Origin of the sequence: Sphaerisporangium sp. NPDC005289, assembly GCF_040607455.1 — a bacterium.
Classification (GTDB): domain Bacteria; phylum Actinomycetota; class Actinomycetes; order Streptosporangiales; family Streptosporangiaceae; genus Sphaerisporangium; species Sphaerisporangium rhizosphaerae.
The window spans coordinates 113,834-170,939 of sequence record NZ_JBEXGS010000006.1; the positions used below are offsets into that span (position 1 = coordinate 113,834).

The following is a 57,106-nucleotide window of genomic DNA, read 5'->3' on the forward strand; positions in this document are numbered from 1 at the left end:
GCCCCGTTGGCGTGATTCGCGAGCGAGGATGAGGAGAGCCTCTCGTTCATGCCGATCGGTCACACCGTAAAGGTCGAGCAGGAGGCGGATGTCGTGGACGTTGGGCAACTTCCACTCATTGCGTTCGATCCTTGTCAGCTTGCTGGGGGTCCATTCGAGACGCTTGGCGGCTTCAGTGGATGTAAGTCCGCTTTCCTCCCTCAGCTGACGGAGGGTGGCGGATAGTTGACGTCGTTTCAGTGTGGGGCTCTGTGCCGCCATCACTCCACTCCTCTGTGCAAATCGTTTTTTCTCTCTCGAAAGCCGCGCATTGGATAATTATAGATATTGCGATTTGGGTATTGCATAAAACTGGCGCCCGCAGCAGTATGACGTGCGAAGGGAAGTCCTGCCAGGCGTTGCCTCGCCTGGCGGGATCCTGATCGCACGTCGGAGGGTGCGACCTAATGCGAAACACTAATGGAAACGCGCGCGCTGTTTGTATGCGTTGGCCGACTGTGTGGATGCAGAGCTGCAGATACAGGCACAACTCTCGATTCTCGGGCGCCGATAACGTGTCATATCAATGCATATTGCCGCCATGGAGTCCCAACAGGGACGAGCCATACCGGTACGGGGTGGCCGTGTGACCAGGTACGGGCACCAGGTGCGGCCGAAGGGGCGGCATCGGCAGGGGGCGGGGTTCGAGCAGGTCGCCCGGCGGCAGTGGGACCTGTCGGAACGAGCCGCCGCCCGCCAGTTGGACCTGCTGGAGCCCGGATGGACGGTCCTGTACGGCGTGGGTACGCGCCGCTTCTACGCCCTCGCCACCTGGCCTGCCCCGGAGGCGGTGATCGTTCAGGCGCGGGACACGGACGAGCTGCGTCGCCTGATGCGCGAGGCCGAACAGATCACGTGGCTGGGCGGCGAAGCCGGCGTTTCCTCGCTCGTGGCCGACCGCTCCGGCCGGACGACTCACTCACCGCTGCATACGTCACGCACTCGGCAAGGAGCCTTGATGCCAGAGACGCCTGACGGTCTTCGCACCGTCTGCTGGGACCTGCCGCACGATCTGTCGATGGTCAGCAAGGCCCGTCGACTCGTCGTCGACACCCTGAACGCCTGGGACCTTCGGGATCTCGCGGATGACATCGTTCTGGTCGTCAGTGAATTGCTGGCGAACGCGGTGACCTACGGAGAGGCCCCGATCCGGCTCTCCTTGTGGGCCGTGCCGGGAGAGTTCTGCGTCCGCGTTACCGATCACGGCCCCGACCGGCCGCGTCACCTGGACCTTGGCCTCGATGCCCTCCACGAACGCGGCCTCGCCATCGTCGCCGCCCTCGCACACGATCACGGCATCACTCCGCTCGCCGGTCGCCACGGCAAGACCGTCTGGGCCCGATGGAGGCTCGAGCTCAGGAACGCCGAGATCATCGCCGGCGACTCGTCCGCCGAGCGGCTGATCGTGCGTGACCTGCCATTCGTCGGGTTACTTGAGGCGGAGCCCGATCTCGCGGAACGCTCGGAGGAGAATCTCTCCGTGGAGGACGATCACTCTTTGTGATCGATACACGAGGCCGCCGACCGGCGCGGCTACTGGAGGGTGGGGCGGGTGGGTTTGTAGAGCCAGGCGTCGAAGAGGGGGGTCAGGGGCTTGCCGCTGAGTTTTTCGGCGAGGGTGACGAAGTCGGCGGTGGTGACGCCGCCGTAGCGGTGCTCGTCGGTCCAGGTGCGCAGGAGCTTGAAGAAGGTCTCGTCGCCGATCTGACGGCGCAGGGCCTGCAGGGTCATGGCGCCGCGGACGTAGACCGAGTTGTTGAACAGGTCATCGCGCTGGGCGGCGCCCGGGGGGTACTTCCACATCGGCGCTTCCTTGGCCGAGTAGTAGTCCTGGAAGGTCTTGTCGGCGGTGGTGCCGCCGTTGTGCTCGCTCCACAGCCACTCGGCGTAGGTGGCGAAGCCCTCGTTCAGCCACAGGTCCTTCCACCGGGTGATGCTCAGGCTGTCGCCGAACCACTGGTGGGCCAGTTCGTGGGCGATGATGCCCTGGTCGGGCTGGAAGCCGCCGTACATGGGCTTGGTCTGGTTCTCCAGCGCGTAGCCGGCCGAGAAGTCGTCGATGACCCCGCCGGTCGAGGAGAACGGGTAGGGCCCGAACACCGTGGACCAGTAGTCGGTGACCTTGCCCGAAGTCTTGAACAGGAAGCCGAGGTCGTCGCGGAAGGCCGGGTCGGTGGCGGCGTACACCGGGATGCCGCCGGGTGAGCGGCCGGTCTTGACGTCGAACTTGCCGAGCGTGATCGTCGCCAGGTAGCTCGCCATCGGGTGCGTCTCGCTCCAGGAGAAGCTGGAGCGACCGCCCGAGGTGACCGGGGCGCCGCGCATCTCGCCGTTGGCGACGACCGTGATGCCGCTCGGCACCGTGACGTCGAAGTCGTAGGTCGCCTTGTCGGCGGGGTGGTCGTTGCACGGGAACCAGGTCCTGGCGCCGTTGGGCTCGCTGGTGACGAACGCGCCGTCCTTGGTGGGGATGAAGCCGTAGGTGCCCAGGTTGGAGGAGTTGCGGACGGGGTCGGGCCGGCCGCCGTAGTCGACGGCGACCGTGAACACCGCGCCCTTGGCCAGCATGGCGGCCGGGTCGATGACCAGTTCGTCGCCCTTGCGGGTGAAGGTGGCGGGCCGTCCGTCCACGCTGACCTTGTGGACGGTGAAGCCGTGCAGGTCGAGGTCGAAGCGGGACAGGCCCTGCGTGGCGCGGGCCCTGACCTCCGCGGTGCCCGAGAGGTTCTTCGCCGCCGGGTCGTAGGAGAGCCGCAGCCCGTAGTGCTCGACGTCGTAGCCGCCGTTGCCGTCGGTGGGGAAGTCGGCGTCGCCGATGCCGGCCGCGCCGATCGTGCCGTCCTTCGACGACCGGGCGTCGGGCGCCTCGCGGGGCGCGGTCGCCCCGTTCGAGGGCGCGCAGGCGTTCAGCACGACGACGCCGGCCGACAGCAGGGCGGTGGTCATCCGCCGTGGACCCTTGAGCTGCATGTCAGGCAGCCTACGTGAAGAACCGCAGGTCATCAGGCGTCTACGACAATGGTGGAGGCGGCTTTGTCGTGCAGGGCCTGCTTTTTTCCGTCGAACAGGATCCACAGCAGGTCGACCAGGCCCAGGCAGCACACCACGCCGAAGACCCCGTAGACGATCTCGCGGACCGCCACCTGCCCGGCCGAGACCCGCTCTTGGGTGGGGAACTGCACGACCCGCAGGCGGAACAGCCTCTTGCCGACGGTCTGGCCGTTCCAGAAGGCCGTGAGCAGCCAGTAGTACAGGAACCAGACGACCGCGACGCCCAGTCCGTTGACGGTGCGGACGGCCTCCAGGCTGCCGTCGGCGGCCCGCACGGTCAGGGTCGTGGAGAACGGGGAGGTCAGCACACTGACGATCACGAGGTCCAGCAGCCCGGCGAACAGCCGGCGCCAGCGCCCGCCGAGCGGGGCGCCCCAGGGCCCGTACGGCGGTCCGCCCTGGTCGTACCCCTCCCAGGGGCGCGCGCCGGACGGCCCCGCGGGGCCGTAGGGGGTCTCCGGGGTCCCATACGGCGGCCCCCCGTGCGGCTCGTGCGGCTCGTCCGGGGGGCCGTCGTACGGTCCGCCTCCTGGTGATCTCATGGGTGACTGATCGCCGGGAAGCGGTGGCGCCAAACCGGGGCGGGGGCGTGCCCCGGTTCGGCGCCGTCCACGGCCGCGCGCGCGGCGCGGCCGTGCGTGGTGCACGGCCATGTCGGGGGGCATGGCCGCATGTGGTGCACGGCCATGTGGGGGGTCATGGCCGCTTTGGGTGCACGGCCACGTGGGGGGTCATGGCCGCAGGGAAGGCGCGGCCATGGGAGGGCATGGCCGCGCGGGAGGGTCAGAGGTTGCCGCGCCTGGCCTGCTCGCGCTCGATGGCCTCGAACAGCGCCTTGAAGTTGCCCTTGCCGAAGCCGAGGGAGCCGTGCCGCTCGATGAACTCGAAGAACACCGTGGGACGGTCCTGCACCGGCTTGGTGAAGATCTGCAGCAGGTAGCCGTCCTCGTCGCGGTCCACCAGGATGCGGTGCCGCTTCAGCTCCTCGATCGGCGCGCGGACCTCGCCGATGCGGGCGCGCAGCGCGGGGTCGTCGTAGTAGGAGTCGGGCGTGTCCAGGAACTCCACCCCGGCGGCGCGCATCCGCTCGACGGTGCGCACGATGTCGTTGGTGGCCAGGGCGATGTGCTGGACGCCGGGCCCGCCGTAGAACTCCAGGTACTCGTCGATCTGCGACTTCTTGCGGCTGACCGCCGGCTCGTTCAGCGGGAACTTGACCTTGCGGGTGCCGTTCGCGACGACCTTGGACATCAGCGCGGAGTACTCGGTGGCGATGTCGTCGCCGATGAACTCGGCCATGTTGGTGAAGCCCATGACGCGCTTGTAGAACTCCACCCACTCGTCCATCCGGCCGAGTTCGACGTTGCCCACGCAGTGGTCGATGGCCTGGAAGTACCGCTTGTCCGGCGGCTCGACCAGCGGGGCGGCGGCGACGTAGCCGGGCAGGTAGACGCCGCTGTAGTTGGCGCGGTCGACCAGGGTGTGGCGGGTCTGGCCGTAGGTGGCGATGGCGGCCATGACGACCTTGCCGTGCTCGTCCTCGACGACGTGCGGCTCGGCCAGGCCGCGGGCGCCGGCGGCGACCGCGTGCGCGTAGGCGGCCTCGACGTCGGGCACGTCCAGCGCCAGGTCGATGACGCCGTCTCCGTGCTCGGTCACGTGCCGGGCGATCTCGGTGCCGGGGCGCACCGAGCCGCGCAGTTCGAAGCGCGCGCTGCCGGAGGTGAGCACGTACGCCACCTCGTCCCGGCTTCCCGTCTCGGGGCCCTTGTACGCGACCAGGCGCATACCGAAGGCCGAGGAGTAGTAGTGGGCCGCCTGCTTGGCGTTGCCCACGGCGAACACCACCGAGTCCATGCCGTGTACGGGAAACACATCGCTCATGGGGCCACTTTCCGGCTAGATGGCTGGAATGCGCAAGTGTTACCCGAAATGGTGGGCAGATTGCCTAGCGGAGAGCCGGAAACGCCGGTAATCCTGTACACCATGACGATCGATGAGCTGGACGCCCGTTTGATCGCGCTGCTCGCCGCCGAGCCGCGCGTGGGCATCCTGGAGGCGTCGCGCAGGCTCGGGGTGGCGCGCGGCACGGTGCAGGCGAGGATGGACCGCCTGACGGCGAGCGGCGTGATCACCGGGTTCGGCCCGGACGTGGACCCTGCCGCGCTCGGCTACCAGGTGACCGCGTTCGTCACCCTCCAGATCAGACAGGTCAGCGGCCACGAGCCCGTCGCGGGGCTGCTCGCCTCCATACCGGAAGTGCTGGAGGTCCACACGATCACGGGCGGTGGTGACATGCTGTGCCGTGTGGTCGCGCGGAGTAACGCCGACCTGCAACGGGTCATCGACCTGATCGTGGACGTCGAGGGGGTGGTGCGCACGTCGTCGGTGATCGCGCTGGACACGCCGGTCGCCTACCGGGTGCTGCCCCTGGTGGCGGAGGTCCCACGCCGCCGCGACCGCTGAACGACCGCCGCGGCCGCTGAACGGACCCCACCGCTCGACGGACGGCGCACCGTTACGTATCGTTTACCGTAGGACGATCCGCCCAGCTTACGGGGGTTTGCTGAGCAGTAGATCGGGGGTTGCGCCGTGCGGGACGCAGACAGGAAGCGCCGTTTCAGGCGGCGTCTCCTCCGCCGCTTCGTGATCGCCGGTGGCATCGTCGTGCTCTGCCTGGCCGCCCTGTTCGCCGTGGCCTGGGTGCTCACGCCGATCCCGGACACCACCCAGAAGGACGCGACCGCGCAGGGTTCGCTGATCTACTACCGCGACGGCAAGACCGTGCTCGCCCGGCAGGGCGTCAACCGCAAGAACGTGGACATCGACAAGGTGCCCCAGGTGGTCCGCGACGCGGTCATCGCCGTCGAGAACCGCACGTTCTACCAGGACCAGGGCGTGTCGATCGAGGGCACGGCCCGCGCCATGTGGTCGACGGTAACCGGCAACCAGATCCAGGGCGGCTCGACGATCACCCAGCAGCTCGTCCGCAACTACTACAGCGGGCTGAGCCAGGAGCGGTCGGCCGTGCGCAAGCTCAAAGAGATCATGATCGCGCTCAAGGTCGACCAGTCGAGGTCCAAGTCCTGGGTGCTGGAGCAGTACCTCAACACCATCTACTTCGGCCGGGGCGCGTACGGCGTCCAGGCCGCCGCGCAGGCCTACTTCGGCAAGGACGTCGACAAGCTGACCGCCGCCCAGGGGGCCTACCTGGCGGCGGTGATCCAGCAGCCGTCGCGCTTCGCCGCCCCCCGCGGCGCCGACCTTTCCGCCGCGCAGGCCCGCTGGCAGGCGGTGGTCAAGGCCATGGTCGAGACGCGTGCGCTCGACCCCGCCGAGGCGGCCTCGCTGAGCTTCCCCACGCTCGCCAAGCTGAAGAACCCGCTCTCGCTCAACGGGCAGAAGGGGTACGTCCTGGCCCAGGTGCGGGCCGAGCTGAACCGCAGGGGCCTGTCCGACGAGGACATTCAGCAGGGCGGCCTGAAGATCACCACGACGTTCGACAAGAAGCTCATGGCCGCCGCCGAGCGCGCCGTCGAGGAGACCCTGCCCGAGGACACCTCCAAGAAGGTGCGCACCGGGCTCGCGGCCGTCGCGCCCGGCACCGGTGAGGTCGTCGCCTTCTACGGCGGCAGGGACTACGCCGCCAACCAGTACGACAACGCCTTCTCGGCCAAGGTGCAGGCCGGGTCCACCTTCAAGCCGTACACGCTGGCCGCCGCGCTGGAGGACGGCCTTGACCTCAACACCCGGGTGGAGGGCAACTCCCCGATCAGGGTGGCCTCGGCCAAGCAGCCCATCCCGAACTCCGGCGGCGCCTCCTACGGCTCGGCCATCGACCTGGTGGAGGCCACCCGCAACTCGGTGAACACCGCCTTCGTCGACCTCGCGCAGAAGGTCGGGCTGAGGAAGGTCGCCGCGGCCGCCGAGGCGGCGGGCATCCCGGCCGAGCAGATCGCCAAGCAGAAGGACTTCCCGACCTTCCCCCTCGGCACGGCGTCGGTGAGCGCCGTCCAGCAGGCGTCGGGGTTCGCCACGTTCGCCGCGGGCGGCGTCCACAAGGAGGCGCACGTCATCCGCTCGGTGACCGACGCCAAGGGCAAGACCAGGAAGTTCACCGTCCCGGGGGTGCGTGCCTTCAGCGAGGCCACCGCCGCCGACGCCACCTACGCGATGCAGCAGGTCGTCCAGAGCGGCACCGGCACCGCGGCCCGCCTGTACGACCGTCCAGTGGCGGGCAAGACCGGCACCAGCGACTCCTCCAGCGCGGTGTGGTTCGTGGGGTACACCCCGCAACTGTCCGCCGCGGTGAACATGTTCCGCGACGACAACAAGACCGTGAGCGTCCCCGGGTACGGCGCCCTGTTCGGCGGGTCGCTGCCCGCGCAGGTGTGGCGGGCGTTCATGTCCGAGGCGATGGCCGGCAAGCCGGTGGAGGACTTCCCCGGCTCGGCCTCCTACGACCCCTACGGCCGCGACGGCTGGGGCGGCTGGGGCGACACCGGCTGGAACGCCGACCGCGACACCGGCTCCCCGCCCACCGACCAGCCGACGGCGGGCCCGGACGGGCCGGACGGCCCGAACGGCCTGCCGGACGCGACCCCGCCGAGCCATGACCCGGGCGGCCCGGACGGCGACCGTCCCGACGCGCGGAACGCCCCCGACGGAGACCCGAACGGCGGCGGCCCCGAGGGCGGCCCGGACGGCGGCCCCAACCCGCCAAACCCGCCCGACCAGCAGGGGCCCGACGACCTCCCCGCGGACCTCCCGCCCGGCTGACGCCGCCGTACGATCTTCACGCTCCCGATAAGGGAGAAATGCGCACATGCGGGCGGTATTTGTCCATCGAGCCACGGGTCCGCCCGCCCATACCGTTTCCGGCGGCCGCTTGATCGCGGCAGGTAGTCGCAGAAGATCGTCGAAATGGGGAAAACGTGAGATTCACCAACGGCTTCCGCGCGTGCGGCCTGGCTGTGGCGGCGGGGGTGGTCGTGCTGGCCGCGGCGCCCGCGGGGTTCGCCGGCACGGCCGCGGCGTCGGCCCCGGCGGGCGGCAAGGTCATCAACCTGGCCCAGCTCGCGGCGCAGCGCGGCGGCACGAGTGCCAAGGTCGCCGGAAACTGCTCGGAGGGGGGCCTGGCCTCCATCGGCGCCGGCTTCCTTCGGGTCAGCGCCGAACTGAAGTACGAGGGGGACACCAACAACGTGCTTCGCGCCCGGTCCGGCTCCACCGGTGAGTGGGAGAAGTTCAGAATCTGCAACGAAGGCTCGTACTGGACGATCTATTCGCTGGCCGCCAAGCGTTATGTGACCGCCGAGATGGGCTACACGGGCCGCTTCATGGGCCTTCTCCGGGCGCGCGGGCTCAACGTCAACGACTGGGAGAAGTTCTGGGTCGATTGCACCCAGTCCTACTGCACCATCAAGTCCCTGTTCAACAACAAGTACGTGTCCGCCGAGATGGGGTACACCGGCGCCGACAAGGGGATGCTGCGGGCGCGCCAGACGACCGTCAGTGATTGGGAGAAGTTCCAGCCCGCCTGATCACCCGGCTGTGACCATGGACAACGGCATGACCTGAGATACGACCGCGCAGAGCTGAGTGGGAGGTGAGACGAACTCACCTCCCACTCAGCCTGGTCCTCGAGCCGGTGCCAACGAGGGCCGGCAGGCAGGTGGAGACCTCCTGGCTCGGTCTTCTACCATCCCCATGGCGGCGACCGCTGGTTCGGGCAACCCCCCTGACGAGACCATTCCTTCAAGCCCGACGGACCGAGTTGTGGTCGGAGCGTCTGCTCAAGGGTTACGAGAGCGCATTGCGCTCGATATAGCCCCAGCGGGCGAGGGCCGGTACGTACACCTTGACCCACCAACTGGTGGAGGACGGCGTCGCCGTGACGTCCACCTGCCAGGTCGCCGGTATGTTGCCGAGCACGAAGTGAGCGGGGTCGCGCAGAGTGGCATTCCGCGTCACCGTAACCCCTCTGCGGGCGACGGGGCTGGGCGAGACGTTCCACCGCACCGGCCGCCATCCGCTCTCCCTCTGGGAACGCCCCGTGAGGATCGAGCTCGGTACGGGGACGCCTGCGGGGTATTCCTTCTGCTGAATCGAGTTTCCGAGGCAGGAACGTTGGGTCACACCCCACCAGGGGAAGCCGGCGGAAGCCTCGCGAGCCGGCTGGGAGACCATCGCCCAGGTTGCGTCGATGTTGTACCGCCACACCAGATGGGCGCCCGCCGGGACCTGCCAGGCGATGGCCGGGTGGCCGTAGTTCGTCAGGATGGTACAGGGCGCCTTGGTGGCATAGAAGACCATCAGCTTCTCCCGCTGCATCGCGGAAGCCGTGCTGGAGGACGACTGGGCGAGGGCCGTGGAGTCGGTGCTCGTCGTCAGACCGCCGAACAGCAGTACCGACGAACCGGCGACAGCGGCGGCGCGTAGTCGCGCGGATATCTTCATGAAGATCCTTTCTGGTCGTCGCGGGGCCCGCCATGGCCTTTCCTCGATGGGCATTCCGAGGATGCGCGGAGGGCGAGTCGCGTTTCGGGAAATGTCGCACCGTTCAGCGACGGTGGAAACCTTGGCAGCCGGAAGCCATGCATGCAAGCTGAAATGTGAAAAGCCGTACGAATCGCGCCGAGTCGGTGCGATTCGCGCGCTGAACGGGGCATATGTCCAAGTAGCGGCACTGAACCAGGTTTGGCAGACTGTGGCGCATGTTGTCCGGACCGGATCCGATCAACGACTTCTATGATCGGCTAAATTGTCTTGTTGACTCCAAAGGAAAGGGGACGCTCCCCAAGCTCCAAACGTATAGCGAACGGAACTCTCCCGAACTACGCCTGAAGGCCAACACCATCCGTGGATGGCTGAAAAACCGCAAGACGGTCCCAGAATGGGACAAAATCGCCATCATTCTCGACTATTTCAAGATCGTTGATAGGCGGGAGTGGTGCGAACTCTGGAAAGGCGCGCAGGAGGCCCACGCCGCCCGGCTCTCAGCTGTGGCGATCGAGATTCCCCCGCCAGAGGGAGCGCCAAGGGGCGTGGAGCCGATGACCGGCCCGGGCATCGAGAGTCCCCCGCCACAGGAGGCGCCGCCTCAGGCGCGGGGACCTCGTCGACGGCGGCCCGTGGCTCTGCTCTCCTCGCCACGGACAGCCGTTGTCATTGTCGTGGCACTTCTAGGAGCGCTCGCGCTGAGTTCGGTGGTATGGCTACCGCTACTGACCGGCGATGACGCCGGCCGGATCCGATCCGTCGAGGGACGGCCCATCTATCGCCAGTGCTCGATGCGGGACAGATCGATTCTGAGCCAGCCCGGCCAGGTGCGTGGTGGCGAATTGCTGGGACATCTACGGGTCGGTGAGAGGTTCGTCGTGAGTCGGAGGACGGCGTACTGGCGCTTCGGGCATGTGGACGGCGACCCTGGACGCGCGGGATGGGTGATGTCCGGCTACCTGTGTCTGGTCGGCTGACGCTCGTATAGGTCGGCACTGGTACACAGGTGGGCGTTCTGAAGATCAAGGGGCAGTGGCTTCGCGGAGGGTGCGGGTGAGGTCGGCGGGGGTGGTCACCGGCATGCGGCAGGCGAAGTTGCGGCAGACGTACGCGGCCGGCCGGCCGTCGACCAGGCCGCGGCCCTCCATCAGCGGCACCCCGGCGTCGCCGAGAGCGATCACCGTGCCCGGGACGCCCGCCATGAGCGCGGCGCGGTGCAGCGCGGAGGTGCGCGGGTCGTCGAGGGCGCCGGTGATCGCGACCTCGACCGGCCCGGCCAGGGCGGCCTCGGCCACGGCCAGCCCCCATCCGGCGAAGCGCGCGTGCTGGTCGGCGAGCGTCGTGACCGTGCCCAGGGCGGCCTCGGCGGCCTCTCTGTGACGTTCCGACCCGGTGAGCGCCGCGTACGTCAGCAGGGCCCCGGCCGCGGCGAACTGCCCCGACGGCGTCGCCCCGTCGGTCGGGTCCTGGGGGCGCTGGAACAGCCGCTCGCCGTCGTCGGCGGTGTCGTAGAACCCGCCGCGCCCGTCGGGGAACCGGTCGAGCACCGTGTCCAGCAGGGCGCCCGCCTCCCGGAACCACCGCGACTCCCCGGTGACCCCGTACAGGGCGAGGAACCCCTCGGCGACGTCGGCGTAGTCCTCCAGCACTCCCGCGTTGGCGCCCACCCGGCCGTCCCGGGAGGTGCGGGCCAGGCGTGAGCCGTGCAGGTGCACCCGGACGAGCAGCTCGGCGGCGGCGCGCGCCGCGCCCACCAGGTCGCGCCGGTCGAACAGCGCGCCTACCTCGGCCAGGGCGGCGATGGCGAGCCCGTTCCAGGCGGCCACCACCTTGTCGTCGCGGACGGGCCGCACCCGGGCCGAGCGGGCCTTGAGCAGCGCTTTGCGGACGTCGGTCAGCATCGCCTGGTCGACCGGGTCCGACAGCAGTTGCAGCACCGAGGAGCCGTGCTCGAAGGTGCCCTCCTCGGCCACCGAGAACACCGAGGCGGCCCAGGCGCCGGGCTCCTCGCCCAGCTCCTCCCGCAACTGCTGGGGCGTCCAGACGTAGAACCTGCCCTCCTCGCCCTCGCTGTCGGCGTCCAGGGCCGAGGCGAAGCCGCCCTCCTGGGTGCCCAGCTCGCGCAGCAGCCACTCGGCGGTCTCCAGCGCGACGCGCCTGGCCAGCGGGGACCCCGAGGCGCGCCACCAGTGGGCGTACACCCGCATCAGCAGGGCGTTGTCGTAGAGCATCTTCTCGAAGTGCGGGACCACCCAGCCGGCGTCGACGCTGTAACGGGCGAAGCCCCCGGCGAGCTGGTCGTACATGCCGCCGCGCGCCATCGCCTCCAGCGTCTTGTCGGCCATCGACAGCGCGCGGGGGGTGCCGTGCCTGAGCAGGAACTCCAGCACCATCGAGGGCGGGAACTTGGGCGCGCCGCCGAACCCGCCGCGGGCCGGGTCGAAGGTGCGGGAGAGGTCCTGCACCGCCCCTTCCAGCACCTCGCGCGTCGGCGTGGACCCGCGCGGCAGGTCCGCCCCCTGGCTCAGCGCGTCGACCACCTGGGACCCCTGGGCGAGCACGGCGTCGCGCTGCCCGGTCCATGCCTGCGACACCCCGGCCAGCAGTTGCTGGAAGCGCCGTCGAGGGAAGTAGGTGCCGGCGTAGAAGGGATGGCCGTCGGGGGTGGCGAACACGGTCATCGGCCAGCCGCCCTGGCCGGTCATCGCGGTGGTGGCGCTCATGTAGACGGCGTCCACGTCGGGACGCTCCTCGCGGTCGACCTTGACGTTCACGAACAGCTCGTTCATCATCTTGGCCGTCTCGGCGTCCTCGAAGGACTCGTGGGCCATGACGTGGCACCAGTGGCAGGCCGAGTAGCCGACGGAGATCAGCAGCGGCACGTCGCGCTCGCGGGCCTCGGCGAAGGCGTCCTCGCCCCATTGATGCCAGTGGACGGGATTGTCCGCGTGCTGCAGCAGGTACGGGCTCGTGGCGTCCTTCAGCCGGTTCATGGGACCTCTCCTGCGTCGGCGGAGCGTGCGTCCTGCGCGGGGCCGGCCGGACGGCGTGCCTGGTCATCCTCCCGCGCGATCCGTCTCACAGTAGACGGGCGCTCGACGGCCGCCACGGGGGGCGTGCCCACCGCGCGTCCTTCCCCGCTCACCTGTTCTCACTTCCCGGCTCGGGCCCGCTATCACCTCACCGCGAGGACGAACGCGTTGTGCCGGCGCCGCGGGTGCGGCAGGTCCACCGCGGCGCGGCGCTCACCTGCCGTTCAGCGCGGGCAGGGCCGCGCCGGGGAAGCCGGGGGTGTGCCAGGAGTCTCCCGAGGCCGTCACCGCGAACGCCTCGAATCCCGCCAGCCCCTCCACCCATTCGCGGGCCGCGCCGCCCATCGCGAAGGCGGCCGTGGCGTAGGCGTCGGTGCTGGTCAGGGACGCGCCGACCAGGGTGATCGCGGCCAGTTCCGTCGCCGGCCGTCCGGTGTGCGGGTCGACGATGTGCGGCCCGCGCTCGGCCGTGCCCGAGGTCGCCACGGCCAGCCTGCCGGAGCGGCACTCCACGACGGCGGCCAGGCGGCCGGGGTGGAGGGGGTCGGCGATGCCGGTGCGCCAGGGGCGTCCGGGTTCGGCCGTCCCGGCGAGCTGGACGTCGCCGCCGCCGTTGACGCAGTGGTTCACGGCTCCCGCGCCGGTCAGCACGCGTGAGGCCCGCTCGATCGCCCAGCCCTTCACCATGGCCGACGGGTCCAGCCGCCCGCCGGGGCGGGCCGTGAAGTACCCGTGGGACACCCGTGCCGCCTCGGCGCACATCGCCAGGATCTCGGCCACCTCCGGCGGGCAGTCGTCCAGGCCGATCTCGCCCCGGCCGAGCCTGCTGACCGGGCTTTCCGGCCGGTAGGTCGAGAACGTCTCGTCCACGCGGCGCAGCCACGCCACGGCCTCGGCGACGGCCCGCCGTACGGCCTCCGGTGCGGGCGGGGCGCCGTAATCCCCGGTGTGGTCCCCGGTGTGGTGCTCGCCGTGGTCGCAGCCGTGGGCGCGCACGTCGAAGGAGAAGACCGTGCCCATGACGTGCTCGACGTGGCGGATCACAGGCCCGCCTTGTCCAGGGCGCTCTGCAGTGACCGGGCGTACCCCTCGCTGGTGTAGGTGGCGCCGGAGACGGTGTCGATCTGGGCGGACTGGGCGGCCAGCGCCTCCTGCTCCAAGATGGGCAGGGCCCGCTCGTTGATGACGATGTCGCGACGGTTGCCGTCGGGCGACCGGAGCACCCTGATCGCGGTCACCTTGCGACCGGACAGCGTGACCTCCACCTGCACGGGGCCCCACCGGGTGTCGGCGGCGTCCCCGGCGACCACCCGGCCGTTGCCGCCCGATGAGGCGTTCCCCCCGGTTCCGCTCCGCCCGTTCGGCCGCGGCGTGGACCGTGCCGCCGGAGGGGCGACCTCGTCGCTCTCGTCGCCCTCGTCGTCGTCCCCGCCGGTCACGGCGCCGTCCGTGCCGCCGGCGGCGGAGAGGTCGCCGGCGCCTTGACCGGCGCCGGCCTGGGACGACGCGGCGGGGCGGTCCGCCGCGGCGGTGATCGCGTGCGGTTTGAACGACAACAGAAGTACAAGGCCCACGGCCGTGACGAGCACGGCGAACATCGCTCTGCGCATGGGATCCCCCTAGAACTCGAAAGACTCGTGGTGGACGCGCCGCCTGTGCACTCCGGCGGCGCGCAGGGCCGCGATCACGTCCCTGGTCATGCCGGCCGGCCCGCAGACGTAGACGTCGTGCCGGGTCAGGTGGGGGACGAGCGCGGTGAGGGTCTCGGCGGTGAACGGCTCGCCGATCCGGTCGCGGGGGCCGACCGAGTAGTGCAGCGCCGCGCCGCGGTGGACGGCGATCGCCTCGAGCTCCGAGCGGAACGCCAGGTCCTCGGCGTTCCTGGCCCGGTAGAGCAGGGTGAGATCGCCGGGCGCGGCCGGGATCGACTCGAACAGGGCGCGCAGCGGGGTGATGCCCACCCCGCCCGCGATCAGCAGCACCTCGCGGCCCCTGCGGCGGGCGGGGGTGAAGGCGCCGTACGGGCCCTCGGCCAGCACGCGGGTGCCGGGACGCAGGCGGGCGATCTGGCGGCTCTGGTCGCCCAGGTCCTTGACGGTGATCCGCAGCCGGTCGTGGCGGGGCGCCGCCGACAGCGAGTAGGGATTGGCGGACCACCACAGCTCCCTGGTCAGGAACCGCCACCGGAAGAACTGGCCCGGCTCGGCCCGCAGCCGGTCCAGGCGGCGCCCGGTGACGTACACCGAGACGACTCCGGGGCCCTCCCGCACGACCTCGCCCACCCTCAGCCGGTGCCGGAACGACTGGCGCAGCGGCGTGAGGAACCGGTACCAGAACAGCACGACGGCGACCCCGATGTAGAGGGCGTACCAGGCGGCCTGGGCGAGCCGGGACCCCTGGAACTGCTCCCCGGTCGCGAGCTGGTGACCGAACGCCAGGTAGGCCGCCAGGTAGGTGTAGAAGTGCAGGTGGAACCAGGTCTCGTACCGCACCCGCGGCCTGACCGCGCGCGCGGAGATGACCCCGACGCCCACCAGCAGCAGCACGGCCACGGTGGCCTTCAGGACGTCGGGGTAGCTCAGGTTCAGCGTCACGGTCTCGCCGACGACGTTCGTGGCGTCGGTCACCGCGTATCCCCAGGTGATCAGCAGAGTGTGGGCGACGCACAGCCCGACGGTGTACCGGCCGCCCATGGAGTGCCAGCGGGCCAGCCGGTCGGAGCCGACCCCGCGCTCCAGCGCCGGGACGCGGGCCATGAGCGCCAGCAGCACGGCGATCGCGTAGCCGGCCAGCAGCCCGGTGACCCGCCCCGCGCCGGTCAGCGCGCCGTCCAGGCCCACGACGTCCGGCGTGTCCGCCCACCACAGCGCGAGCACGGCGAGCGCGCCCGCGGCGATGACCGCGAGGACGGCCGCCGGGTGCGCCCGGGCGCCGCCGGGCGGCACGCCCTGGTGCCGTCCCGTCGCGGTCCTCCCGGCCAAGGTGGTGCTCACGGAGTCTCCTCTCGTCCGATCCGTGACACACCGTGCCAGCCGAACTTCTCGATTTCCTCTGAACCAGAGCATGCCCGGACGATTCATACGATGCTCAGAGGTGCTTCAGAGGAACGAAGAGGACGCTGGTCCCACTATGCGCGCGACTTCCCGAGATCTCCCTGAGCTGCTGCGTCCGGACGGGACGCCCGTCCGCGTGCTGGTCGTGGACGACGAGCCCGACCTGGCCGAGGTGCTGACCGCGGTGCTCCGCTACGAGGGCTGGGAGGTGCGCACCGCCGGGGACGGCGCCGCCGCGGTCGCGGCGGCCCGCGAGTTCCGGCCGGACGCGGTGGTGCTGGACGTCATGCTGCCCGACATCGACGGGCTCGCGGTGCTGCGCCGGCTGCGCGCGGACGCTCCTCACGTGTGCGTGCTGTTCCTCACGGCCAGAGACGCCGTGGAGGACCGCATCGCCGGGATCACCGCCGGCGGCGACGACTACGTGACCAAGCCGTTCAGCCTGGAGGAGGTGCTCGCCCGGCTGCGGGGCCTGCTGCGCCGCGCCGGCGTGGCCCGGCCGGTCGAGGGTGACCGGCTCGTCGCCGGTGACCTGGTCATGGACGAGGACGCGCGCGAGGTCACCCGGGGCGGCGACCTGGTCGAGCTGACCCCGACCGAGTTCGAGCTGCTGCGCTTCCTGATGCGCAACCCGCGCCGGGTGGTCAGCAAGGCGCAGATCCTCGACCGGGTCTGGTCCTACGACTTCGGCGGGCAGGCCCACGTCGTCGAGCTGTACATCAGCTACCTGCGTAAGAAGATCGACGCCGGCCGGGCGCCGCTCATCCACACCGTGCGCGGCGTCGGATACGTCCTGAAGCCATGAGCCCGCCCGCACGTCCCGAAGCCACGGGCCCGCCCGCAGGTTCCGAAGCCACGAGCCCGCCCGCACGTCCCGAAGGCACGCACTCGCCCGTACGTCTCGAAGACACAGGCCCGCCTCCGGCCGGCGGGCCGCGTGGGCGCCGTGCCGCCCCGGACGCGCCGCGCCCGCTCCGGGCGGCCCTGCGCAGGCTGTGGCCGCGCACGCTGTGGGCGCGGCTGGTCGCGGGCGCGCTGGTGCTGCTCGCGCTCGCCTGCGCCACGATCGGCGTGGCGACCTCGATCGCGCTGGACCGCTTCATGGTGGACCGGGTGGACCAGCAACTGGCGCTGACCGCCGGCAGGTTCGCCGCCAGCCTGGAGCACCGCGAGGAGTACGGCGAGCACGGCGACAGCAGGGGACAGGCCCCCGGCACGCTCGGGGCGCGCCTGCTGGACGGCAGGGTGACCGACTCCGCCGTCGTGGTGCCGGACCGCGCCGGCCACATCCTGTCCGCGGGGGACGCGGCCGTCCTGGCCGGCGTCCCGGTGGACCGGCGCGGCCACACCGTCGAGCTGCCGACCCTGGACGACTACCGGGTCATGGCCGTCGAGGGCGGCGACGGCGACGTCCTGATCAACGGGCTGCCGCTGGAGGGCGTCAACACCACCGTGCACCGGCTGCAGCTGGCCGAGCTGGTGCTGTTCGCCGTGGTGATGCTGGTCGCGGGGGTCGTGGGCACGATCGGGGTGCGCCTGTCCCTGCGTCCTCTGGAACGGGTGGCGGCCACGGCTCGGCGGGTCAGCACGCTGCCGCTGGCCAGCGGCGAGGTGACGCTGCCCGACCGGGTGCCCGACGAGGACCCGCGCACCGAGGTCGGCCAGGTGGGGGCGGCGTTCAACCGCATGCTCGGCCACGTGGGGGAGGCCCTGGCCGAGCGCCACGCCAGCGAGCAGCGCATGCGGACCTTCGCCGCCGACGCCAGCCACGAGCTGCGCACCCCGCTGGCCACGGTGCGGGCGCACGTCGAGCTGGCCCGCCGCCACCCCGGCGAGGTGCCCGAGCAGGTGCGTCACTCCCTGGAACGCGTCGAGGCCGAGTCGGCCCGCATGGGCAAGCTGGTGGACGACCTGCTGCTGCTCGCCCGGCTGGACGCGGGCCGGCCGCTGGCCCGCGACCAGGTGGACCTCACGCGCGTGGCGATCGACGCCACCGGGGACGCCCGGGTATCGGCCCCGGGCCACCGCTGGCGGCTGGAGCTGCCCGAGGAGCCGGTCACGCTGGTCGGCGACGCCGACCGGCTGTACCAGGTGGTCACCAACCTGACGGGCAACGCCCGCGCCCACACCCCGCCGGGGACCACGGTGACGGTCTCGGTCCGCATCCCCGGGCCGGGCAGGGCCGAGCTGACCGTCGCCGACGACGGGCCGGGCATCCCCGAGGAGATCCGCGGCGAGCTGTTCGAGCGGTTCGTCCGGGCCGACAAGGCCCGCTCCCGCGCCTCGGGCGGCAGCGGCCTGGGCCTGGCCATCGTGCGGGCCGTGGTGGCCGCCCACGGCGGCACGGTGACCGTCGAGACCCGCCCCGGCCGCACCGCCTTCAACGTCATGCTCCCCACGGCCTGACCGACCCCGCCTCACGGCCCCGGCGCCGGGGCCGAGTGCCCGCCCACGGCCTGACCGGCCCCGCTGCTGCACGGCCCTGGCCGGGGTCGAGTGCCCGCCCACGGCCTGACCGGCCCCGCTGCACGGCCGCGGCGGGGGTCGAATGCCCTTGAACCGGGACGGCCGCCGCCCGCGGGGCCGTTCCGGCGGTCTCGCCCGTCCGTGCCGTTACGACGTCTCACCCGGGCGCGTCGGGGTCCCACCAGCCGCGCCGGGCGGCCAGGACGCCGGCCTGGAAGCGACTGGTGGCCGACAGCCGGACCATGAGCGCCTGGATGCGGCGCTGGACGGTGCGGTGGCCCATGTCGAGCTGCCGGGCGATCGACTCGTCCGGCAGGCCGAGGGCCAGCAGCGAGACGATGCGCCGCTCCTCCTCGCTGAGCGGCGGATCGCCGGGCGCGCCCGCCGGGTCCCCGTTCGCGGCGGCCTGGCCCGGCAGGAACGGCTGCGCCTGGCGCCACAGCATCTCGAACAGGGTGGACAGAGCGTCCAGCAGCGAGGAGGGATGCACCAGAATGCACGAGTCGAGGACGCGGGGCGTCGCCCGCAGGGGGATCAGCCCGAGGTCGTCGTCGGCGAGGATCATCTTCATCGGCACGTTCGCCAGGACGCGGATCTCCTCCCCGGCGGCGACGCCCTCCTCCAGGTGGCGGGCCTGCCCGGCGGTCCGCAGGGTGCCGTGCTCGTGGATGAAGCGCCGCCGCACCGTGTGCTCCAGCACGTTCACCCGCGAGGAGACCCGTTCGCCGCCGATGGCCCGCGCGTACGGCGGGGCGTCGATGCCGCGGACGACCTTCTGGGCCCGGCGCAGCAACTGCTGTCCCGACCTCGCCACCGCTTCGGGGCCGGAGATGACCTCGATCAGCTCGGAGGCGTCCCCTCCGAAGCGGGCCCTGCGGTGGCGCTCGCCCAGGTGGTGCGCGAGCGCGCGCACGCGCTTGATGTCGCGCTCACGCGACAGCAGCAGCACCTCGATGGCGGTCTGCGGGGGCAGCGCCGCGTAGCGCACCGGCTGGCCGGGCACCCGGGAGATCAGCCCGCGGTCCTCCAGGCGCTGGAGCACCGCGCCCATCACCTCCCGGTCGACGGTGGTGACCCCGGCGAGCTCGTCGGCGGTGAGCGGGTTGCCGTCGATCAGTGCCAGGTACGCTTCCTCGCCCCAGTGGTCGACCCCGAGGACCTCGAGCACGGTGACACCTCGCTCGCGCGCTCGCCGGCCGCCGTCCGTGAAAGGGGTGGCTCAGGCGGTGGCGGTGACCAGCAGGGCGATGCCCAGAAGCACCACGATCGGGATCAGCCACATCACGGCCTCGATCGCGAATTCCTTGTACATGCGTCTTCCTCTCCCTGGGGATGATCGGGTGTGCCGTGAATGGCCCGCCGTGCAGCTTAACCGGACAATACGCGAGCTCCGACCCCCGGGCACGGATATCGGCCCACCCTGCCGCGCCCTCGCTCTCCACGGGGTGGACGGTGCCTTGACGAGAGGCGACAAGGGATTCACAGTCGTGATCAGTGGCCACTGATCAGCGTGCACGTCTCCCGCCGTCCCCCCTACCATGAGGATGTGTCATGACGCTTGCCGAGTCCGCGCGCGGCGGCCCCCTGGCCCCGGCCGACGAACCGCCCGCCCACCGAGGCCGCCTGGTCGTGCTGAGCGTGCTCGCCGGAGCGGCCCTCGCCGCTCTGTGGTCCTTCCACTTCGTCGACAGCGTGATCGGGGACAACGTCGCCAACACGCTGCTCGGTCACGACGCCAAGGGCACCGCGATCACCGGCGTGGTCGCGGGCGCGGTCTTCGCGTTCGTCTCGGGCCTGGCCGGCACGTTCACCGCCTGCAACGTCGCGGCGTTCGGGGCGGTGGTGCCGCTGGTGCGCGAGGGCGCGTCCTGGCGCGACCGGCTGGGCGCGACGCTGCGCCCGCTCGGCCGCCTCGCGATCGGCATGGTCGTGGTGAGCGGCCTGTACGGCGCCGTGGGCGCCCTGCTCGGCGACCGGTTGCCGCAGTTGTCGACCGCGACCGTGGGCAACGGGCTGCCCGTGCGGCTGATCCAGGCGTCGGTGGTCTTCGGCGTCATCGGGCTGGTGTTCGTCTGGCTCGGCCTGGCCACGCTGCGGCTGGTGCCCGACCCGCTGGCGGGCCTGGAGCGCCGCTTCCCGGGCGCGCGCCTGGTCGTGCTGGGCGCGCTGGTGGGCGGCTTCCTCATCGGCCGCCCGTTCCCGCTGTTCCACAAGCTGTTCACCTACGCCGCGCAGACCCACAACCCGCTGTACGGCGCGGCCGTGTTCGTCCTGCAGTCGCTGGGCAACATCGTGGTGATGGCGGTGCTGTTCACGCTGCTCACGCTGGCGGGCCGGGGCCGGTTCGCCCGCTGGCTGGTGGCCGAGCCCCGCCGCCTGGTGACGGTGACCGCCGTGGCCTTCCTGGTCGCCGGCGCCTTCACCGTCATCTACTGGGACGTCCGCCTGCCCGCCATGTTCGGATACGGGTGGTACCCGACGGTTCCCTGGTGAGGGCCGCCCGCGGTCAGCGGGTGAACAGGTGGGCGTTGACCTCGCGGGCCGCGGCGGTGAGGCCGGGGTGCTCGACGACCTCGACGCCGGCGTCGCGGAGGGTCTCGGCGCCGGTGCAGTCGACGAACACGTCGGGCTCGCGCCAGGCGAAGACGACGCGGGGAACGCCCGCGGCGATGATCAGCTCGGTGCAGGTGCGGGGACGCGAGGCGCGCCTGGTGCACGGTTCGAGCGAGCTGTAGAGGGTCGCCGAGGCGAGCCGGGGGTCGCCGGGGACGATCTTCGCCAGGGCGGCCTCCTCGGCGTGGTCGTGCGGGTCGCCCTCGCGGGAGTGGCCGTTGGCCAGGACGGTGCCGTCGCCGGCCACGACGACGGCTCCCACGGCGAAGGCGGTGGTGGAGGCCGGGCAGCGGCGCGAGAGCTCGATGGTGCGCTCCAGCCACCGCCGGTCGTCCTCGGGGGCGGGGGTGGCCGGGGCGTCAGGCATCGGAGGGCTCCGGAGGCAGGTAGCGGAGGAGGACGACGTCGCCGATGGGGCGCGCCTCGGCGAGCCGCATCGGCCGGTCGTGGCCGTAGGGGAAGGACGCGCCGCCGACGAAGCGGGGAGCGGCGGGGTCGCCGACCAGGAACGGGGCGACGACCAGGTGCAGCTCGTCCACCAGCCCGTGGGCCAGGAAGAGCGTGTGGACGGCGGTGCCGCCTTCGACCATGAGCCGGCCGACCCCGCGCGCGGCCAGGTCGGCGAGCACGCCGGGAAGGTCGAGCGGGTCGCCGGCGTCGACGACGGTGGCCACGCCGGAGAGGGTGCGGCGGACCCGCCCGGCGGACGGGCCCGTGACGTAAACGATCTTCTCGGCGTCGCCGAGCGCGAAGAAGCGGCGTTCGGGGTCCAGGTCGCCGCGGCCGGTCAGCGTGACCTTGACCGGGGTCTCGGTGAGCCCGCGCCGCACCCGTTCGGCGCGGCGGGCCGCGGATCGCACGACGAGCCGCGGGTCGTCGGCGCGGATGGTGCCGGCGCCGACCAGGATCGCGTCGCAGCCGGCGCGCACCTCGTCCACGCGGTCGAAGTCGGCCTCGTTGGACAGGGCGAGCGGCGCGCCGGAGGCGTCGTCGATGAAGCCGTCGATCGACATCGCCACCGACAGCAGGACGTAGGGCCGCTCACCCACTGTGCGTCTCCACGCCTCAATCATGGCGGGTCGCGCGGTAACGGGTGAGCGGGAGGTGGACGGACCGGCGCAGGACCGGTCGAGGCCGGCCAGGACCGGTCAGGGCGGGGTCAGGCGGCTGCGGGAAGCGCCTTGTCCACCCAGTTCTGGACCAGGCGGATGACGAGGGCCTCGACGAGGATCACGGCCGCCTTGGCGAGCACCGTGGCAAGGAAGTTGTACACCATAACCTCACAGGAAGGGGACTTCGAGTGCTTTATACAGGATTACGCATCTATGTAGCTAGATGTCCGTCTGTGAGTGTACGAAAGATGAACGTTCAGTGACCAGCGCCGCCGAAGTAGCGAGAGGGGTCCACCAGGCGTCCCACCAGCCCCGCGGCGACCCCGCTGCCCAGGCCGATCGCCCATCCGAACGGGCCCACCGGCCGGCAGCCGAACAACCGGCTGACCCCGGGCGTCGAGACGGCCAGGACCAGGCACGCCATTGAGGCCGAGGTGGCCAGCATGACCGTGCGGTCGCGCCCGCCCACGGCCAGGGTCTGCACGAGCTGTGCCGACACCAGGCCGATGAGCCCCACGGTGTCGGCCCGCCCCTGCGAGCCGGTGGAGCGCGCGAACAGCCAGGCCGCGGTGGCCGCCGCCGCGGTCGTCACGGCGCGGGCGTAGATGTCGCGGGTGAGCGCCGCGCCCAGCGACGCCTCGGGACCCTCCTCCAGCAGCTTCTCGGGGCTGGTCGCGCTCGGCGGCCTGATGGCGATCGCCAGGGCCGGCAGCATGTCGGTGAGCAGGTTGACCAGCAGCAACTGACGGGCGTTCAGGGTGTTGCGCCCGGCGATCAGGTTCGACCCGACGGTGAAGACGATCTCCCCGAGGTTGCCGCCGAGCAGGATGCCGAGCGCGTCGCGCACCGAGCTCCACATGGCGCGGCCCTCGACGATGGCCTCGACGATCGTCTCGATGCGGTCGTCGGTCACCACCACGTCGGCGGCGGCGCGCGCGGCCGGGGTGGCCCGCGAGCCGAGCGCCACGCCGACGTCGGCGAGCCGGATGGCCGGAGCGTCGTTGGCGCCGTCCCCGGTGACCGCCACCACCTTGCCCGCCTTCTGCAGCCCGGCGACGATGCGCGCCTTGTGCGCGGGGGTGACCCGCGCGAAGACCGACACACCCGGCAGCGCCTCGGCGAGCGCCTCGTCGTCGATGCGGTCCAGCTCCGGGCCGGTCATGATGTGCAGGCCGCCCAGCAGGTTCAGCTCGGCGGCGATGGCCTCGGCGGTGCTCGGGTGGTCCCCGGTGATCATGACGACCCGGACGCCCGCGCGCGTCAGCCGGTCGACGCTGCGCGCGGCGGTCGGCCGCACCGGGTCGGCCAGCCCGAGGAACCCCAGGAAGCACAGCTCGCCGACCGCGGCCTCGTCCAGCTCGCGCAGGTCGTCGGCGCGTCGCTCGGCCACGGCCAGCACGCGGTACCCCTGTTGGGCGAGCTGGTCGACCTCCTTGATCAGCGACTGCGCCGCCTCCTCGTCCAGGGGCAGCACCGCGCCGTCGGTGAGCAGCGTGCCACACCGCGTGAGCACCACCTCGGGGGCGCCCTTGACGCTGAGCAGGCGGGAGCCTCCCGCCGGGTCGGTGGTGCCCAGCACGGCGTGGAAGCCCCTGGCCGGCTCGAACGGCAGCTCGTCGATGCGCTGCCAGGCCTCCAGCCCCTCGGCCGGCAGGACGCCCGCCTTCCTCGCCCCCTCCTGCACGGCGCGGTCGGTGAGGTGCGGGACGGCGCGCTCGCCGTCGATCTGCGGGCCCGCGCGCAGCGCCGCCGCGAGGATCCGCCGGAACTCCGGCGGCAGCTCGTCCACGGGGTGCTCCACGCGGCCGTCGGAGACGCGGCCCAGGGTGATGTGCCCCTCGGTGAGGGTGCCGGTCTTGTCGAAGCACAGCACGTCGACCCGGCCGAGCGCCTCGATCGTCGAGGGGTTGCGCACCAGCGTCTCGCGGGTGGACAGCCGCCGCGCCGCGGCCAGTTCGGCGACGGTGGCGATGAACGGCAGCCCCTCGGGGACGGCGGCCACGGCCAGGCTCACCGCGGGCGCGACGGCGGCGGCCAGCGGCGTGCGGCGCAGCAGGTTGGTGGCCATCAGCACGACGCCGGACCCGAGCGCGGCCGGCATGATCTGGCGGCTCAGCGCCCGCAGCCGCAGCTCGACCCCGGTCGGCGGGGCCTCCTCCGCGCCCATCTCCGCCGTGCGCCCGGCCTCGGTGGCCGTGCCGGTGGACACCACCACCGCCAGGCAGTATCCGGCGGCGACCGTGGTGCCCTCGTACACCATGGAGCTGCGGTCGGCCACGGCCAGCGCGGCGGTCGGCGCCACCGACTTGGTCACCAGCTGGGACTCGCCGGTGAGCGGCGCCTCGTCCACCTCCAGGCCGCGCGCCTTGATCACCCGGCAGTCGGCGGGCACGGCGTCGCCCGCCCGCAGCTCGATGACGTCGCCCCGCACCAGGTCGTCGGCGGTGGCGTCCACCGGCCCCTGCGGGCGGCGCAGCCGCACCGGGACCGCCGTGGCGTCGGTCAGCCGGGTCAGCGCCCGGTCGGCGTTGGTGCGCTGCGCGCCGCCGATCAGCCCGTTGACGCCGAGCACTCCGGCGATGAGCACGGCGTCCAGCGCCGAGCCCACGGCGGCGGACAGCCCCGCCGCGGCGGCGAGCACCGGGGTCAGCGGGTTGGCCAGCTCCTCGGCGGTCGCGCGCAGCAGCGACGGCGCCGCGACGGTCTCCTTGCGGCTCGGACCGTTGCGGCGGCGCGCGGACTCGGCCTCCGAGAGCCCGGACGGGGTCGAGGACAGCCGTGCCAGCACGTCCTGCGCGGGCAGAGCGTGCCACGGGGTCCGGTCCACCCGCATGGGCAGCCCGCCCCGGCCGAGGTTGCGGGCCGACCACACGCCCATGACCAGGGACGCGAGCGAGGTGCAGTCGCTGACGAGCTGCACACGGCGCACCGACCCCGCGGCCGAGCCGACGACGGTGAGCCCGGTGCCGAGGGCGGCCCCGCCGGCGGAGACCTTCACGCTGCGGCCGCTGGTCGTCCTGGCCACGCGCAGCGACCGCAGCAGCAGGTGCGCGACGTCCGGCCCGCCGATCACGTCCGCGTCCCACGGAGGCCGCCCCCCGGAGGCCAGCACGCCGATGCCCAGATCGGCCTCGCCCAGGCCGCGCCGCGACCGCCCGCTCACGAGGGCGACGCCGTGCCCCTCCACCTGCAGCTCCCGGATGGACGCGGCCAGCCGGTGGCCGCCCTCCACCCGCCGCCGGACGCCCAGGCGCGCGGCCAGCCCGGCGTCGTCCCCGGCGAGGACGACCTCGCACCTCTGCGCGGCGCCGATGAGCGCCTCGGCGTAGGGATGGGTCTCGGGCACCATGCCGACCACGGCGACCGTTTCGCCGCGACAGGTCACCGAGACGGGACGGATGCCGCCCTCCTGCCAGTCCGACGCCCGCGCCGGCGGCGCCGCGGCCGGTTCGGCCGCCCAGTCGCCCTGCTCACGGCGCACCGTGACGTCCGCGCCTTCGAGCAGCATGTAGACGCGGGCGTGCAGCTCGTCGGCGGGCACGCCGGCGCCGGAGGCGAGTGTGATCACCTCGTGGATGGTCCAGGAGGGCATCGTCAGGGTCCGCGCGTCGAACACGACCGTGTCGACGCGGTCCATGGCCCGCACGGCCTCCCGGTGCAGGACCAGCCCGCCGCGGTGGGCGACGGCCCGCCCGATCGCGCTCACGAAGGCGTCGCGTCCCAGCCGCGCGGCCTTGGGGGTCTGGGCGATCAGCATCGCCAGCGCGCGCTCCTGGTCGCGGCTGATGACCGAGGTGACCCCGTAGGAGGCGAGCGCGCCCACGCTCAGCCCGTCCGCGTACCGCTCGATCGGCCCGTAGGGCATGGGGACGGGGCGCAGGGACAGCTCGCTCCTGATGTGCTCGTAGGCGCCCTTGTGCTGGGCGAACTCCTCTTCCCTGACCCGCCACGCCCGCCGGCCCGCCACCGCCTCGGCCAGGCGGCCGGCCGCGGACAGCGAGTCGATGAACAGCCCGACGGGGCGCAGGGCGAGCGTCTGGGCGGTGAAGCGGGTGTAGGCCCAGATCACGTCCGCGGTCGGCCGCCCGACGCGGCGTTCGAGCTCGTGCCGGACGCGGGGCGTGGACTCCACGAGCTGGAGCAGGGCCGGTAGCGCGGAGGGCACCCGGGCGACGTGCGTCACCTGGCCGACGAGGGTCACGCCGGCGCCGAGCAGCCCCGCGCCGAGCTCCAGGACCGCGCGGGCCTGGTTCTCCACCGCGTGCCGGCCCTTCCGGCCGTCGCCGCCGCCGCGCCGGGGGACGTCGTGCTCTTCGATGATGGACAGAAGCTTGCCGACGTCGGCGCCGTCGCGCTCGCAGGCGATGTAGACGAAGCCGAGGGCGCCGTTGACCTCGGCCCGTCCGGCGCCGGCGATCTCGCGGAGGCGCTCCTCGAGCAGCCCGGCCTCCTGGGAGGTGCCGGGGGCGCCGAGGTTGCGCAGCTCGATGCGCAGGCCCCCCGGGCACTCGTGGACCTGCCGGGGGAAGGGCAGCGCCCCGCGCACCGTCTCCGGCAGCAGTGACGCCAGCAGCCCTATCGGCCCCCTCAGCTCACGAAGCAGGAACACAACGCCTCCAGGGCCCCCGGTGCCAACACGCCGATCAGGCCGCCCTTGCGCGCGGCCTGATCGTTCGACCCTAAGTATGCCCAGGTCAGGCGGTTGAACCCTCTCTGCGGCGCTTTGCGATTTCGTGGCGAAGCGCGCGGCGGGGACCCGCTGGAGGCGGGTGTCAGGCGGTGCCCGGCTGCGGGCCGCCCGTGGACTTCTGCGCCGCCGTACGCGTGGAGCGCGTGGACGTCCGTGCGGTGCCCGTGGTGCGGCTGCGGGTGGAGGGGGTCGCCGTGCGGCCGGAGGCGGTGCTCGCCCGCGCCCGCGTGGCCCGGGGCGTCGCCGGCTGCTCGGCCGTGGTGTCCTGTGCGGCCCGGCCCTGCATCCGGCCCTGCATCATGCCGCCTTGCTCGCCCATGCCGCCCTGCTCGCCCATGCCGCCCTGCCGCCGCATCGCCCGCGACGCGATGGCGGTGCTGGCGCCTACGACCACGGCGATCGGCCACTCCACCAGCCCGAGGGCCGCGAGCAGGCCGAGACCGCCGTAGTACATCAGGCGCTCGGGCGGCGGCAGGAAGGTCCTGGCCGTTTCCACGGCCCGGTTCATCTCCTGCCCGCGCGCGCCGGACGGACGCGACATCCCGGGCATGCGCGGCATCCTCGGCATGTGCGGACGGTGGACGTGGAGGCTGACCACGGGTGTGTCCAGCTGGATGAGATCGCCGTTGGACATGGATCCCGATGGCGTGCCCCGGCTTTCTCGCGACGTCTGGCTCACTGTCATGGCCCCCTCCTCGGGTCGGAATTCAGCTCCTCTTTTCACCCTTTGCCCACTTCAGCGGCACTCACCAGGGCCTTTCGTCACCATCAGTGCTTGTTGTCCTATTCATTTGGTTGGGTCGACCCGTGCGCGCCACGCGTCCGGCCTGGCAGAACGGTCCCGCTGTCGCCGTCCGGCCCGGGGGCGTAGGCTCACGGGACGTGACAGTCGATCTGGGCTTCGTCAGCGAATACGCAGGTAGACCCGCGGCCCACCTCACCCGGCGGGACGTCGCCCGGGCCCTGCTCGCCGTACCGAGCGGCCAGGCGCTGGTGGCCGTCCCCGACCTCCGCCGCGCGATGCTGGCGGCGGGCAACCCCCTCTCGGCCGCGTTCTGGGACTCCGCCAAGGCCACGCTCGCCGGCATCGAGAACGGCGTGGCGACGGTCGGCGACGTCCAGAGATGGCTGGAGGCCACCGGCACCGAGCCCATCCTGATCACCCGCGGCTACTTCGTGTGGCCCGAGGAGGGCGAGCGCGGCCCGGTGGCGACCGAGTTGCACGAACGGCTGGTCGCCCACCTGGAGGAGCACGTCAGGATCGGCGAGATCGACCCCGACCGCCTGGTGGCCGGCGACGCCGAGGCCCGCGAGGTCTACGAGCGCGTCCAGGACCACTGGCTCGCCACACCCCTGCCCGACGGTCGGGTGCCGAGCACCGCGGTCGGCGAGGAGGTGGACGAGGAGCTGTTCGCCACCTGGGACGAGGAGGAGGCCTTCGCCCTCGGCGAGCTGCGCCGAGTGCTCGCCGACCTGCCCGAGCCCGACCTGCCCTCCGGCGAGCTGGCCGCCGCGGCCCGGCGGTTGCGCGCCCTGCTGGCCGAGCCCGGATACCCCGGCAACGTCCTGCGCGCGTGCTCCGGCCTCGAAGGCGAGCCGCTGCCCGAGGACGACACCGAGCTGTGGCTCATGGTCGCCGCCGGGGTCGCCTCACCCGTCTCCGACCTGCAGGACGAGGACGAGCACCAGTTCTGGGACCTGGAGGGCGAGCTCAGCCAGGAGGACGCCGCGCTGGCCGCCCTGTGCACCATCCACCACGCCGACTGGCTCGCCACCGTCGCCGCCCTCGCCCGGCGCGGCCCCGGGGTGCTCGCCTCACCCGAGCGCATCGCCCGGCTCGTCGCCGAGTCCGACGACATCGACGTCGACATGGACGACCCGGAGGACCTGGAGACCACCGAGACGCTGTTCACCACGGTCACACCGCTGTGGCGGGAACTCGGCATCGTGGACGACAGAGCCGTCCTCACCCCCCTCGGCTGGTGGGGCCTCCCCAAGTCCCTCGAACGCGCCTGGTCCCCCGAATAGCCTTTGTCGCGCTGAAGGTCAGTGGGAGGGTTCCACGGGCTGTGCGGGGTCCACGGGCTCGGCGGATGCGGCCTTGGCGACCAGGTCGCCGTACTCGGGGTGGCGCTCGATGTAACGGGCCACGAAGGGGCACAGCGGCACGACGGGGAGCCCGGCCGCGCGTGCGGCGTCCAGCGCGCCGCGCACCAGGCGGCTGCCGAGGCCCTGCCCCTCGAACTCGTCCTTGATCTCGGTGTGGGTGAACACCAGCCGGCCGCCCCTGTGGCGGTACTCGGCGAAGCCGGCGAGCCGGCCGCCCACCGTGACCTCATAGCGCCCGGCGTCCGGGTTGTCGGCCACCTCGACCGTCTCGTTCATCTGGAGCGTCCTCTCGGCGGGGGAACGACGGTCAGCGCGAGCCGTTTGGCCGCGGCTCGGTCTCCGTCGTCTTGGCACGGTCGGCCTTGTCCAGATCGGCTTGGCGCGGAACCTCGATCTTGGAGATCTGCTTGTTCATCGACTTCACCAGGAAGTACAGCGCGACACCGATCGCGGCCACGACGAGGAAGCCGATGAGCCCGGGGCCGACCGGCGGGGGGGCGGCCCCCTGTGCGGCGGCTGCGTGTGCGGCGATATCAGTCACAGCTCAAGTCTGCCACCCGGGGGCCGCCCCCTCCTCAGCGGTCGGCGCGTGACCTCAGTGGTCGGCGTGGGCCACCTCTTCCGCGCGGATTCCGGTGAACAGGTCCTCCTCCGGCAGGTCGGTGTCCACCAGCGACCGGGCCAGGTGGTAGTCCTCGGTCGGCCAGATCTCCTCCTGCAGGTCGCGCGGGCACACGAACCAGAAGCCGTCCGGGTCCACCTGGGTGGCGTGGGCCAGCAGCGCCCTGTCGCGGGTCTCGAAGTACTCCCCGCAGGGCACCCGCGTGGTGACCTCCCACTTCTGCGGGCGGTCCTCCCAGCGGGCGATCCAGTCGCCGTAGGGCGAGCCGATGCCGCGCTCGGTCATCGCCTGGTGCAGGGCCTCGAAACGCGCCCGGGTGAATCCCATGTGGTAGTAGAGCTTGAGCGGCTGCCACGGCTCGCCGAGGCCGACATAACGGTCAGGGTCGCCCGCGGCCTCGAACGCCTCCACCGACACCTTGTTGGTCATGATGTGGTCGGGGTGCGGGTAGCCGCCGTCGTCGTCATAGGTCAGGATCACATGCGGCCGGAACTCGCGGACGGCCGCGACGAGCGGGGCGGAGGCCACCTCCAGCGGCTGCAACGCGAAGCATCCCTCGGGCAGCGGCTCGTTCTCGTCCTCCGGCAGACCGGAGTCGATGAAGCCCAGGAAGCTCTGCCGCACGCCCAGGATCTCGCGTGCCCGCTCCATCTCCTGGCGGCGCACCTCGGTGATGTTCTCAAGGATGTCCGGCAGCTCCATCTTCGGATTCAAGATCGAACCGCGCTCACCGCCGGTCAGGGTACAGACCAGCACATCAGCGCCTTCAGCCACATAGCGCGCCATCGTGGCGGCGCCCTTGCTGGACTCGTCGTCAGGGTGGGCGTGTACGGCCATCAATCGCAGTGGTGCACTCACGGGTCGGTTTCTCCTCAAGTGTCCGGGCCGGGCTCCCCCAGTGGGGCTCTTCTGGGGGCGGCGCGTAGAGCGGAGCCTCCGCAGGGGACAATTGTCTCGTGCAACGACAAGGGACCGCTGGGAGATTCCACCATGACCGATAGACCCGTCGGTTCGCACGTGGACCAGCCGATCCTGGGGACCCCAGACTCCTTTCCGGAGCGTCGGCCCACTTCCGGACGCGCCGGGCGAACCATTGCCTTCGTCGTCATCGGGATCTTTATCGCGATCGCGATGGGCGGCTGGGGGTACGTCATGATGACCGCGCGGGGTAATCCCGACGTGCTCACGATCGCTTTCACGGTCGACGGCCCGAACTCGGTGACGATAACCTTCCAGGCGCACAAGCCCGCCGACCGCACGTCCGTCTGCCGCCTGCGGGCCACCGACGTGGATCATGTGGAGGTGGGCGCCCGCGACGTCACGATCCCCCCCGGGGAGGAGGACGTCCGGCTGACCGAACGCGTCGACACCAGCTCGCGCGCCACTTCGGGCAGCGTGCAGTACTGCTATCTCGTACAATGAGACTTTTGGGAAAGCGTCCGACCGGGTTAATTTGTTAGTCTCCCGGAATTCGGACGCTCGCAACTCTCACGAGTACGCAAGGAGAACCCGTGGTCGACTCCCGCCAAGAGAACGTCACCTGGCTGACGCAGGAGGCGTACGACCGCCTGAAGGCGGAGTTTGAGCATCTCTCCGGGCCCGGGCGCGTCGACATCGCCAAGAAGATCGAAGCCGCCCGCGAAGAGGGCGACCTCAAGGAGAACGGCGGATACCACGCCGCGAAGGAGGAGCAGGGCAAGATGGAGGGTCGCATCCTCCAGCTCCGCCAGCTGCTCGACCAGGCGAGGGTGGGCGAGGCCCCCCGCGCCGAAGGCGTCGTCGGTCCCGGCATGACCGTGACCATCCGGTTCGACGGCGACGACGACGAGGTCACCTTCCTGCTGGCATCCCGCGAGGAGAGCGGCGCCCCGATCGACGTCTACTCTCCCCGCTCCCCGCTCGGCGCGGCCATCAACGGCAAGAAGATCGGCGAGAGGGCCACCTACACCCTCCCCAACGGCCGGCAGAACACCGTGGAGATCCTCGAAGCCGTCCCCTACATCGGCAACTGAGCCGTCCCGCACCGGCCGGCCGGTCGGCCCGCATCCCGCGTCCGAGCGCCGGACTGTTCGCGTCCGGTGGCCGGTCAGGCGGGGTTCTCGCCCCAAGGCAGCCTGCCGGCCGCGTCCGGCGGGCGCACGGGCGTCCGCGCCCTGATCCATCGTTCATCCAGATCCGCCGGAGCCCGGCTCCGGCGGATCGCCGCTGTCAGGCCTGCGGGCCACCGCAGGGCTTGGCGGCGAAACGCCGGACACCCGGCCCGGGGTCAGGGACAATCGGGCATTGACGGGACGACTTAGGCGCGACCCTCCGGAACCACCTGGACGTTCCGGCGGACATGCGGCACGCTCTTTGGTGCCCGCACGACACGGCTTCGGCGGCCGGCGACGGCTTCGGCATCCGAACCACGGTGACCACGGCAACGACGGTGACCACGGCGGCGACGGCAGAGATGACGGCGAGAAGGGGGAGAAGGTGCTCGATCGGCGACCGCGTGGCTCGACCGCCGTCCGAGAGACCCTCACCCGCAGCCTGGGGTCCGTCCAGGGCTACCTGAGCGGCGCGCTGGCCGAGGTCCGCGAGGACCTCAGCTACCACCCGCGCATTCCCCGCCGGCGCCGCGCCAGGGCCAGGCTGCGCCGCCGCACGGTCGCGGTCGTCGCCACCGGGCTGGTCGCCGTGCTCGCCACCGACCTCACGGTCTTCGGCGAACTGAGCGCCAGGGAGGCGCGGAGCGCCGCGGCGGCCCGCGTGCAGGCCGGGCAGCGCGTTCCCGGCTACCTCCCCGCCGCCCGCGGCCTCACCGTCACCCGTGCCCCCGCGACGACCCGCGCCCCCGGCGCTGCGGGTGCCGGGGGCGGTCCCGCCACCGCGCCCACGGCCGGAGCTCCGGCGGCGAACGGCTCCGCCTCCGGCGGAGGTTCCTCCACCGGCTCTACCTCTGCCGACGGCTCCACCGGTTCCGCCTCCGCCGACGGCTCGTCCGGCTCGCGCAAGCTCCCCGCCGGCGACCCGCCGCAGACGGCCACGAACACCCAGGTCGCGCCGCTTTCCGTCCTGCGCAGGCCGCACCTGTTCGTCGTCGCGCCGCGCTCCCTGTCGGCGGCGAGCGTCCGCAGGGTCAAGGCCAGCAAGGGCGTCAGGGCGGTGGAGGTCGTGGACGCCGCCGACGTCATGATGGACGGCAAGCGCGTGCAGACCATGGGGGTCGACCCCTCGACCTTCCGCGCCTACACCCCCCGTGCCACCGCCCGCTCCGACGTCCTGTGGAACAGCGTCGCCGCGGGAGACGTGGCGGTCTCCTTCACCCTGGGCAGCGACGGAGGGGTGGCCCTGGGCTCCACCGTGAACGGGGGAGGCAGGAGCCTGCGCGTCGGCGCGTACGCGACCATGGGCATGGGCATGATCAACGCCGTCGTCTCGCGGGGCGTGGCCACGGCGCTCGGCATCCCCAGGGACAACGCGCTGGTCGTCAGCGCGCCCGGCGTCGACTCGACCCGGCTGCGCCTGCGGCTGCTCAAGGTCCTGCCCAAGGGCAGCCAGGTCGCCCTGATCAACCCGGTGCTCACCCCGCCCACCCAGTCGCGCACGAACTGGCCGGCCAGCTCGTTCATGTCCGCCGACCAGCTCCGCGTCGCCCTGACCGCCGCGGCGAGCAAGCTCGGCCGCCCGTACGTCTGGGGCGCCGAGGGACCCGACACCTTCGACTGCTCCGGCCTGGTGCAGTGGGCCTTCGCCCAGGCGGGCGTGCGGATGCCGCGGGTGACCCACCAGCAGTGGGTCACGGGACCGCAGATCCCTCTGTCGCAGGCCCAGCCGGGAGACCTGCTGTTCTGGCGCAGCGACCCGACGAACCCTGGCTACATCTCCCACGTGGCCATCTACTGGGGCAACGGCAAGATGTTGCAGGCCCCCCGCACCGGCGACGTCGTCAAGTTCTCCCCCGTCTCCACCAGAAACCTGGCCGGCGTCGTCCGCGTCAGCCCCTACGTAGCCGCCCGCGTCCGCTGACGGACCCTCACGACCGCTGAAGGTGCCCGGACCGCGAACCCGGCAGCCCAAGGAGCATCGCACTGTCGTCCTCGGTGATCCCCGCCTGACGCAGCCGGGTCGCCACCTCGACGGCCATCCTGCGCAGATGGGCGCGCTCTTCCTGATAGGAGGCGAAGAGCTCTCGCGGTACGCCTGGTATCTCGTAGACGTACTCCACCGAGACGGGAACGTCTTCGGGCACGTCAAGGACGAAGTGCTTGACCGCTTCCACCTCTTCGAAGAGCTCCGCGAGTGTGCGGCCGCTCACTCCGGAGCGGATGGAGCCGTCGACGGGATCGGCCCCCCAAACGGTGGTATCCGTGTCGAGCGTCTTCTCGAGGGTGACACGGAACGTCACGTGGCGAGGAGTCGGCACACTCGCGGTCATCGCAACCAGCCCTCTCCGAACACGTGCTCCAGATCGCGTTCGAGGTTGACGAGCACTGTGGACCGATCGCGGATCTCTCGGTAGCTGCTCAGCACGCGGCCACGGTAATGAGACGCGTCGGAATCGTCCGGGGAATCGTCGCCTGGGACTCCAGAAGGTCAGGCTGTCGACCGCGGGATGCGTTGGGGATGGTGGCGGGGTCACAGGTCGCGACCCAGGGCGGCTGCGGCTGCCGGGATGTTGACGTAGTCACGCAGGCGTACGATCTGCTGGTTGCGCACGGTGAGGACGACGATGTTGGGGAGCGCGAACTCGCCGGTGGCGGCTCCGGTCCCGATGGCCTCCTGCTCGATGATGATCGTTTCCGGGTCGCCGGTGTCGTGGACGGCGAGAGTGCGGTAACGCTCGTACTTCAGCGGGTTGTCCTTCCAGCCCGCGGCGATCCAGGTCACGATCGCGTCCCGGCCCTCAAGTCGGGACGGCAGGCCGGGGGCGGTGAACGGGAACTCGTGGACCGCGTCGGCCGCGTACAGACGGCTCATGTCGTCGGCCGACTGGCTGATGGAGGCTTGGCGCCAACGTTCCAGAACCTCGTGCGGGCCGGCTTCTTGCTTTCGCCCGCCGAGCGGCGCTCGCCTGGCGGTCACCTTGCGGTAGTGGATCTTCCAGCCGTCGGGCCGGCGGGTGATGACGTCGTCGTAGACGACGCTGCCGGCGGTTCCGTCGGCCTTGATGCCGATCCCTTTCGACCGGGCCCTCGCGGAGTGTTCGTCGATCTGAGTGATCACGATGTTGGTGACGTGGTGGCCGACCGGGTTGGCGTCGCCCAACGCGAGCGCCGCGTCACGTATGGCCGCGGTCCCGTGCAACGCGCCTAAGCCGAGGTCGCCCACCTCATAGGTGACGTCGGGGGTGAGCAGCTCGAGTGCCTCATCGAGCTCGCCCGCGTCCGTGAGGTGGCCGTGGAGATTGATCAGGTCGTTGATGTCGATTCGGTCCTGCTCCGACAGCGCCATAGGGGCGGCCCTCCATGCCGTAAGGTGGATCATGTCATTAAGGTGAGACATGGTCCGGTTAGGCGGAGGACGTTACCGGACTGTGTCCCCGGTTAGCAAGGATGTGGTGATCGCGCTGGCAGACCAGGAATCGCGGCCGCGTGACGGACGTCCGAAGCGTGCGGACGCCCGGCGCAACTACGAGCAGTTGGTCGAGCAGGCGCGACGGGCGTTCGCCGAGTTCGGCGTGGACGCCTCCCTGGACGAGATCGCCCGGCGGGCGGGGGTGGCCAGCGGAACGCTGTACCGGCATTTCCCCACGCGGCTGGATCTCATCGAGGCGGTGCTCGGCGAGCAGATAGCCGAGTTGGTCGACCTCGGTCGCGGACTGATGAGTGCAGAGGACCGATTCGACGCGCTGTCCACGTGGTTGCGCGCCACCCTCACGCATTCCTTGACCTACCGGGGTCTCGCGGCCGCCGTGATGAACTCGGCGCTCGACCGCGGGAATGGCCTGGTGTCGAGCTGGCATGCCGAGATGTTCGAGGTGGGAACCGCGTTGCTGGCGCGGGCACGTGAGGTGGGCGTGATCGCCGCCGATGCGGACGAAGCGGATGTGCTGAAGATGGTCGGCGCCATCGCCTGGGCCGTCCAGGACGCCGCGGACGGCCCGGCCCAGGCCGACCGCCTGCTCGCCCTCCTCATGAACGGCCTGCGTTTGGACGATCGTCGCTAACGGTGCAAATCCTCGTAAATGGCCTATCTATTCGTGCTCCGCTGTACGGACATATCCATACTCGGGGGTCGAGACCGGATTTCGCGCGGTTAGTGTTTCCGGACGGTCGAAAATGAAGGCCGCTTAAGTGCCGCCGAATTGTTAGCTCGATTTCGGCGGGGGTGAGATCTGATGGAACGTACCAATGGCCGGCGGCAGGAGGACGTGTGACCACTCCGAAGATCCCCACCATGGACGACGCCCTGGCGGTCGTCCAGCGAGATCAGCCGGTTAACCGGACTCTGGATCTCCCGCCGCTCCAGATTAAGGTCAAGCATGGTGACATGCTCGGCCTCGGCGACCAGGATGTGACGACCCATCTCGCGAGGATCTACCGGATCGCCGGTCACGACCCCGCCCTCGCCCAAGAGCTGACCGACACGCAACTGCGCCTCTGGCTGCTGTACGCGGCCAATCTGCTGGCGGAGAACCGCGAGGCCGTCCCCGGGTTCGATTTCAAGGGGGCGCTGACGTGGCTGGTGCGCAACATCCCCGCCGAGCCGGTGATGCCCGCCCCGAACCACGCCGAGTTCGAGCTCCAGGTGCTCGGCCGCACCGGGTGGCTGCGGGCGGCGCTGAAGGCGAAGGTGGCCCGGCTTCCCGACCAGGTGCGGCAGCAGGCCGCCGCCTGCTACAGCCCTCCGCCCTCCACCTCCAACGCCCCGAGCGGGCCCGGTGCCTCCAGCGGGCCGGGTGGGCAGTCGCCGCCGCTCGACAAGGACCTTCTCCGCAAGGAGCTCCTGCCGAAGCTGCAGAACCTCCTGTTGAATCATGTCGTGCAGTGGCGACGGCAGCCGGGGCAGGAACGCAGGTTCCAGCGGTGGGAGGATCTCGGCCTGATCGCGCGGCTCGCCCAGGCCGTGGCCTGGCGGATGCTCCAGCCGTACGCGGCGGCGCGCGAGGACGGTCCCTTCTTCACGGGGTTCGACTACTTCTCGAAGATCTACGACAAGACGAGGACGATGCCGACCGGGCAGGACCTCGTCAAGCACCTGATGAACCGGGCCCACGTGGTCGGCGAGGACACCTCGGCGGGTAAGCCGGTCTTCACCCTCGCCGGCTATGACCCCATGCGCTCGGACGACAGGGTCTTCCTGTTCAAGATGCTCGGACAGTGGATCGCCGACGACCCCTCGGTGCGAAAGCTCGCGATCTACTTCTTCCAGCACATCGGCTCCAACTCCCACGCGGGCGCGGAGGGCGGCGGCGGTGTCGGCCTGGTCACCGAGTTCACGACCGACCGGCCGGAGTCACAGGCGCGCTGGGAGACCATCGAGACGATCGTCCACGAGATGACGCACAACCTCATCCATCCGACCCTCCTCGCGCAGGTGGACAAGGTGCGCAGGCCCATGATGATCAAGGAGGGGTTCATCGAGGTGGTCACCAGGGAGGTGTTCAACTGGATGATCGACAACGGGAGCGAGGCGTCCACCAAACGGCTGATGATGGGGGTGGAGGGGCAACTCGTCCCGCCGGTCAGGAAGACCACGCTGGGCTACGCCGAGAGCGGCGCGTACGCGGACCAGATCTTCCAGCTCGTCGGCCGCGAGCGCTTCCTCACGGCCTTCATGACGGGGGACATCGAACTGATCGGCCTGTCACCGAGCTGAGCACGTAATCCACAAGCCCACACCGGGGACCGAACGGCCCCCGGCCTCGGGTTCTCTTGTATCGGCACCGCCACCACTCGGGGCGGCGCTGGTGCCTCCGGGGTTACTCGCTGGTGACTTCGGTGTTCTTGAGGCTGCGAACGAAGGTGTGCCACTCGGTGGAGGTGAAGCGCAGCACGGGGCCAGTGGGGTTCTTGCTGTCGCGGACGGCCATGCCTGCTTGGAGAAGGGCCACCTCCACACAATTGCCGCCGTTCCCGCTGCTGTAGGACGACTTGCGCCAATTCAGATTTGTGATTTCCACGTCTCTGCCACCTTTTTCATCAGCTCAAGGGACTGCTTCATCGGCAGGGCCTCAGCCCGGAGGGCTTCCCACAGGCGCTTCATGGTCGCCACGTCCGGCGCATGCTCAACGACTTCACCGCTGAGCGCATTGTCCACATAGACGACCTCCCTTCCATCGAAAGTGGCGATGACGAAGGGCCCGGCCAGGCCAGAATAGGCACCCGCCTCCAGCGGCACAATCTGAATGACGACGTCCGGCCGCTGTGCGCGATCGACGAGATCGAGTAGCTGGTCGTACATGGTCTGAGCGCCACCCACCGGCCGCCGCAGAACACCTTCGTCCAAGACGACGACGAGCATTGGGCGGTTGTCGGTGTTCAGTATGCGCTGGCGAGCGAGTCGCGCCTCAACCTGGTCATCAACGTCGAATGTCCTACCTGAGGTCGCGATGATCGCTCGGGCGTATGCCTCGGTCTGCAGCAAGCCGGGTACTACCAGGGCTTCGTAGGACAGAAGTGAGATAGCGGCCGACTCGATCTGGAGCCACTTGCCGAGCCACTCCGGAGGCATGGCCTTGCAGACGAGGTCTTGGGCGAGGCGGGTGAGGATGCCGCCGGTTTCGAGGGTGCGGTCGCAGCGTTCGGCGAAGTCGGGCTTGGGGACTCTGCGGGCCGTCTCGACCATGGCGACGAAGGACGGCGAGTAGCCGACGATCGCGGTGGCGAGCTGAGCCTGGCTGAGGCCGGCGGACTCGCGGGCCTGTCGCAATTCCCTGGCGAAGAATTCGAGCGGTGTCATGCGGTTGCCGTTCACGATGCCCCTCACAGGTGTTCACGGAATCGTCGCCGATGTCACCCTTCCGGGGTACACGCGGCCTCTTCGGCCGGACCCTAAGACGCTGGTAGGGAACATGGGAAGGGGTAAGGGAAATCTGTGGAATTCCGTCGTACGGAAGAACGGTGTGGGGGTCTCTCCGCGTCCTCGGCGCTGAATGCATTCAGCCGGATATGTCGATCCCTCGATATTAGGTCCGTTTTGTGCGTACGAATACGAGTCATTACCCGAATGTCCCACCGTCACTGCAACGGTAAGGAGTGCCGATGCCGGAGATGTCGGACGGTCTTCGTGTCGCCTGCTGGGAGGTCCCGGGCGACGCCTCGGTCGTGGGCAAGGTCCGCGCCATGGTGAAGGAGGCTCTCGGCGGGTGGAAGCTGTCCTGTCTCGCGGACGATGTGACCCTGGTCGTCGGGGAACTGCTGGCGAACGCGATCTCCTACGGCGAGCCACCGATCAGGGTCTCGCTGTGGGCGGGGGACGGCGACCTGTTCGTGTGGGTCACCGACCACGGTGCCGGACAGCCGCACCGCCTGGACCTCGGGCTGGACTCCACGCACGGGCGCGGCCTGGCCATCGTCGCGGCTCTCGCCCACGGTCACGGCGTCACCCCGCTGACCGGCGCCACCGGCAAGACCGTCTGGGCCCGCTGGAGCCACTCCAGTGCACGACACCACGATCGCCCCGGCAGATGATCATGGGTGTGGCGGTGCTTGGTGTGCTGGTCCTGTCCATCGTGACCACGGCCAGGTAGGACCGGCTCACAGGGGCAGGCCCTCTTCAAGGAGGCCGAGGACGCGGTCTATCAGGTCGGCCAGGGGTTCGGTCCGCTCGGATTCGACCCACAGCTCGATGGCGGCCGTCCAGGCGCCCACGACCGCGCCGGTGAACACGCGCAGCCGGAAGTCGTCCTCCGGGACACCGGTGCGCTGGGCGATGGCGCTCCTGAGCGTTGCCATGGTGGCGATCTGCCCTTCCATCTGGCGGGCGCGCAGGGCGGGGATCGACCAGGCGAGTTCGATGCGCCGCAGCATCGTCTCCTTCTCCTGGGGCAACACCTCGTCGAAGACCTGGCGGATCGTCGCGCGCAACGCGGCCAGCGGGGTGAGCGTGGCGGGCTGGGCGACGAACGCGGCGGCGATCACCGGGTCGTAGTCGTCCTGGATCACCACGTCTTCCTTGGTGGGGAAGTAGCGGAAGAACGTGCTCGGCGAGACCTCCGCGGCCTCGGCGATCTGCTCGATCGTGGTGCTGTCGTAGCCCTGCTCCACGAACAACCTCATGGCGTGCTCCTGGATCGTCCGCCGGGTCTTGGCCTTCTTGCGCTCGCGGAGGCCGGGATACCGCTGCTGGGCGTTCGCGGGAGAGCTCATCTTTCAATTCTCGCGTGACCGAGCCGGGCCTCCGCCGCCCAAGGCGCCGACTTCGGCGCACAAGGGTCGACTCTGCCGCACAAGGGCCGACTCCGCCGGACAAGGGGCGACTCCGCCGCACAAGGGGCGACTTCGCCGCACAAGGCGCCGACTTCGCCGTACCCCTTCCCGCCGTCGCGGCGCCTGTGGTGGTCCGGGGTGGTGCGGTGGATGGCCGTCCTCGGCGGCGGCACTGGATGGTCGCCGCGAAGCCGGTGCCCGACAGGGCCGCCACTCCACTGTCGGCGACGAACATCCGGGTGAGCAGCCGTGCCGGCCCACTCACCTGTGTGGGGGTGGGGTTGTTGGGTGGGCAGCAGTGTCGGACCGCTCACGTGCTTGCGGGGTGGGGGCGTTGGGTGGGCAGCCGTGCCGGACGCTCGCCTGTCGGGCGGGGTGGGGCTGTTCGGGGGTGCTGGTCACGGGCGGGGCGAGGTCCTCGGCGTTCTTGGTCAGTGGCGCGACGGGGGATAGCTGATAGTCGCCTTCAAGAGATGGCAGTGGCCGGGGGCCGCCTCTTGAGACGATCGAGTATGGGTGTAATCCTGATTACATGGAAACAGACGAAACAGTGATCACGTCATGGTTCATCGGGCGCCTGCCGGAGGAGTGGTTCACCGGACAGCCTGAGTTCGTGATCGACCGCGAGGAGATCGCGGTCATCGGCACGCTGCCGGTGCCCGAGGCCGCCGAGGCGACGTCCGGGGCCGAGCGGGCCGCCCTGCTGGACGGGCACATCGGGCGTTACCGCGAGGAGACCCGCGAACGCCGCATCGAGATCGCACGCGAGGCCGAGCACCGCTTCCGCCGCAAGGTCTCCTGGGGCGTCTCCTGCGAGGACCGGACAGTGATGTTCACCACCCTCTCGATCCCGGTGATGACCCGGCTCAGGCAGCAGGAACGGCGGGTGCTGGACACCCTGGTCGCCGCCGGGGTCGCGCGCAGCCGCAGCGACGCCCTTGCCTGGTGCGTCCGCCTGGTGGGCGGCCACACCGACACCTGGCTCGCTGACCTGCGCGATGCCCTCCAGCAGGTCGACCGCGTGCGCTCGGAAGGCCCTGACGTGACCACGTAGATTGGTGCAAACCAATCTTTTGAATGGCCTAGACCATTTCCAGTGGTTTATACCAATGACACCTTCCGGTGCCGGCGGGCGATCGGCCCGCCGGCCGGAAAGCGGCTCTCCAATCTTCGGCAAGATGGTTAAACTCCCGGGAAACCATCGGGGTCCCTGCACGTTATGACGCCGCTCGGATGGGCAGTGCGCAGGGCTGACGACGGCTGTCCCGAATTCACCGGCACGAACGGAGTCGAAATAGCAGGCGCCGGATCTCCTCTTTTGAGGGGCTCTTGAACCTCTGTTTCCACGACTGGTCTATGCCAATTGGATTCGGCGCGGTCCGTCGTTGATGATGTTTGGCCTGAGAGTAAGGAGCCGGCTCCGTGTCACTTTCCATTGAAATGACCGCCCCGACGTCCCATGCCGAGCTCGCCGCCTGGGTCAGAGAGATCGCCGAGCTCACCCGCCCCGACCGCGTCGAGTGGTGTGACGGGTCGGAGGCCGAATGGACGCGCCTGACGAACCTTCTCGTCAAGCAGGGCACGCTCACGCGACTCGCCGCGCGGCCCAACAGCTTCCTGGCGACATCGGACCCGAGCGACGTCGCCAGGGTGGAGGACCGCACGTTCATCTGCTCGGAGGACCCGCGTGACGCGGGCCCGACGAACAACTGGATCGCGCCCAAGGAGATGCGCGCCACCTTCGACGAGCTGTTCCGCGGCTGCATGCGCGGACGCACGATGTACGTCGTGCCGTTCTGCATGGGCCCGCTCGGCGGCGAGATCTCCCAGTTGGGCGTGGAGATCACCGACTCGCCCTACGTGGCCGTCTCGATGCGCGTCATGACCCGCATGGGTGACCAGGCCCTGCGGCTGATCGAGGAGCGCGGCGACTTCGTCAAGGCCGTCCACTCGGTCGGCGCCCCGCTGGCGCCCGGCCAGGAGGACGTCCGGTGGCCGTGCAGCTCCACCAAGTACATCAGCCACTTCCCGGAGACCCGCGAGATCTGGTCCTACGGCTCCGGCTACGGGGGCAACGCGCTGCTCGGCAAGAAGTGCTACGCGCTGCGCATCGCGAGCGTGATGGCCCGCGACGAGGGCTGGCTCGCCGAGCACATGCTGATCCTCAAGCTCACCCCGCCGGACGGCGAGTCCCGCTACGTCGCGGCCGCCTTCCCCTCGGCCTGCGGCAAGACCAACCTGGCGATGCTCCAGCCGACCATTCCCGGGTGGAAGGTCGAGACCGTCGGCGACGACATCGCCTGGATGCGTTTCGGCGAGGACGGACGGCTCTACGCCATCAACCCCGAGGCCGGCTTCTTCGGCGTCGCGCCCGGGACGGGCCAGTCGACCAACGTCAACGCCGTCAGGACGCTCTGGGGCAACAGCATCTTCACGAACGTGGCCCTGACCGACGACGGCGACGTGTGGTGGGAGGGGCTCACCGACGAGCCGCCGGCGCACCTGACCGACTGGCGGGGACGCGACTGGACTCCCGCCTCGGGGGAGCCGGCCGCCCACCCGAACGCGCGGTTCACCACTCCGGCCTCCCAGTGCCCGACCATGGCTCCCGAGTGGAACGACCCCAAGGGCGTGCCGATCTCGGCCATCCTGTTCGGCGGGCGCCGCGCGACGGCCGTGCCGCTGGTGACCGAGTCGTTCAGCTGGCGCCACGGCGTCTTCCTCGGCGCGAACGTCGCCTCCGAGAAGACCGCCGCCGCCGAGGGCAGGGTCGGCGAGCTGCGCCACGACCCCTTCGCGATGCTGCCGTTCTGCGGCTACAACATGGGCGACTACTTCGCCCACTGGCTCAAGATCGGCCAGACGGGCGATTCGGACAAGCTGCCGCGCATCTACTACGTCAACTGGTTCCGCAAGGACGCCTCCGGCCGCTTCCTGTGGCCGGGCTTCGGCGAGAACAGCCGGGTGCTCAAGTGGATCGTCGAGCGGCTGAACGGCCGGGCCGGCGCCGTGGAGACCCCGATCGGGCTGCTGCCGACGCGCGACGCGCTGGACACCGAGGGCCTCGACATCGCCGAGGAGGACCTGGCCACGCTGCTCTCGGTCGACCGGGAGGTGTGGAAGCAGGACGCCGCGCTGATCCCCGAGTACTTCGCGACCTTCGGCGACCAGCTGCCGAAGGGGCTGTGGAAGGAGTACCACTCCCTGGTTGACCGCCTGGGATGACGCTCGGGCCGTGAGCGGGTGTCAGCGCGCGAGCGACGACGGTGCGCGAGCGACGGTGCCCCGGCGACCGGCATCGACCGGCCGACATTGACCGACCGGCGTCCACCGGGTGCCGTCGAGCGCGCGACCAGGGGCGAAGTGGTCCATTCGCCGCCCGTTCCCCGTTCCGGGAAGCAACGGCAACCCAAAGCGGGGGGCGGGCACGGGTCCGGGCACGTGATAATTGCCTGTTGTCAACGTCCGACAGCGGACGGGCGGCGAAGAGGAGGTCTCCATGGGCGTGCGCGATCTCGTGTACCGGCTGTACGAGCGCCGTCTGGAGACCAAGCTGTCCGGCGACCAGATACCCCGGCACGTGGGCGTCGTCGTGGACGGCAACCGCCGCTGGGCCAGGGCCATGGGGCTGCGCGACGTCAGCCACGGCCACCAGAAGGGCGCGGACAAGATCTCCGAGCTGCTGGTGTGGTGCCGCGAAGCCGGCGTGGAGATCGTCACGGTGTGGTTGCTCTCCAACGACAACCTCTCGCGGCCCAAAGAAGAGCTCGACCCGCTGGTGGAGATCATCGAGGACACCGTGCAGGGCCTGGTGGCCGGCGGGTGGCGGGTGAACCCGGTCGGAGCCCTGGACCTTTTGCCCGATCGCACGGCTCGCATCCTTAAAGATGCGAAAGAAGTGACATCACGCCGTCCTGGCCTGATTGTGAACGTTGCAGTTGGGTATGGAGGAAGGCGTGAGATCGCTGATGCGGTGCGCTCCCTCCTCCAGGAGCACGCCAGCAAGGGCGCGAGCATCGAGGAACTCGTCGAGGTCCTCGATGTCGAGCACATCGCGGAGCATCTCTACACGCGCGGCCTCCCCGACCCGGATCTCCTCATCCGCACGTCGGGAGAGCAGCGACTCTCAGGATTCCTGCTCTGGCAGAGCGCTCACTCCGAATTCTACTTCTGCGAGGCCTACTGGCCTGACTTCCGCAGAGTCGACTTCCTGCGGGCGCTGCGGTCGTATGCCGCGCGGCACCGGCGGTACGGAAACTGAAACACCCCGTGAACACCCCCTATCAGCCCTGGTCCGGCTGTTGGGTAGGGGGCGTCCACGACGTACCGTAAGGAGTAGGCAGTCCATACGGCCTACTTCGGGAGAGGGTCCGCCCTTGCGTCGCCTTTTGACGAGGAGGGCCGGGATCCGGCGTCGCCTCGCGCAGGTGGGGGCGCACGATCGGGCCCGGTCCGCTCACCACCTCATAGGCAGGGCGCTGACTCCTGGCGCCCGGGGGAGAACGCGTGGCAGTGTCCTCGAGCAACCCGTCCACTACCTCCAGTAGCCTCACGCCATCGAGGCGCACGTACATAGTGGACACCTCTGTCCTGCTGGCCGACCCTGCGGCGATGAGCCGCTTCGCCGAGCACGAAGTCGTCCTTCCGATCGTCGTGATCACCGAGCTGGAGGCCAAGCGCCACCACCCCGAACTCGGTTACTTCGCCCGCAAGGCGTTGCGCTTCCTCGACGATCTTCGTGTGCGGTACGGCCGGCTGGACGAGCCCATGCCGATAGGCGAGGGCACGATCAGAGTCGAACTGAACCACAGCGACCCCGCGATTCTGCCGGCCGGTTTCCGGCTCGGCGACAACGACACCCGCATCCTGACCGTCGCCCGATCCCTCGCCGCCGAGGGCCACGACGTGGTGCTGGTGTCCAAGGACCTGCCGATGCGGGTCAAGGCGGCCTCCATCGGCCTGTCCGCCGAGGAGTACCGCGCCGACCTGGTGGTCGAGTCCGGCTGGACCGGCATGGCCGAGCTCCAGGTCACCACCGATGACGTCGAGACGCTGTTCGAGCACGGCACCGCCGAGCTGGAGGAGGCGCGCGAGCTGCCGACCCACACCGGCCTGCGCCTGCTGTCCAGCAGGGGCTCGGCGCTCGGGCGCGTGCAGCCCGACAAGTCGGTGCGGCTCGTGCGCGGCGACCGCGAAGTGTTCGGCCTGCACGGCCGCTCCGCGGAGCAGCGCATCGCCCTGGACCTGCTCATGGACCCCGAGGTGGGCATCGTCTCCCTCGGCGGCCGCGCCGGCACGGGCAAGTCCGCCCTCGCGCTGTGCGCGGGCCTGGAGGCGGTCCTCGAGCGCCGCCAGCACCGCAAGGTCATCGTCTTCCGCCCCCTGTACGCGGTCGGCGGCCAGGAGCTCGGCTACCTGCCCGGCTCCGAGAACGAGAAGATGGGCCCGTGGGCCCAGGCGGTGTACGACACGCTCGGCGCCGTGACCACGCCCGAGGTCATCGAGGAGGTCCTCGACCGGGGCATGCTGGAGGTCCTGCCGCTCACCCACATCCGCGGCCGGTCCCTGCACGACGCGTTCGTGATCGTGGACGAGGCGCAGTCGCTGGAGCGCGGCGTTCTGCTGACCGTGCTGTCGCGCATCGGCGCCAACTCGCGGGTCGTGCTCACCCACGACATCGCCCAGCGCGACAACCTCAGGGTCGGCCGGCACGACGGCGTGGTCGCCGTGGTCGAGAAGCTCAAGGGCCACCCGCTGTTCGCGCACGTCACGCTCACCCGCTCCGAGCGCTCCCCGATCGCCGCGCTGGTGACCGAGATGCTGGAGGACATCACCCCCTGACGCCGCCCGCCCGTCTCCGCCCGCCCGCGGTTCGCCGGCGGGCGGTCACGGGGGCAGGTTGACGCCGGGCGCGGCCAGGTCGTGGTACTCGCGGCAGGTGTGCTCGCCCAGCGCCAGCGGCCCCTTGGGCGTCGTCTGGGTGATCTTCACGGCCCAGATCTCCTCGCGCAGCCGCGCGGTGCAGGTGATCTGGGCCATCGCCGTCCTGCCGAGCCGGCCGGGCCCGTTGACGATCACGTGCAGCCGCAGGCCCACCGGGTTCTCCGGGTCGTTGCGCACGCCGCTGTCCACCCCGTACCGGCCGAGCACGCTCTGCTCGACCGTGAAGGACGACAACGCCGACCCCAGGCCGTCCCCCGACCGCTTGCTCACCTCGAACAGCGCCCTGATCACGTCCTCGGCGGCGTTGGAGGCCGTGGACACCTGCTTGGCGGCCAGCCGCCCGTCCCGCAGCAGGTAGACGTTCGCGATCGCGCCCTTGGCGCTGATCACCGGGGCCGGGCCGGCGTCGACCACCCCCGTCGGGTCCACCCCGCAGGCCGCCGTCCCGGCCAGCAGCGCACCGAGCGCCGCCGCCGCGATCCTCCGGCGCACTCTCATGAGGAGGGGATCCAGACCGTGAACTGCGTGCCCGGGTCGCACAGCTCCACCCTGATCGTCCCGCCGTGCAGCTCGGCGTTGGCCTTGGCGATGGCCAGGCCCAGCCCGCTGCCCTCGCTGCGCGCCCGCCCCGCGCCCACCTTGTAGAAGCGGTCGAAGACGTGCGGGAGGTCCTGACGCGGGATGCCCTTGCCCCGGTCGCGCACCTTCACCTCAAGGCCGCTGCGCAGCACGCGCGCGGCGACGCTCACCGGAGGAGCGCCGTGGAGCAGGGCGTTGCCCATCAGGTTGGCCACGATCACGTCGAACCGCCGGGGGTCCAGCGAGAACGACAGGCCGCGCGGCACGTCCAGGCGCACCCGCCCTGTCCAGCCCCTGATCTCCAGGCAGTCGGCGAGCGCCATGCCGACGTCGACGTTCTCCCTGGTCAGCACGGCCGCGCCCGAGTCGAACCGGCTGGCCTCGATCAGGTGCTCCACCAGCACCCTGAGCCGGTTGATCTCGCGGACCACCAGGTCCACGGCCTTGCCCGCGTCGGGCGGCAGGTTCGCGGCCTCCTCGGTGAGCATGTCGGTCACGGCGGTCATCGCGGTCAGGGGCGTGCGCAGCTCGTGGGAGACGTCGGCGACGAACCGCCGGGACATGGCCTCCAGGGCGCGCAGCTCGGACACCGTCTGCTCCAGGGCGCCTGCGGCGTCGTTGAACGTCGCGGTGAGCCCGGCCAGCTCGTCGCGGCCGTGCACGGGCAGGCGGGTGTCCAGGCGTCCGGCGCCGAGGGCGCGGGCCGCGTCGCCCAGCCTGCGCACCGGCCGCAGGACGCTGCGGGCGGACACCAGCGCGACGGTGAGCGCGACCGCCAGCGTGATCCCCGACGCCTGGCCGAGCGCGGTGCGCAGCCGTGCCAGGACGCCCTCCTCCTCCTTCAGCGACACGAACACGTAGATCGTCATGCCGGTGGGGCGCACCGCGCCGGTGCGGGTCCGCCGGTGCACCTGGGTGCCGATCAGCAGCCACGGGTCGTCCTTGATCAGCAGCCGCTGGCGGACCATGCGCTCGGCGGCCTGGTGGCGCAGCTCCGCCGGGACGTCGTCCAGCCCGAAAGTCGTGCCGGTGCTCAGCCGTTCCTGCTCGCCGTACTTGAGGATCACCTGACGGTCCGGCCCGCCGAGGGACTCGGCCAGGTTGGTCAGGTCGCTGTCGGTCACCACCGCGTCGGTGGGCCACAGCAGGTCACTGGTGCCGAGCGGCAGCGCGATGCGCTGCAGGACGTCGCGGACGTCCACGACGGCGCCGGTCTCGGCGCGGTCCAGCAGCGCCCGGCGGACGAGCTGGTAGCCGATCCCCGCCACCAGGGCGGAGGCGGTCACCGCGACCAGGACGAAGGTGATGACCAGCCGGCCGCGCAGCCCGGTGGGACGCCGCAGGACGAGACTCACGGCGGGCTGAACCGGTAGCCGAAACCGCGCACCGTGTGGATGTAGACGGGTTCGGCGGGAACGGGCTCGATCTTCGCGCGGATGCGCTGGACGCAGGCGTCCACCAGCCGGGAGTCGGCGACGTGGTTGTGGTCCCAGACCGCGCGCAGCAGGTAGCGGCGGTTGAGCACCTGCCCGGGGTGCCGCACGAGCTCCAGCAGCAACCGCAGCTCGGTGGGGGTGAGGTGGACCTCGCGTCCCCCCAGGGTCACCTTGAGCGCCCCCCGGTCCACCACCAGGTCGCCGAAGCTGATGCGGTCGGCGGAGGCCGACTCCAGGCGGCGCAGCACCGCCCGGATGCGGGCGTCCAGCACCCGCGGCTCCACCGGCTTGACGACGTAGTCGTCGGCGCCGGCCTCCAGCCCGACGACCACGTCCAGATCGTCCCCGCGCGCCGTGAGCAGGATGATGGGCAGGGAGTCCAGCCTGCGGATGCGGCGGCACACCTCGACTCCGTCGATGCCCGGCAGCATGACGTCGAGGATCACGATCTCGGGTCTGCGGGCGCGCACGTGGTCCAGGGCCTCCTCGCCGGTCGCGTACGCGGTCACGGAGTGCCCCTGGCGGGTCAGGGCCAGCTCGAGGCCCGTCCGGACCGAGGGGTCGTCTTCGACGAGGAGGATGCCGGCCATCAGCACATTATGGCCGAAACCCGGTTACCTCCTTAGGTGTCACAGAACTGTGACATGGCCCGCATGGGAACCCGACAGTAAGCCGTCACGCTGAAGGCGTCCGCGGCCGTCCCGTCTCGCGCGCCCGCGCGCCGAGGGCGGGCACGGTGCGGGCCGGGCATCCGGTCCGCCCGCGCGGACGCGCCTCCGGGGCGGACGATCGCCCCGCCGCCCTCCGGATCGGGGGTCTGGAGGGCGGGCCGGCGGTGCCGTGTGACGAAAATCACATCGGCCGGGGAAACCGCACGTTACTCGCCGGTTAGCCACGTAACCGTCAAATAACTTTTACGTTTGGGTTGCGGACCACCCCCCAACTCACGGCAAGCTCATAGGCCGTGAGCTCTGGTCAGCAGGTGAGAGACAGGCGAAGCAGGCGGGACGACGACGACGCCGCGCCGCCACGTGGCCGTGTCGAACAGCGGCCCGCGCGCAAGTCATGGTTCACCCCGAAGCGCGTCGTGGTCATCGGCCTCTCCTTCGCCGTGGTCGCCGCGCTCGGGGTCTTCACCGTGCAGACGATGCGCGAGAACGCCGCCACCCCCGCGACCCCGCTCAGCCTGAACGAGCTCACCCGCATGTCCGACCCCTTCGCGCCGGACGCCGAGGCCGACGCCCTCAAGGCCGTCGCCGCCCAGGCGCAGCGCGAGCGCGACATCAAGGCCGCCCGCAACAAGTCGGCGCCCAAGTGGGACTCGGTGAAGATCGTCAAGTCCGCGCCCGGCGGCGGAGGCTTCGCCGCGCACGCCTTCCCGCCCGGTTCCCAGCCCAACCCCGGCAGCAACAAGGCGCTCGGCCAGGAACTGGCCGCCGCGCGCGGCTGGGCCGGCGAGTGGGGCTGCCTGGAGAAGCTCTGGGACCGCGAGAGCCACTGGAACGAGCGGGCCATGAACCGCAGCAGCGGCGCCTACGGCATCCCCCAGGCGCTGCCCGGCAGCAAGATGGCCAGCGCCGGCGGCGACTGGCAGGTCAACGCCGCCACCCAGATCAAGTGGGGCCTGGGCTACATCGCCGCCCGCTACAAGACCCCCTGCGGCGCCTGGGCGCACTCCCAGGCCACCGGCTGGTACTGATCGCCTCGCGGTCCGTCCGCCGCACCCGATCCACTCCCGTCGGTCGAGCTGAGCCGATACCGGCCGGCCGTCCCGCGGTCCGTCCGCCGAGCCGGTCCCGCCCGCGGCCGGGCGCCACGCCCGGTGCGCCGGTCATGATCCGCGCGAACTCTTAGTCAGGGTTGTTCGAGGTTTCGGCAAGCCTGGGGGTGCGCGGGCGATGCGCGGCGGCACGCTGGCCGCATGGGTGTGAAGGTCAGCGTGGTGGTGCCGGTAGCGGAGCCAGGCCCGGACGATGACGCGTTCGACGCGTGCGTGCGTTCGCTGCTGGAGCAGACGATGCCGTCGGACGAGTACGAAGTGATCTTCGCGGACGACAGGTCGGACGACGGCACGCGCGAGCGCCTCGACGCCGTCGCGGCCGTGCGGCCCAACGTCCGGGTGCTGCACCTCGAACACACCGGCTCGCCCGTGCGCGGGCGCAACGTCGGACTGGCCGTGGCGCGCGGCGAGTACGTCTACCTGCTCGGCCAGCGCGACCGCCTCGAGCGGGTGGCGCTGGAGGCCATGTACCGCATGGCCGCCGAGACCGACGCCGACGTGCTGATCGGCCGGCTCGTCCAGGGCGACAACCCGCCGCCGCGGGCCTTCTCCCGCAACCGCGAACGCGCCGACGTGCTGCGCGACCGCCTGCTCGCCCTGCCGACGGCGCACAAACTGTTCCGCAGGAGCTTCCTGGACACCCGCGAGATCCGCTTCGCCGACGTCGACCCGGAGCTGTCGGAGCAGGCGTTCGTCCTTGCGGCCTACCTCACCGCCAAGGTCATCACCATCCTCGCCGACCAGGTCTGCTGCCACCTGGGCGCCGAGCCCGAGCGCCCGGCCGACCCGGCGGCGCTCGTCGAGGGCGTCCGCGCGGTCCTGGCCGTCGCCGACGCCCACAGCGACCCGGGGGAGCAGCGGGAGCGCCTGTACGCCCACCTGTTCCGCACGGCCGTGCTGCGCCCGCTCGGCGGACGCCGGCTGCTGTCCGCGCGGCCCGACCAGCGCTCGGCGCTGTTCGCCGCGCTGCGCGACCTGACCCGCGAACGCTTCCCCGAGGCGCTGGACGCCGGTCTGCCGGTCCATCTGCGCGCGCGGGCGGTTCTGCTCAGAAGTGGTGAACTCAGGCGCCTGGTGGCCCTCAGCGAGGCTTCCAGGGGCATCTCCCTGCGCGCCGAGCTACGCGAGGTGCGCTGGGACGACGACGTCCTGCTGCTCGACCTGGCCGTGGAGATCGTCGACGCCGCGGGGACGCCCATCGCCTTCCGCGCGGACGGCGACCGGCTGCTGTGGACGCCGCCGCTGGACGGGTTCACCCTCCCGCCGCGGCTGGCCGACGTCACCGAGTCGGTGGAACGGGCCCGCATGGAGGTCTACGTCCGTCACGCCGACCACGGGCTGATCTTCTTCCTGCCGGTGTCCGGCGAGATGTGCCGGTCCCAGGAGGGTGACCGGGTGCGCCTGTGGGCCGTCGGACGGGCCCGGATGGACGTGGGCACCGCCGCGCTCGGCCGCCCGCTGCGCCCCGGCGAGTGGGAGGTGCACGTCCGCATGCACACCGGCGTCGACCATGCCCGCACCCGGGTCGCCGGGCACCGCGGCGCCCAGCTCAGCTGCGTCGGCGTCCTGGCCGGGCGTCCGAGCAGGCTGGTCATCCCCTGCTGGTCGGAGCAGCGCGAGCTCAGCGTCTGCGTCGAGCCCAGATCCTTCGCCGAGTCGATCGTGCTCGTCTCGCCGGCGGCCGCGGTCACCCACCGGGACGGGAGCGTCTTCGTCGTCCTGCCCGTCCCGTACGTCCCGCCGAGCGGCGGCCCGCCGGCCGAACTGGTGCTGCGCCACCTGGTCAACCGCGGACGCGTCGTCAGCGTGCCGGCGCTGGTCGAGCCCGGAGTGCCCGGACGCTACCCGGGGCAGCTCGTCGCCAAGGTCGCCACGCGCCGGTTCGCGGGCGAGGGGCACATCGGGCCGGGGGTGTGGGCGCCGCGCCTGCGCGTCGACGGCAAGGAGGCCGACCTGCGGTTCGTCCTGGAGATGGCCAGAGGAGGCCGGGTGCGCGTCGAGGCCGGCGCGGAACCCGGAAGGCTGCTCCCGAAGCGCTCGTCGCTGGCCAGGACCCTCACGCGCCTGCCCGGCGGCAGGTACCTGCTCCGCATGGCCCACGCCGTCCAGCAGCGCTACCTGCCCTCCGCCCCGGAGGAGTAGAGCGGCGAGCCGGGGTCACCGGCCTCTGTGGTGGCGGCGTAGGAGCCGAGCAGCGCCAGCGCCTGGGCGGACTCCGACCCCGGCTCGGCGTGGTAGACCACCAGGAGCTGGCCGTCCACGCCGTTGAGCGCCAGCTTCTCGCGCCGCAGGTGCAGCGTGCCCACCAGCGGATGCAGCATGTGACTCGTGCCGCCGGCCCGGCGCTCGACGTCGTGCCGCGCCCACAGCTTGCGGAAGCGCTCACTGCGCAGCGACAGCTCGCCCACCAGCGACTCCAGTCGCGGATCACCGGCCGCGTCGGGACCGGCGCTCGCGCGCAGCCCGGCCACGACGGCCTTCGTCGCCCGCTCCCAGTCCTGGTGCAGCTCGCGGTCGGCCGGGTCGAGGAAGAGCGCCCGCAACACGTTGACGCCCGGCCGGAAGTTCGGCGAGAGCGCCTGGGCGATCGGGTTGGCGGCCAGCACGTCCATGTACCTGCCCTGCACGAACGCCGGCATGGTCAGGGAGCCGAGCAGCATGGCGACGCCCGCGGGCACCCGCTCAGGAGGGGTGCGGGGGGCGCGTCGCTTGCGGGGCCGCGCCAGCTCGTGCAGGTAGGCGGCGCCGTCCGCGTCGAGCCGCAGCGCCGAAGCGAGGGCGTCCACCACCTGGGCGGAGGGACACTGATCTCTGCCCTGCTCCAGGCGCAGGTAGTAGTCGGAGCTGATCCCGGAGAGAAGGGCGAGCTCTTCGCGCCGCAGGCCGGGCACCCGCCGGCGACCGCCGGGCACCAGGCCGACGTCCTCGGGACGCACCAGTTCACGACGCGCACGGAGGTACTCGCCGAGCGCGTTTTTGCTGTCCACGGCACAAATCCTACGAGTCCTGGACGAAATTAGGCTGTCCCTGCGAGTCCCAGGAACCGCGCGGCATCCTCTGACTCCCGACTTGTCACCCAGACTCGTGCCGTGGGCCGCCGCCTCTCGGCGAGGCCCCACCCGTCGGCCCGCCCCCCGCCCACTCGGGCCGGGCCGGCCCCGACCGCGCCCCGCGCGGCGGCGGTTCCAAGGAGACCTGAGGAAAGAAGACGACATCATGACCACCACGACTCCCGGCGGCAGCCTGACCCTCGCCGAGGACCTCACACTGAGCCGGATGGGCTACGGCGCGATGCAGCTGGCCGGACCCGGGGTGTTCGGCCCGCCGAAGGACCGCGACCAGGCCGTGGCGGTGCTCCGCGAGGCCGTACGGCTCGGCGTCACCCACATCGACACCGCCGACTTCTACGGCCCCGCCGTCGTCAACGAGCTGATCAGGCAGGCCCTGCACCCCTATCCGGACGACCTCAGGATCGTCACCAAGGTGGGCGCCACCCGAGGCGGCGACGGGTCGTGGATCATGGCCCGCTCGCGGCAGGACCTCGTCGACCAGGTGCACGCCAACCTCACCCACCTCGGCGTCGAGGCGCTCGACGTGGTCAACCTGCGCGTCGGCGGCCACACCGAGCCCACCGAGGAGCCGCTGGCCGAGTCGTTCGGCGTACTCGCCGAGCTGCGGCGGCAGGGCCTGATCAGGCATCTCGGCGTGAGCGGCGTCACCTCGGCCCAGCTCACCGAGGCGCAGGGCGTCGCCCCGGTGGTGACCGTGCAGAACCTCTACAACATCGCCCAGCGCGGCGACGACGCGCTGGTGGACCGGTGCGCGCGGGAGGGCATCGCCTTCCAGCCGTTCTTCCCGCTCGGCGGGTTCACGCCCCTGCAGTCGGATGCCCTGGACCAGGTGGCCGCGCGGATCGGCGCGACGCCCCAGCAGGTGGCGCTCGCCTGGCTGCTGCGGCGCTCGGCCACCATGACGGTGATCCCCGGGACGTCCTCACCGGACCACCTGCGCGAGAACATCGCCGCCGCCGACCTCGTCCTCACTGAAGACACCCTCACCGCCCTCGACGCCATCGGAGCCTGACCCGGCCCCCGCGACGCCGCCCGGCCCCGCTCCCACGTGCTGGGCAGAGTTTGATCACCTACGCGGAACGCCGCAGCCAGGCACCCTCCGACGTTCTGAACAGGGTCTGATCAGATGTAGGGGAGCCGCAGCCCGGCACCCTCCGAGGTCCTGGACAGGGTCTGACCAGATGCAGGGAACGCCGCCGCCCGGCGCCCTCTGACGTCCTGAACGCTCCCGCCCGACCAGACGGCAGGGCCGGGGGCGGGCGGTGCGCGGGGGCCCCACGTCCTGGGCGGTCACGGGGGTGGGGCGAGTTCGATCTCGTGCGGGGCGTCGGGGGCGGAGAAGGCGAGCAGCCGGGCGCCCTCGTCCTGGACGGCGGAGACCTCGCCGGCGGACAGCCGGGTGAACGGCTGGACGACCAGCCGGGCCATGCCCCTCGCGCCCTTGCCGGCCCTGGACTCGGTGATCTTCCAGGAGGCCCGTGCCACGCCGTCGACCAGGACGCTCGCCCGGATGATGCCGTTGACCGTGAACAGCGCGGGACGGTGCTCGGCCGCCACGACCCGGGAGCCGTCGGCGTAGGACAGCAGCAGGTTGTCGAACTCGGGCAGGAACCGCACCGGCGCGGGGACCCCGGGATCGGGGCGGGGGGCGTCCGGCAGGTCGTACAGCGTGGCCCCGCGCTCGTCGCGGAACACCCGCAGGGCGGGCCTCAGCCGTTCGACGACCTCCTGCAGGCGGGTGAGGCCCGACCACTTCTGCACGTCGGCCACCGTCGCCGGCCCGAAGGCCGAAAGGTAGCGCAGGACCATCGCGTCGGGAGCCGCCGACGACGCCATCGGCCGGCCGAGCCAGGACTCGGCCGTGGTGACCGTCGGCCGGCCGCTCTTGCCCCAGACGGCGCGGGGCGGCACCTGCACGAGCGGCAGGTAGGTGCGGACGATGTTGAGCAGCGCCTGGCGGTCGAGGCCGGGCCACCGCTCCATGAGCAGGCGGCCGAGCTCGCCGGTGTCGCGCGGCCGCTCCTCGACCAGGGCACGTCCGAAGGCGACGACCTCCTCGACGTCGAGGGCGGCGAGCTGCCCGGCGTAGGCCGCGCGCAGGGTGCGTTCGAGCATGGGCTGGAGCACCGGGCGCAGGGCCAGGCAGTCGGCCGCGCTGACCAGGTGGACCGTGCTGCGCATGAGCGCGAGGCGCACGACGCCGCGGTCGATGAGCAGCTTGGACAGCTCGTCGGGCTGGAAGCCGGAAAGGCGGGTCCACAGCCCGGTGTACGGCGGGAACGGTGCCTGAGCCTGCATGCCGACCAGGCGCTCGACGGCCTCGAGCGCGGTCAGTGAGGCCCGGCGCAGCAGCAGCTGCCGTTCGAGCGTGGCGCGGTTGAGCGCCCTGGTGTCCAGCACTGTCATGACCGACCTCCTCGTGCCGCCCGCCTCCCCGGCGACGCGGCCGGCCGGCCCCTGCCGCCCGTCCACACCCCGCACCCTAACCACCCCCACCGACAAACCCGGGGCCCTCTGGCGCGGTGGCGCCCCGGGGACCGGAACGGCGCCCCGGGATGCTCGCGGGTCACGACGGCACGGCACCTCAGCTCGCTGGTCGCGACGGTACGGCCGCCCGATTCGCGGTCACGACGGTAGGGCGTCTTGGGCGGTTCGCGGGTCAGGACGGGCCGGGGTCCTCGGGGGTGGTGGGCCGGGGCGGGCGGGTCATGGCCAGGACGTCGAGGGCGGCGTCGAGGGCCTCCTCGGTCAGCTTGCCCGAGGCCACGTGGCCGCGTTCGATCACGACCTCACGGATGGTCCTGCGCTCCTTGAGCGACTGCTTGGCGATGCTCGCCGCCTCCTCGTACCCCAGGTGGCGGTTGAGCGGGGTGACGATGGACGGCGAGGACTCGGCGTACTCGCGAAGCCGCTCGGGGTTGGCGGTGAGCCGGTGGACGCAGCGGTCGGCGAGCAGCCGGGACACGCTGGCGAGCAGCCGCGTGGACTCCAGCACGTTGCGCGCGATCACCGGCATCATCACGTTGAGCTCGAAGTTGCCCGAGGCCCCGGCGAAGGTCACGGCGGTGTCGTTGCCGATGACCTGGGCCGCCACCATGCACACCGCCTCGGGGATCACCGGGTTGACCTTGCCTGGCATGATCGACGAGCCCGGCTGGAGGTCCGGCAGGTTGACCTCGCCCAGCCCCGCCCTCGGCCCCGAGCCCATCCAGCGCAGGTCGTTGGCGATCTTGGTGAGGGACACCGCGATCACCTTGAGCTGCCCGGACAGCTCGACAAGGGCGTCACGGGCGCCCTGCGCCTCAAAGTGGTCGCGCGCCTCGGTGAACGGCAGCTCCGTGGCCTCCCGCAGCTTCTCGATCACCTTGGCGGCGAAGCCGGGCGGGGTGTTGATGCCCGTCCCGACCGCCGTCCCGCCCAGGGGCAGCTCGGCGACGCGCGGCAGCGTCGCCCGCAGCCGCGCGATGCCGTTCTCGATCTGCGTCGCGTACCCGCCGAACTCCTGGCCGAGCGTCACGGGCGTGGCGTCCATCAGATGGGTGCGCCCGGCCTTCACCGTCGTGCCGAACACCTCGGCCTTCTGGCGCAACGCGACGGCCAGATGGTCCAGCGCGGGCATCAGCTCGTAGACCACGTCCACCGTCGCCGCCACGTGGATGGACGAGGGGAACACGTCGTTGGACGACTGGGAGGCGTTGACGTGGTCGTTCGGGTGCACCGGCCGGCCCAGGCGCTTCTCGGCGAGGGTGGCGATCACCTCGTTGGCGTTCATGTTGGACGAGGTGCCCGACCCGGTCTGGAAGACGTCGATCGGGAACTCGTCGTTCCACTCGCCCTCGGCGACGTCGGTGGCCGCCTCGGAGATCGCCTCGGCCATGTCGGGCGTGAGGACGCCCAGCTCGCCGTTCACCTCGGCGGCCACGGCCTTGATCAGTCCGAGCGCCGCGATGTGGGCGGGCTCGAGGCCGCGCCCGGATATCGGGAAGTTCTCCACCGCCCGTTGCGTCTGCGCCCGCCACTTGGCCGCGGCCGGGACTTGCACTTCGCCCATCGAGTCATGTTCGATCCGGAAATCCTCCATGACCCCAGTCTTGCTCTACGAACCCCCGGGCGTGTCCTCGCGGGCCGGTCGGAACGAAGAGAGCACGGCGTCGCGCTGGGCATGCTGTGCCTGCCAGCGCGCGTCGGGCGCCGACCAGGAGATCGCGTACAGCGAGCCGCCCGGCACCGACACCCAGCGCGACAGCACGCGCGTCGAGCCCGTGGCCGAGGTGTAGCGGAACTCCCAGTCGGCCACGTCCGTCCCCGTGTACGGCGCGGGGCGGGTCGCGGCCAGGCGGATGAGCGCGTACCCGGGGTAGGTGCCGGCCGCGAGCGCCCGGGCCTGGGCGGCCTTGGCGGAGTTCAGCACGTCGGCGGAGCCGTCCGCCGACCGGGCGACGCGGACCGCGCGCGCGTCCCCGGGGGCGGCGAAGGCGACTCCGGAGCCCTTGGCCACGGCCCGCAGGGGGGCCGGCACGTCGATGGCGAAGCCGGACCTGTCCATGTAGCGGCGCATCCCCGGCGCCGGTGCGGCGCCCTCCCCGGCGGCCGACGACACCTCCTCCGCCGCCCCGGGAGTCGCGCCGCCCGCCGTCCCCGAGGACGCGCTGTC

Annotated in this window: 51 protein-coding genes (2 of these 51 cut by a window edge); 22 read left to right on the forward strand and 29 right to left on the reverse strand. The window is 71.2% G+C overall.

The annotated features are described in order from the left end of the window. A protein-coding gene (locus ABZT47_RS13000; protein ID WP_354839995.1) for a helix-turn-helix transcriptional regulator crosses the window boundary here: on the reverse strand, positions 1-261 show its start. The gene continues 588 nt to the left of window position 1, outside the view; only the first 261 of its 849 coding nucleotides appear in the window; its start codon is at positions 259-261; its stop codon lies beyond the left edge, outside the window. 364 nt (positions 262-625) lie between these two features. Between ABZT47_RS13000 and ABZT47_RS13005 the strand changes: the two genes are divergently transcribed. Further along, positions 626-1,543: an ATP-binding protein gene (locus tag ABZT47_RS13005; RefSeq protein ID WP_354839998.1), complete on the forward strand. Its 918-nt coding sequence runs from the start codon at positions 626-628 to the stop codon at positions 1,541-1,543. Between the two features lie 29 nt (positions 1,544-1,572). Here the strand turns inward: ABZT47_RS13005 and ABZT47_RS13010 are convergent, their stop codons facing one another. From ABZT47_RS13010 to hppD, 3 genes are all read right to left on the reverse strand, one after another. Continuing rightward, complete coding sequence (locus ABZT47_RS13010; protein WP_354840001.1) at positions 1,573-3,009, reverse strand: M1 family metallopeptidase; 1,437 nt, start codon at positions 3,007-3,009, stop codon at positions 1,573-1,575. A 32-nt stretch (positions 3,010-3,041) separates the two neighbouring features. Then, positions 3,042-3,632 (reverse strand): RDD family protein, encoded by a 591-nt coding sequence (locus tag ABZT47_RS13015; protein WP_354840004.1) that lies wholly within the window; start codon positions 3,630-3,632, stop codon positions 3,042-3,044. A 241-nt stretch (positions 3,633-3,873) separates the two neighbouring features. Beyond that, positions 3,874-4,974: a 4-hydroxyphenylpyruvate dioxygenase gene (hppD, locus tag ABZT47_RS13020; RefSeq protein WP_354840007.1), complete on the reverse strand. Its 1,101-nt coding sequence runs from the start codon at positions 4,972-4,974 to the stop codon at positions 3,874-3,876. Positions 4,975-5,076: 102 nt separating this feature from the next. On the opposite strand from hppD, the gene ABZT47_RS13025 reads away from it, so the two are divergent. From ABZT47_RS13025 to ABZT47_RS13035, 3 genes are all read left to right on the forward strand, one after another. After that, complete coding sequence (locus ABZT47_RS13025) at positions 5,077-5,556, forward strand: Lrp/AsnC family transcriptional regulator (protein WP_354840009.1); 480 nt, start codon at positions 5,077-5,079, stop codon at positions 5,554-5,556. A gap of 126 nt (positions 5,557-5,682) precedes the next feature. Next, positions 5,683-7,869 (forward strand): transglycosylase domain-containing protein, encoded by a 2,187-nt coding sequence (locus ABZT47_RS13030; protein WP_354840011.1) that lies wholly within the window; start codon positions 5,683-5,685, stop codon positions 7,867-7,869. A gap of 155 nt (positions 7,870-8,024) precedes the next feature. Further along, positions 8,025-8,633, forward strand: coding sequence for a hypothetical protein (locus ABZT47_RS13035; RefSeq protein ID WP_354840014.1), 609 nt, complete (start codon positions 8,025-8,027; stop codon positions 8,631-8,633). A 259-nt stretch (positions 8,634-8,892) separates the two neighbouring features. Here ABZT47_RS13035 and ABZT47_RS13040 read toward each other — a convergent pair whose 3' ends face one another. After that, entirely contained in the window at positions 8,893-9,549 is a 657-nt protein-coding gene (locus ABZT47_RS13040) for a hypothetical protein (RefSeq protein ID WP_354840017.1), read from the reverse strand. A 257-nt stretch (positions 9,550-9,806) separates the two neighbouring features. On the opposite strand from ABZT47_RS13040, the gene ABZT47_RS13045 reads away from it, so the two are divergent. Next, on the forward strand, positions 9,807-10,568 hold the full coding sequence (locus tag ABZT47_RS13045; RefSeq protein WP_354840020.1) for a hypothetical protein: 762 nt from the start codon (positions 9,807-9,809) through the stop codon (positions 10,566-10,568). Positions 10,569-10,613: 45 nt separating this feature from the next. On the opposite strand, the gene ABZT47_RS13050 is transcribed toward ABZT47_RS13045, so the two are convergent. The 4 genes from ABZT47_RS13050 to ABZT47_RS13065 all read right to left on the reverse strand — a co-directional run bounded on the left by ABZT47_RS13050 (position 10,614) and on the right by ABZT47_RS13065 (position 15,616). Then, positions 10,614-12,584: a thioredoxin domain-containing protein gene (locus tag ABZT47_RS13050; RefSeq protein WP_354840023.1), complete on the reverse strand. Its 1,971-nt coding sequence runs from the start codon at positions 12,582-12,584 to the stop codon at positions 10,614-10,616. A gap of 252 nt (positions 12,585-12,836) precedes the next feature. Continuing rightward, positions 12,837-13,667, reverse strand: coding sequence for an FAD:protein FMN transferase (locus ABZT47_RS13055; RefSeq protein ID WP_354840026.1), 831 nt, complete (start codon positions 13,665-13,667; stop codon positions 12,837-12,839). After that, positions 13,664-14,233 carry an FMN-binding protein gene (locus ABZT47_RS13060; protein ID WP_354840029.1) on the reverse strand — a complete coding sequence of 190 codons (570 nt, stop codon included), beginning with the start codon at positions 14,231-14,233 and terminating at the stop codon, positions 13,664-13,666. The genes ABZT47_RS13055 and ABZT47_RS13060 overlap by 4 nt, the downstream gene beginning before the upstream one ends. A gap of 9 nt (positions 14,234-14,242) precedes the next feature. Then, entirely contained in the window at positions 14,243-15,616 is a 1,374-nt protein-coding gene (locus tag ABZT47_RS13065; RefSeq protein WP_354840032.1) for a ferredoxin reductase family protein, read from the reverse strand. A 136-nt stretch (positions 15,617-15,752) separates the two neighbouring features. Here ABZT47_RS13065 and ABZT47_RS13070 point away from each other — a divergent pair, with 136 nt between their 5' ends. Together ABZT47_RS13070 and ABZT47_RS13075 are read left to right on the forward strand one after the other, a co-directional pair. Beyond that, a complete protein-coding gene (locus ABZT47_RS13070; protein WP_354840035.1) occupies positions 15,753-16,481 on the forward strand; it encodes a response regulator transcription factor in 729 nt (242 codons plus the stop codon). Beyond that, complete coding sequence (locus ABZT47_RS13075) at positions 16,478-18,082, forward strand: HAMP domain-containing sensor histidine kinase (protein ID WP_354840038.1); 1,605 nt, start codon at positions 16,478-16,480, stop codon at positions 18,080-18,082. The genes ABZT47_RS13070 and ABZT47_RS13075 overlap by 4 nt, the downstream gene beginning before the upstream one ends. Positions 18,083-18,299: 217 nt before the next feature. On the opposite strand, the gene ABZT47_RS13080 is transcribed toward ABZT47_RS13075, so the two are convergent. Continuing rightward, on the reverse strand, positions 18,300-19,310 hold the full coding sequence (locus ABZT47_RS13080; RefSeq protein ID WP_354840041.1) for a helix-turn-helix domain-containing protein: 1,011 nt from the start codon (positions 19,308-19,310) through the stop codon (positions 18,300-18,302). A 383-nt stretch (positions 19,311-19,693) separates the two neighbouring features. Here ABZT47_RS13080 and ABZT47_RS13085 point away from each other — a divergent pair, with 383 nt between their 5' ends. Beyond that, on the forward strand, positions 19,694-20,635 hold the full coding sequence (locus ABZT47_RS13085; protein WP_354840044.1) for a hypothetical protein: 942 nt from the start codon (positions 19,694-19,696) through the stop codon (positions 20,633-20,635). A 13-nt stretch (positions 20,636-20,648) separates the two neighbouring features. On the opposite strand, the gene ABZT47_RS13090 is transcribed toward ABZT47_RS13085, so the two are convergent. The 4 genes from ABZT47_RS13090 to ABZT47_RS13105 all read right to left on the reverse strand — a co-directional run bounded on the left by ABZT47_RS13090 (position 20,649) and on the right by ABZT47_RS13105 (position 27,191). After that, positions 20,649-21,122: a deaminase gene (locus ABZT47_RS13090; protein WP_354840047.1), complete on the reverse strand. Its 474-nt coding sequence runs from the start codon at positions 21,120-21,122 to the stop codon at positions 20,649-20,651. Then, on the reverse strand, positions 21,115-21,804 hold the full coding sequence (locus ABZT47_RS13095) for a dihydrofolate reductase family protein (RefSeq protein ID WP_354840050.1): 690 nt from the start codon (positions 21,802-21,804) through the stop codon (positions 21,115-21,117). Before ABZT47_RS13095 ends, ABZT47_RS13090 begins: the two co-directional genes overlap by 8 nt. A gap of 319 nt (positions 21,805-22,123) precedes the next feature. After that, positions 22,124-26,476, reverse strand: coding sequence for a cation-translocating P-type ATPase (locus ABZT47_RS13100; RefSeq protein ID WP_354840052.1), 4,353 nt, complete (start codon positions 26,474-26,476; stop codon positions 22,124-22,126). A 163-nt stretch (positions 26,477-26,639) separates the two neighbouring features. After that, on the reverse strand, positions 26,640-27,191 hold the full coding sequence (locus ABZT47_RS13105; RefSeq protein ID WP_354840055.1) for a hypothetical protein: 552 nt from the start codon (positions 27,189-27,191) through the stop codon (positions 26,640-26,642). A gap of 248 nt (positions 27,192-27,439) precedes the next feature. Between ABZT47_RS13105 and ABZT47_RS13110 the strand changes: the two genes are divergently transcribed. Then, a complete protein-coding gene (locus ABZT47_RS13110; protein WP_354840058.1) occupies positions 27,440-28,585 on the forward strand; it encodes a hypothetical protein in 1,146 nt (381 codons plus the stop codon). An 18-nt stretch (positions 28,586-28,603) separates the two neighbouring features. Here ABZT47_RS13110 and ABZT47_RS13115 read toward each other — a convergent pair whose 3' ends face one another. The 3 genes from ABZT47_RS13115 to mca are packed head-to-tail and all read right to left on the reverse strand — an operon-like array spanning position 28,604 to position 30,146. After that, on the reverse strand, positions 28,604-28,942 hold the full coding sequence (locus ABZT47_RS13115) for a GNAT family N-acetyltransferase (protein WP_354840061.1): 339 nt from the start codon (positions 28,940-28,942) through the stop codon (positions 28,604-28,606). Positions 28,943-28,973: 31 nt separating this feature from the next. Then, a complete protein-coding gene (locus ABZT47_RS13120) occupies positions 28,974-29,207 on the reverse strand; it encodes a hypothetical protein (protein WP_354840064.1) in 234 nt (77 codons plus the stop codon). 54 nt (positions 29,208-29,261) lie between these two features. Beyond that, the gene (gene mca, locus ABZT47_RS13125; RefSeq protein WP_354840067.1) at positions 29,262-30,146 is read right to left on the reverse strand and encodes a mycothiol conjugate amidase Mca; all 885 of its coding nucleotides are present in this window, start codon (positions 30,144-30,146) and stop codon (positions 29,262-29,264) included. A gap of 132 nt (positions 30,147-30,278) precedes the next feature. On the opposite strand from mca, the gene ABZT47_RS13130 reads away from it, so the two are divergent. The 3 genes from ABZT47_RS13130 (at position 30,279) to ABZT47_RS13140 (ending at position 33,299) form a co-directional block, all read left to right on the forward strand. Next, positions 30,279-30,710 carry a DUF4307 domain-containing protein gene (locus ABZT47_RS13130; RefSeq protein ID WP_354840069.1) on the forward strand — a complete coding sequence of 144 codons (432 nt, stop codon included), beginning with the start codon at positions 30,279-30,281 and terminating at the stop codon, positions 30,708-30,710. A gap of 89 nt (positions 30,711-30,799) precedes the next feature. After that, entirely contained in the window at positions 30,800-31,300 is a 501-nt protein-coding gene (gene greA, locus ABZT47_RS13135) for a transcription elongation factor GreA (protein ID WP_354840072.1), read from the forward strand. A gap of 463 nt (positions 31,301-31,763) precedes the next feature. After that, positions 31,764-33,299 (forward strand): C40 family peptidase, encoded by a 1,536-nt coding sequence (locus ABZT47_RS13140; protein WP_354840075.1) that lies wholly within the window; start codon positions 31,764-31,766, stop codon positions 33,297-33,299. Between the two features lie 7 nt (positions 33,300-33,306). Here ABZT47_RS13140 and ABZT47_RS13145 read toward each other — a convergent pair whose 3' ends face one another. Next, positions 33,307-33,678, reverse strand: a complete 372-nt coding sequence (locus ABZT47_RS13145; protein ID WP_354840078.1) for a hypothetical protein — start codon at positions 33,676-33,678, stop codon at positions 33,307-33,309. Between the two features lie 230 nt (positions 33,679-33,908). Continuing rightward, positions 33,909-34,724, reverse strand: a complete 816-nt coding sequence (locus ABZT47_RS13150) for a nuclear transport factor 2 family protein (protein WP_354840080.1) — start codon at positions 34,722-34,724, stop codon at positions 33,909-33,911. Positions 34,725-34,827: 103 nt separating this feature from the next. On the opposite strand from ABZT47_RS13150, the gene ABZT47_RS13155 reads away from it, so the two are divergent. Together ABZT47_RS13155 and ABZT47_RS13160 are read left to right on the forward strand one after the other, a co-directional pair. Next, complete coding sequence (locus ABZT47_RS13155; protein ID WP_354840083.1) at positions 34,828-35,439, forward strand: helix-turn-helix domain-containing protein; 612 nt, start codon at positions 34,828-34,830, stop codon at positions 35,437-35,439. A 206-nt stretch (positions 35,440-35,645) separates the two neighbouring features. Further along, positions 35,646-37,091 carry a hypothetical protein gene (locus tag ABZT47_RS13160; protein ID WP_354840085.1) on the forward strand — a complete coding sequence of 482 codons (1,446 nt, stop codon included), beginning with the start codon at positions 35,646-35,648 and terminating at the stop codon, positions 37,089-37,091. A 103-nt stretch (positions 37,092-37,194) separates the two neighbouring features. On the opposite strand, the gene ABZT47_RS13165 is transcribed toward ABZT47_RS13160, so the two are convergent. Both ABZT47_RS13165 and ABZT47_RS13170 read right to left on the reverse strand, forming a co-directional pair. After that, positions 37,195-37,326 (reverse strand): DUF397 domain-containing protein, encoded by a 132-nt coding sequence (locus tag ABZT47_RS13165; protein WP_354840087.1) that lies wholly within the window; start codon positions 37,324-37,326, stop codon positions 37,195-37,197. A gap of 50 nt (positions 37,327-37,376) precedes the next feature. Then, positions 37,377-38,189 carry a helix-turn-helix transcriptional regulator gene (locus ABZT47_RS13170; RefSeq protein ID WP_354840090.1) on the reverse strand — a complete coding sequence of 271 codons (813 nt, stop codon included), beginning with the start codon at positions 38,187-38,189 and terminating at the stop codon, positions 37,377-37,379. Positions 38,190-38,476: 287 nt separating this feature from the next. Here ABZT47_RS13170 and ABZT47_RS13175 point away from each other — a divergent pair, with 287 nt between their 5' ends. After that, positions 38,477-38,905 (forward strand): ATP-binding protein, encoded by a 429-nt coding sequence (locus tag ABZT47_RS13175; protein ID WP_354840093.1) that lies wholly within the window; start codon positions 38,477-38,479, stop codon positions 38,903-38,905. Positions 38,906-38,971: 66 nt separating this feature from the next. Here ABZT47_RS13175 and ABZT47_RS13180 read toward each other — a convergent pair whose 3' ends face one another. Further along, positions 38,972-39,583: a TetR family transcriptional regulator gene (locus tag ABZT47_RS13180; protein ID WP_354840096.1), complete on the reverse strand. Its 612-nt coding sequence runs from the start codon at positions 39,581-39,583 to the stop codon at positions 38,972-38,974. A 592-nt stretch (positions 39,584-40,175) separates the two neighbouring features. On the opposite strand from ABZT47_RS13180, the gene ABZT47_RS13185 reads away from it, so the two are divergent. The 4 genes from ABZT47_RS13185 to ABZT47_RS13200 all read left to right on the forward strand — a co-directional run bounded on the left by ABZT47_RS13185 (position 40,176) and on the right by ABZT47_RS13200 (position 45,484). Further along, on the forward strand, positions 40,176-40,697 hold the full coding sequence (locus ABZT47_RS13185; RefSeq protein ID WP_354840099.1) for a hypothetical protein: 522 nt from the start codon (positions 40,176-40,178) through the stop codon (positions 40,695-40,697). Between the two features lie 386 nt (positions 40,698-41,083). Continuing rightward, entirely contained in the window at positions 41,084-42,868 is a 1,785-nt protein-coding gene (locus ABZT47_RS13190; RefSeq protein ID WP_354840626.1) for a phosphoenolpyruvate carboxykinase (GTP), read from the forward strand. A gap of 274 nt (positions 42,869-43,142) precedes the next feature. Beyond that, positions 43,143-43,904, forward strand: coding sequence for an isoprenyl transferase (locus tag ABZT47_RS13195; RefSeq protein WP_354840102.1), 762 nt, complete (start codon positions 43,143-43,145; stop codon positions 43,902-43,904). A 311-nt stretch (positions 43,905-44,215) separates the two neighbouring features. After that, a complete protein-coding gene (locus tag ABZT47_RS13200) occupies positions 44,216-45,484 on the forward strand; it encodes a PhoH family protein (protein ID WP_354840629.1) in 1,269 nt (422 codons plus the stop codon). Positions 45,485-45,529: 45 nt separating this feature from the next. On the opposite strand, the gene ABZT47_RS13205 is transcribed toward ABZT47_RS13200, so the two are convergent. Genes ABZT47_RS13205 through ABZT47_RS13215 form a run of 3 tightly spaced genes read right to left on the reverse strand, consistent with a single transcriptional unit; the run spans position 45,530 to position 48,191 of the window. Beyond that, complete coding sequence (locus tag ABZT47_RS13205; protein ID WP_354840105.1) at positions 45,530-46,084, reverse strand: hypothetical protein; 555 nt, start codon at positions 46,082-46,084, stop codon at positions 45,530-45,532. Continuing rightward, positions 46,081-47,520, reverse strand: a complete 1,440-nt coding sequence (locus ABZT47_RS13210) for a HAMP domain-containing sensor histidine kinase (protein WP_354840108.1) — start codon at positions 47,518-47,520, stop codon at positions 46,081-46,083. Before ABZT47_RS13210 ends, ABZT47_RS13205 begins: the two co-directional genes overlap by 4 nt. After that, positions 47,517-48,191 (reverse strand): response regulator transcription factor, encoded by a 675-nt coding sequence (locus ABZT47_RS13215; protein WP_354840111.1) that lies wholly within the window; start codon positions 48,189-48,191, stop codon positions 47,517-47,519. The genes ABZT47_RS13210 and ABZT47_RS13215 overlap by 4 nt, the downstream gene beginning before the upstream one ends. A 392-nt stretch (positions 48,192-48,583) precedes the next feature. Between ABZT47_RS13215 and ABZT47_RS13220 the strand changes: the two genes are divergently transcribed. Both ABZT47_RS13220 and ABZT47_RS13225 read left to right on the forward strand, forming a co-directional pair. Beyond that, positions 48,584-49,300 (forward strand): lytic transglycosylase domain-containing protein, encoded by a 717-nt coding sequence (locus ABZT47_RS13220; protein WP_354840113.1) that lies wholly within the window; start codon positions 48,584-48,586, stop codon positions 49,298-49,300. Positions 49,301-49,522: 222 nt separating this feature from the next. Continuing rightward, the gene (locus ABZT47_RS13225; protein ID WP_354840116.1) at positions 49,523-51,523 is read left to right on the forward strand and encodes a glycosyltransferase family 2 protein; all 2,001 of its coding nucleotides are present in this window, start codon (positions 49,523-49,525) and stop codon (positions 51,521-51,523) included. Here ABZT47_RS13225 and ABZT47_RS13230 read toward each other — a convergent pair. After that, positions 51,496-52,368: a helix-turn-helix transcriptional regulator gene (locus tag ABZT47_RS13230; RefSeq protein ID WP_354840119.1), complete on the reverse strand. Its 873-nt coding sequence runs from the start codon at positions 52,366-52,368 to the stop codon at positions 51,496-51,498. The genes ABZT47_RS13225 and ABZT47_RS13230 overlap by 28 nt on opposite strands. A gap of 229 nt (positions 52,369-52,597) precedes the next feature. On the opposite strand from ABZT47_RS13230, the gene ABZT47_RS13235 reads away from it, so the two are divergent. Further along, positions 52,598-53,464 carry an oxidoreductase gene (locus tag ABZT47_RS13235; protein WP_354840122.1) on the forward strand — a complete coding sequence of 289 codons (867 nt, stop codon included), beginning with the start codon at positions 52,598-52,600 and terminating at the stop codon, positions 53,462-53,464. A 278-nt stretch (positions 53,465-53,742) separates the two neighbouring features. Here the strand turns inward: ABZT47_RS13235 and ABZT47_RS13240 are convergent, their stop codons facing one another. The 3 genes from ABZT47_RS13240 to ABZT47_RS13250 all read right to left on the reverse strand — a co-directional run. Further along, entirely contained in the window at positions 53,743-54,858 is a 1,116-nt protein-coding gene (locus ABZT47_RS13240; protein WP_354840125.1) for a winged helix DNA-binding domain-containing protein, read from the reverse strand. A gap of 253 nt (positions 54,859-55,111) precedes the next feature. Beyond that, entirely contained in the window at positions 55,112-56,533 is a 1,422-nt protein-coding gene (locus ABZT47_RS13245; protein ID WP_354840128.1) for a class II fumarate hydratase, read from the reverse strand. Between the two features lie 15 nt (positions 56,534-56,548). After that, positions 56,549-57,106 carry the final stretch of a protein kinase gene (locus ABZT47_RS13250; RefSeq protein ID WP_354840131.1) on the reverse strand. 2,106 nt of this gene lie beyond the right edge of the window, so 558 of the gene's 2,664 nt are visible here — the last part of the coding sequence; its start codon lies off the right edge, out of view; it ends in the stop codon at positions 56,549-56,551.

Excerpts from the sequence above, each read along its gene's own strand:
- ABZT47_RS13050 (WP_354840023.1), bottom strand. The coding sequence starts at position 12,584 with ATGAACCGGCTGAAGGACGCCACGAGCCCGTACCTGCTGCAGCACGCG.
- ABZT47_RS13235 (WP_354840122.1), top strand. The coding sequence starts at position 52,598 with ATGACCACCACGACTCCCGGCGGCAGCCTGACCCTCGCCGAGGACCTC.
- ABZT47_RS13040 (WP_354840017.1), bottom strand. The coding sequence starts at position 9,549 with ATGAAGATATCCGCGCGACTACGCGCCGCCGCTGTCGCCGGTTCGTCG.
- ABZT47_RS13025 (WP_354840009.1), top strand. The coding sequence starts at position 5,077 with ATGACGATCGATGAGCTGGACGCCCGTTTGATCGCGCTGCTCGCCGCC.
- ABZT47_RS13090 (WP_354840047.1), bottom strand. The coding sequence starts at position 21,122 with ATGCCTGACGCCCCGGCCACCCCCGCCCCCGAGGACGACCGGCGGTGG.
- ABZT47_RS13060 (WP_354840029.1), bottom strand. The coding sequence starts at position 14,233 with ATGCGCAGAGCGATGTTCGCCGTGCTCGTCACGGCCGTGGGCCTTGTA.
- ABZT47_RS13105 (WP_354840055.1), bottom strand. The coding sequence starts at position 27,191 with ATGTCCAACGGCGATCTCATCCAGCTGGACACACCCGTGGTCAGCCTC.
- ABZT47_RS13150 (WP_354840080.1), bottom strand. The coding sequence starts at position 34,724 with ATGGCGCTGTCGGAGCAGGACCGAATCGACATCAACGACCTGATCAAT.
- ABZT47_RS13195 (WP_354840102.1), top strand. The coding sequence starts at position 43,143 with ATGGGCGTGCGCGATCTCGTGTACCGGCTGTACGAGCGCCGTCTGGAG.
- ABZT47_RS13175 (WP_354840093.1), top strand. The coding sequence starts at position 38,477 with ATGCCGGAGATGTCGGACGGTCTTCGTGTCGCCTGCTGGGAGGTCCCG.
- ABZT47_RS13205 (WP_354840105.1), bottom strand. The coding sequence starts at position 46,084 with ATGAGAGTGCGCCGGAGGATCGCGGCGGCGGCGCTCGGTGCGCTGCTG.
- ABZT47_RS13130 (WP_354840069.1), top strand. The coding sequence starts at position 30,279 with ATGACCGATAGACCCGTCGGTTCGCACGTGGACCAGCCGATCCTGGGG.
- ABZT47_RS13225 (WP_354840116.1), top strand. The coding sequence starts at position 49,523 with ATGGGTGTGAAGGTCAGCGTGGTGGTGCCGGTAGCGGAGCCAGGCCCG.
- ABZT47_RS13240 (WP_354840125.1), bottom strand. The coding sequence starts at position 54,858 with ATGACAGTGCTGGACACCAGGGCGCTCAACCGCGCCACGCTCGAACGG.
- ABZT47_RS13190 (WP_354840626.1), top strand. The coding sequence starts at position 41,084 with ATGACCGCCCCGACGTCCCATGCCGAGCTCGCCGCCTGGGTCAGAGAG.
- ABZT47_RS13070 (WP_354840035.1), top strand. The coding sequence starts at position 15,753 with ATGCGCGCGACTTCCCGAGATCTCCCTGAGCTGCTGCGTCCGGACGGG.
- hppD (WP_354840007.1), bottom strand. The coding sequence starts at position 4,974 with ATGAGCGATGTGTTTCCCGTACACGGCATGGACTCGGTGGTGTTCGCC.
- ABZT47_RS13115 (WP_354840061.1), bottom strand. The coding sequence starts at position 28,942 with ATGAACGAGACGGTCGAGGTGGCCGACAACCCGGACGCCGGGCGCTAT.
- ABZT47_RS13015 (WP_354840004.1), bottom strand. The coding sequence starts at position 3,632 with ATGAGATCACCAGGAGGCGGACCGTACGACGGCCCCCCGGACGAGCCG.
- ABZT47_RS13085 (WP_354840044.1), top strand. The coding sequence starts at position 19,694 with ATGACGCTTGCCGAGTCCGCGCGCGGCGGCCCCCTGGCCCCGGCCGAC.
- ABZT47_RS13010 (WP_354840001.1), bottom strand. The coding sequence starts at position 3,009 with ATGCAGCTCAAGGGTCCACGGCGGATGACCACCGCCCTGCTGTCGGCC.
- ABZT47_RS13185 (WP_354840099.1), top strand. The coding sequence starts at position 40,176 with ATGGAAACAGACGAAACAGTGATCACGTCATGGTTCATCGGGCGCCTG.
- ABZT47_RS13215 (WP_354840111.1), bottom strand. The coding sequence starts at position 48,191 with ATGGCCGGCATCCTCCTCGTCGAAGACGACCCCTCGGTCCGGACGGGC.
- ABZT47_RS13075 (WP_354840038.1), top strand. The coding sequence starts at position 16,478 with ATGAGCCCGCCCGCACGTCCCGAAGCCACGGGCCCGCCCGCAGGTTCC.
- ABZT47_RS13045 (WP_354840020.1), top strand. The coding sequence starts at position 9,807 with ATGTTGTCCGGACCGGATCCGATCAACGACTTCTATGATCGGCTAAAT.
- ABZT47_RS13180 (WP_354840096.1), bottom strand. The coding sequence starts at position 39,583 with ATGAGCTCTCCCGCGAACGCCCAGCAGCGGTATCCCGGCCTCCGCGAG.
- ABZT47_RS13245 (WP_354840128.1), bottom strand. The coding sequence starts at position 56,533 with ATGGAGGATTTCCGGATCGAACATGACTCGATGGGCGAAGTGCAAGTC.